Consider the following 56401-nt stretch of genomic DNA (forward strand, 5'->3'; position numbering starts at 1 on the left):
AAGAGAAAAGACTGGAAAGGGAACGACAGACCCGATTTTTTGAAAATTATGTACGGTTCCTGCAAGCAAACGGCTTTACAACAAGAACTATACTTTATCCAGAAGATAAAGCCAACGATGACTCCGAAATAAGAGTCAGTGACTTAACGAATGAAGGGTTTGAATTTTTTAAGTATGGAATTATCAGATGGCGAAAGAAAGTAGATAGAGCAAAAGATATAGATAAGGCCATTTCTGATTATAAGTTTATTAACAAGAAATTAGACGAGTTTAATGCGGCTAAAAACAATAAGGCAGTTTAGTTCAATCCCATCACCAAACGATAGTGTTCAAATTGCCATACAATTTGATTGCTGAATCAGGCTGTTGCAATCCCATTAGCTGCCTGAAACGCAACACCGCCCGCACAATGGTGCAGGCGGTGTCCGATGCGGCCTTTTTGTCCGGTTACTCGAACCAGTCCGGGTTGCTTTCCTTCAGGACTTCAACCAGCTCCTTGTCCGGCAGCTTCAAGTTGCCCCGGTCGGTAAAGTAGAACACCTCGTCATAGAGGTATTCCGCCTCTTCACCGGCAAAGCCTTCGTTGGCATCTTCAAAACTGCCCGGCTGCAATGCGTCAAGCAGTTCGGTGGAGCCAATCAGCAATTCTTCCCCGTCGATTGATTCAACGATGCGGCAGATGTATTTCTTGCCGTCAAACTGGATTTCCTTTGTCTTCATATTGCCCTCCTTATTTTAATGGTATGTTACGTCCGTGTTCGTTGAGATATTCCATGATGCACTTCGCCTCCTCGTGCGACGCCCTGTTGCGGTCATCATAACGGCGGCTGTCGTCCGCCATGACCTTGATGCACTCCCGGATAAGCCGGTAAAGGCTCTGCTGAAGCGTGGGGTGCATGTCAGGGATAGCCGCAGCAAATCGTTTCGGATTGAAATCAAAGTCGTTTACCGCCATTTCCCACTCCTTTGCGAGCCTGTACTCTTTAGATTCCTTAATGTTGTCCATAATCTGAATTTTTAATGATTAATATTTTTTCTTCCCTCTGTTCGGCATCCTGCAACCGGAGCCGCTTCGGGTTTTTCGGTGCAGGGAGAGGCCGCCGGAGAAGCCATTCCCGATGTTTTTTCCTGCCAATTACTCTTGCCCCGGCAAGGAAGAATTTGCAGGAAATCCACTTCAAAATGGAGGGAACAGGCGCGGCAGCCTACATTCGCACCGTAGAAAACCCGTGCGGTGACGGCATGGAGGCTGAAACATGGGAATCCAAAACGGTATAAAGGGAACGAGCCTTGGGATACAAGGCTTTGAAAAAGGGATGGCAGACGGTTATAAACGGATGGCGGCGTTATGCCGCCGTTCCCTGCTATAAAAGGCATGGCCGGCACACGCCAGTATGCAGGACGGATTGCTCCGCCCTGCTTCTGAACTGAATTATGAAAGTCAAGCCGCTACATCTTCAGCTTGTGGCGTTTCATCGGGTTGCGGTTCTTCCTGCTGTTCCGTTTCCTGCTTCGCCTTATCCTGCACGGCAAGGACAGCTTTCTTTTCCTCGATGCGCTGGTGGCGTTTCTCGTACACTTCATCATAGCCCTTTCGGATTTCGGCAAGCGTCTCGGGCATGTGCTTTTCCGCAAATTGGAGCAAGAGGGTGGCTACTGCATTGCCTCCGAATGCTTCTTGGAACTTCGCAATCAGAAAATCCCTGCGGATAACGGCTTTCGCCTTGCCGTTAAGATTTTCAATGATATTGAATTTATCCTCGTCAGAAAGGTAAAACACATTTTCGCTGTCGATGCCCACCGCTGCGTAATGCTCCTTGCGGAGCGATGAAAGGAGGAAGAAATAAATCATCTTGTCCTCGTCCGCACCAAACTTGGTTTCGGTGGCGTCCACCTCCAAAATCCGCTTCTTGGTGTCTGCAACGGTCTTTTCAAGGGCGATTTCCTTGTTCCGCTTGTCCTGCTTCTCCAACTTTTCAAGCGGTGAAAGTGGCTTCTCGTCTGCCGATGCACCATTTCCAGCCGTATTCATTGCAGAAGTTTCCATGTAACCGAGAGAAATGTCATCACGCCCGACAATGACATAGAGCGATATATCCCCCTCTGTGCTTCCCCGCAGTATGTCCTCGCATTCAGCCTTGTAGTCCTCCTGCTCCTGCTCGTAATCCTTTCGGGCTTCCTCATATTCCGCCGTGGTCTCGTAATCGACCGCTTCGGGTTCTTCGGGCATTTCGGGATAATCCGTATAATATGGCAGCGTTTCCAACTCATAGCCGAGTTCAACAAGACGCTTTGCAGCCATATCGTTGGAATTGTAGGTACTACGGGCTAACATGGCAGTGGAATGTTCGCCCAACATCTGCACGGCGCGTTCCACAAGGTAGGCCGTGTTCATATCCTCAAGGCACTTCCTGTTGGCGCACTTTCCACAACCGCCCTCACAGAACAGCGTCATGTTGTTGGTGTTGTGCGGACAAGACATGCAGAGGGTCTTGTCAAAGGAATAGTATTCAAGGTCGGTCGTAAAATTCCTTTCGATGAGTCTCGCCACATCTGCGGCTTTCATGCCACGCCAACTGTTATACACGATACCCTCTTTCAGATGCCTGTCGTACACCTCGCTCTGTATCTCCTTACCGTAGCGGCAGATTTCGCTTGCCACGCTGATAGTGATTTCGTCCGTTTCCAAAAGGGCTGCGATTTCGGGGATAAGGGCAGTGAATTTCAATCGAGTGCGGATATAGTCTTCCGACTTGCCGAACTGGACTGCCAGTGAATGTACATCGTGTCGTCCGCTCTCCATCAGTTTCTGATAGGCGTTGGCTTCCTCAATGGGTGTCACATCCTTGCGTTGCAGGTTTTCAGTGACAGCCATTTCTTCAGCCACCTCGTCCGACACTTCGTAAATGACTGCAGGAATAGTTTCCAACCCTGCCATGAGCGATGCACGGTATCTGCGCTCTCCAAAGATAATCTCGAAGCGGTTTTCCGCAATGGGTCGCACACCTATGGGCTGTAGGACACCCTGCTGCCGTATGCTGTCGGCAAGTTCGGCAAGGCTCGCCTCGTCAAAGGTCTTGCGTGGGTTGTAATTACTCGGCTGAATGTCCGCCAATGCTACCGATACGATGTTCTTTTCTACTGACTTCATGTCTGTTGCTTTCATAATTCTAAAAATTTAATTTGTTAATAACTCGTTTTTTTATTTTCCCTCTTGTCGGTCCTTTTCTGCCGAACCGCCTTTGGGGTTTTATGGATGCAGGTTCCGGCTGTCGGTACAGCTTCATACGGCGGTTTTTCCTGCCAATTACTCTTTCTCCGAAAGGAAGAATTTGCAGGAAATCCACTTCAAACCGACGGATCAAGCGCGACTGCCGACCTTTGCATCTGATAAAACCAATGGCCGGTGACAGCAGGAATGACCAGGAGAGGATAAAGGCCCGGCCGTATAGAAAAGGGAAGACGGGCTTGCCGGTCATAGAAACGGTGTGGATGAACGCTATAAATGGGTATAAAAGAATGTGATATTTGGCAAATACAAAAGGTAAATTTCCCACAAATCGTATAAAAGGATTGGCGGAACAGGCAGCATATCGGGCAACTCCGATATGCCACCTGAAGAAAATCACAGCGGCGACAGTTCCGCCGGGAACACTTCCGCCTCCGAATAGTCCGAGGCTATCAAAATGATACTGTCCTCTTCGATTACCTCCGGGACATCCACCACCTGATACACACCGTCCGACAAACCGCCGTCCGGGTCATGCCAGAAAACCTTGCTTCCAGCCTTTATAAAATCGTAATTACACATATCTCTAACATTATTCTTATTTCTGTCCGGAGTGTAAACCGAAACCGGCATACACCATACCGGCAGTGATTCTGACTGCCGGATACGGCATATACCATAGTCCAGTCCATACCGCCACCGGTATGCCCTTGTCAGAACGGCAGATCGTCCTTGTCGTCCTGCGGCATATCGGCAGGGGGTACGGGTGTGCTGTCCGTTGTGGTCGCCATGTTGTCCGGGCTGCCAGCCGAGCTGTCCTTCTTGCCTGTATTGATGAATGCGATGCTCTCCGCCGTAATGGAAAGCTGAATCTGGCTCTCCCCGTTTTTGTCCGTCCACAGGGAAGATGACAGCGTGCCTTCAACAAGTACCAGCCGTCCTTTTGTGAGGTATTCAGCCAACCGGATGTGGTTCTCCTTGTTGCTTCTTACCTTTACCCATGTGGTGACGTTCTGTCCCTTTGCATAATCGTCAACGGCCATGTTCATAGCCATGAATGAGCCGTGTGCTCCTGCAATCACCTGGCAGTCTTTGCCGATGCGTCCGATAGTGTGTACATGTAACATAATAAAAAATGTTTTGTGGCAAGATGGTTGGTCCTGCCGTTACCTTTTTTTATTTTCCCTCTTCTCGGTTCCTTTCTGTCTGAACCGCTGTCGGGATTTTATGCTGCAACCAAAGGCTGTCGGCAAAGCCGCACACGTCGTTTTTTCTTGCCAATTACTCTTGGCAGCCCCGGCTGTCAAGGAAGAATTTGCAAGAAATGCACTTCAAAACGTAAGGGACAGGCGCGACGGCCTATATTTGCAGCGGTAAAACCAGACCGGTGACTGCCAGAAAGCATCCGGAGAAAGCATAAAGTCGCACCGATTATAACTGTACGGACGGCCTGCCGGATATAAAAGCAGAGGGAAAGGATGATATAAGGGGAGCAACGGCTCGGGCGGGTAGAGAACAGCGGTCTGCCGGGCAAACAGAAAGGGGACTCTTTCCGCCTTGAGATCTGCCGGAATATATGGAGGCCGGCGCAAAGCGGGATGTGTCACCGTTTGTCCATGACACTGCCGGCCCGGAAAGGAAAGATACGGATTAAAGGCAGAATGTGCCAGAGCAAGATCCGGCAGGAAGTCTTGCATAGCGGAATACCGTGTTGTTTCGACATCCGTCGAAGCTCCGGCATGGAGCGGCAAGAATCGGACTGGCGGTGCTCCGGCACAGCCTTCCGTACCTTGGATTGAAGAGTGGACAGGGGCACAGACCTCCTACCTTGCTTCATGGGCGGGAAAAGCCGGATAGAAAAGGGATGAAATGCCGGGAGAAAACACGCGCAGGTGAAGTTTTTGCGCAAAAAACAAACACAAATATGGTCGTTTCCCGAATCTTTGCCTATCTTTGCAGCACGAGAACCCCCAAGCCTCTTAACAATGCTCAAATCGGGGGTCGTTTTATTTTTATGCTCCTATGACAATCAATTTCCCGAAACGAAACAACAGTTCGGAGGAACTGGCCGACCTGCTATCCCGAAGAAGGCTTGTTCCTGATGACAAGGAAGTCAATAATTTATATGAGACAATGAATTAATATAAAAATGGAAAAATTTTACAAGAAACAAATCCAGCTTTGGAAAAAAGTATATGAGGATTGGAACAATTCAGAGTCTTGGCAAAGATGCTTAAACGCATTGCCTCAGTATGTCTATAATGGTACTGAAGAATTTACCTTTCGAGAAGAGATTTTTCCTGGCTATTTCAAAGATCTTCATCACGATAGTTTTCAACTTTATGGGCTTTGTAATCACTATTTTCAAGCAAAGGCGGTTCTTGAATTTGAAGAAAACAATGATTATTCAAAATTAGTGGAAGGTTATTATCATCACATTCTTTATATTATATTGGGAGAAAAACATAGTAAATTTGAAATGGGATGGCTTGAATATGATTTCAGTTTGCTATTGATTTTTACAATAACTTATTTCCCACAATACACCTCTATTGTAGGAAAACACTTAGTAAAATTCTTAAAATTTCGTCATGAACGTAATTCATACGGAAAAAGGTATCATAAAATGTTTGGATTCTCGAATGTTATCTGGCTATCAGTATTTATATGTAAATGGTATGGGTTTAACGATTTGGCAAAAGAAATACAGAATTATTTTGATGTCATAGCAGATCCCCCGTATCAATTAGCCACAGAGAATCTGCTCTGTACAGATGCGGAAATTGTAAATACATGGGTAGCAGGATTATCAGATTTTCATATTAAGAATAGTAAGGATAATCTGACACTACCATTTAATAACTATTATTGGCAATATTATCCGATTGAGATAATTGCCTTGCTTGAAATAAGACAGAAGGAAAATATCTCAAACGAAATCATTAAAAATGACTTTATCAAAAGATTTCTACCCCACATAGGTAAATATAGTTCGATTGAATTTGACGAACTAACTCGCGCTCTCACAACACGAATTATTGGAGATAATGATTAAGTATTGGGGGCGGGAAAAGCCGGGTAGAAAAGGAACGGCATGTCGGGACGGTATGCCATAAAAAGGGAATTGCCGGCAATGAAGGCAGCCCTCTATGACTGCCTTCCCCTGTCTGTCAACCGATGAAGTTGAAATGCCTGTCGCAAAATTCTTTCTGCCGCATGAAACGCTCGCTCCGGTAGAAGTCCACTTTGGGATACATGCAATGGCCGGAGGCGGCATATCTGCCGGTCGGTACACCCAACTCATAAAGCACGAGCCAGTCCAGCACCGCTTCTCCGTTGTTGTTCGTGTCGATGAACTGGCAGCCGGCATTACGCTCCACGCCCGGAAGATTGACGGTTATGACTGCCTCCGGCTCGAAACCGTTGCTGTCTTCTTTATATTCAAGCAATTCCAGACAGATTGGGCTGCCCAGTCCGTGCTGGTAGTAGGTAACAAACGGGAAGACCCATTTTTCATCCTTACGCAGAAGTTTTAACGTCAAACCGTCAACGACCACTTTTTTCTCACTGATTTTCTTTTCCATACTTCAAATTTTTTATTTTGTTTTTTTTCTTTTCCCTGCGTTCGGTCCTTTCAGACCTTCGCCGGAATTATTTTTCCGCATCTGAAAGTGATGACGGCAAGCGTACAAATCTGGCGACAGAAATACGCTTCTCCACGAGAAGGAAGATTTCCGTCGGACACCGCAGGCTTGCAGGATTTGTAGGGAGCAGCCGTAATCCGTTACTTTCGCGGAACAATAAGCCGGGAAGGTAGGACTGGCTGCGAAGACAAAGATAAGGAAAGATATAAAAGGATGGACAGGCAGGTATAAGGGGGAACGGTAAAAAAGGGAAAGAGGATAAAAAAGGGAGGATGCCGGCCTATAAAGGCAGGGCGGCCGCACAGGGCGTACCATACAGAAAAACCTGCCCGGCCATACGACCGGACAGGGAGTAAAGGTTAAAATATGAATTACGGTCAGGCGGCTTTGTCGATGTCCTCCTGTGCCGGATGCGGTTTCTGTTCCGCTTCCTTGAGGGCCTCGTCTATCCGCCGCTGCAAGTCCCTGCATTCCTGCCGGAGCCTTGCCAGTTCGTCCGCCTTGCTCCACCTGCGGCTGACGATTTCCTGCAAGGTGGGAAGTTCGCTTTGCAGTTTCGCGATTTTCTTGCGCTGATTGTCGATGATGCCCGGCAGTTTTTCCAGTGCATTCTTCGGGTATTGCGCCGACTCGACAAATCCCAGCGGCAACGCTCCCGACATGCCGCAACGGTATTTCAATCCGCTTCTGCCCTCGACATAGAACGTGTTGCGGTCGAATGTCCCGGAAAAGTCATATTCGCTGCGCACCAGCAGGTTCAGCCCCATATAGCTGCCTATGGTGGCGTATGCTTCGCTGCGGTATGTTTTCGCTATGCGGTGCAGTTCACGCCCGGTCTCTTCCGCCGTGGCTTGCGGCAGGTTCAGCAGCAGGGTTGTCCGCTCTCCTGCGTATGCCTCGATGTATTCCCTGTCGGACTTGACCTGTCCGATGAACCGTTCCGCCTTTTCGATGTCCTGCCTGTTGGCTGACATCTTGTGCTCGGCACGGATGCGCCCTTTCTTGAAAATGGCCTGTTCCTTTTCCAACTGCATAATCCTGTTGTCAAGTTTCGCCTTGTTCAAGAGGTCGGTATTCCCGGAGAGAATGGCTACGAACTCGGCGAAGTTCATGCCGTTGTCCTCGTCCATGCTGTCCTCGTCGATACGGCGCACGGCTATCGTGCCGTTGTTAATCTGGTTGATGAACATCTGTTTGTTACGCAAAAGGTTGAACTTGTAGGCATCCAACGTCTTCTCCGTGCCATAGATGACTATATCCACCACATTGCCGCCCCAGAGCTTGACGGTATTGCCCTTGCGCACCGCACGACCGTTGCGCTGCTCCATGTCCGCAGGCCTCCAAGGTATCTCGAGATGATGCACCGCCACCGCCCGCTGCTGGGCGTTCACCCCTGTACCGAGCATGGTAGTCGAGCCGAACAGCACACGCACCCTGCCGCTGTTCATGTCGGCAAAGAGCTTCTTTCTCGCCCTCTCCGTGGTGGCACACTGGATAAACTGGATTTCATCAGCCGGGATGCCGAGCCGCACCAGCTTGTCCTTGATGTCGGTGTAGATATTCCACACGTTAGGCTTGTAGGTGGAAAGGTCGCTGAATATGAACTGCGTACCCCGGTTGGCATTGGAGCGCACATAATAGTCATAGACCGTCCTTGCGCAGATTGAAGCCTTGTTTCCTGCGTCGTCGCTGAACCTGTCACCCAAAAGGCGCATGTCAAGCGACATCTTCCGTGCCACGTTGGTAGCGATGAGCATCTTCGCCTTGTCGAGATTGTCCGGTTCGGGAATATCGAGGCCGAGGTCTTCCCACTCTCCGCTGCGCGCAAAGGAAACCAACCGTCCAATCATTTCCTCCTGTTCGATGGTCGGGGCATGGGAAAGGAAACGCACGTTTTTCTCCGGCACATCGAGGTTTATCATGTCGGCGGTACGGTAATCGGTAATCTCACGCAGGAACATCGCCAGTTCCGGCACCTTGATATAAGAACGGAAACGCTCTTTCCGCCGGATTGAGCCTGTCACGTTCAGTTCGTAGTCGGCAGACTTCTTCGTGAATATCGCCGCCCACGCATCAAAGCAGCTGATGGACTGCCTGCGGAGTTCCCTCGGGCGCAGGTATTTGAACATCACATACAGTTCGGTAAGCGCATTGACAACCACCGTGCCGGAAAGTAGTGTCGCCCCCAAATCCCGGCCTGTGCGGTGCTGTATGTCACGGATGGCAAACAGCATGTTCATCGCCCTTTGCGAGCCTTTGGTGTTGCCGATGCCCGCCACCCTTGTATGGCGTGTCTGGAACATCAGGTTTTTTATAACCTGACATTCGTCCACAAAAATGTGGTCTATGCCCATCGAATGAAAGTCCACTGTATCGTCTTTCCGAGCCTTGATTTTCTCCTGCAATTCGGCGAGTTTCGCTTTCAGGTTCTCCTGTCGCTTCTCCAGCCCTTTCTGCATCTGTCTGCTGCGGTAGCGCATGGTGGAGTTCTCCAGCACCTCGAGGCAACGCTCCACATCGGCCAGTTCCTCCGTGAAAATCTCCATCATGGTTATTTCCGACTGCGGTATCTTCGCGAACTGGTCGTGTGTCAGGATGATGCAGTCCCAGTTGTTGTTCTGTATCTTGGCAAACACCTCTTTCCGGTTGGCAGGCGTGAAGTCCTCCTTGCCCGGATAGAGCAGTTTGGCAGACGGATAAGCCTTGCGGAACGTGTCGGCAATCTCGTGCACGTTGGCTTTCAGGCCGACAATCAGAGGTTTCTGTACCAATCCCAAGCGTTTCATCTCATAAGCCGCCACGCACATTATCATCGTCTTACCAGTACCCACCTCGTGCCAACAGATACCTCCGCCGTTCTGCTTAAGCATCCAGACGGCATCTTTCTGCGAGGGATAAAGCTCCTTGTAGGGGAAGTGCTCGAATGACAGCCCCGGAAAGGTCTGCGCCGAACCGTCATAGTGCGGCCTCACAAAACAGTTGAACCGCTCGTTATAGACCCTAACCAGTTCATCCCTGACCTCCAGCGGCTGGCTGTCGAGCCATGCGTTGAACCGCTCCCTAATCTCCTGTATCTTGGTGGATGCCTCCTGTATGGCTTCCTCGTCCGGCACACGCACCCTGTCGCCGTTGCGTTCAATCTCCTTTGTTATTTCCGGCACTGTATCATGCAGGGCATGGACGAACAGGTCTTCGCCGTTGCAGTTGCGCACCGTGTAGGTGTTGTAAGCCGCCGGAGAATAGCCGTTCAGCCGCACAAGATAGGTGTCATTCACATCAAAGTACATCACCTCGGTTTCCACACCGAACAGCTCCGCCGCAAAATCGGCGTATATCTTCGTGTCAATCCACCGTTCGCCCATGTTGATGTCGAGTTCCTCGTAAGGTATCGGTTCGGGGGTTACGCTCTCCAGTGCCCTTGCAGAGATTTCCGTCCAATCCCTTTCCCTGCCGGACAGGTCGTCAAGGCATGACATGAGTTCCTTATGCTTGGCAATGACATTGCCTGCGAGAAACTTGCCTTTATGTTCCCATTCTCCGGCTATGGGGTTGTAGAAAACCTCGCCTTTGAGGGCTTCCGTGACCTCTTCCACTTCCGTGCCTGTGGACTGCACGATGTAGTCCATCTTCACCTTGCCGTAGAAATTGAGGCTGCTTGCCAACGCCTCGAGCGGCGCCAGCGTTACATTGGTGTCTATCTTCTTGAATGCCACCGGCTCACGCATGATGTCGGACTTGAAGATGTTGTCGCCGACCTGCATTTCAATGGTATAGACCTCCATTCCCAAACTGTCCTGAATGACAAACTCCCTGTTGTCGTTCTCGTGGAAGCACCCCCACTTGGCGACAAATGCGTCATACAGGGCGTTCAGCCGTTCACGCAAGGCTGTCTGTTCCTTTTCTTCCTCCCGCTCTTTCGTTGAGAGTTCAAAATACGCCTCCCGGAGCGGCAGGTAATCGGACGCCCTCTCCAGATTGACCTTTCCCTCGTCCAGCGGCACGAAATCCACCGCCGTTCCCTCGTAGAAGCTCGACTTGCGGAAGCGGAGCGTGCCAACCTGTCCCTCGAAGAGCACCATCGCACCCTCCTTTATCCATTCGGGCATATCCCCGGTGTATGCCCTCCGGCCTTTCTCCGGCATGACGGCAGCCGTTCCCCCGAAGAGTGACATCTGCACAGGCGCATCGTCCTGTCCGATGAAAAGGCTCTTGTGGAAATACCGGGCGAGGTCATACTGCAGCAGGGCGGACAGGTATCGGGACATGGAGCATTCGTCCCCAGACCACCTGTATTTACGGACATACTTACCGTGTTGGTTCCTGACAATGCCGCTGTCGGTCGCCAGTACGGTCTTCGGCAGGGAAAACAGTTTGTTGGCGTATTCCGTCATCGTTCCGTCCGCATTTGCCTTTTCCCTTGTGACTTGCAGGAAAGCTTTCTCCCGGAGCGAGAGGGATGCCTTGTTCGTATGCTTCTGGAATATGAGCAGGTCGCTGCCCACCTCGATGCCGCTCGTCTGCATGAAAAGCGTATCGGGAAGCCTTACCGCACTGATAAGGTCGGCATGGCTCACGAGGTACTCACGCACGAACTTGTTGCCCGGCGTGTCGGCTACGCCCCTTGAAGTGACAAAGGCAAGCAAACCGCCCTCTGACAGCAACTCCATAACCTTGAAAAAAAAGTAATTGTGAATGGTCTTGGCTGCCTGTTCGTAGATGCCGCCCATTTTCCAAAATTCCGCATCGAACACACGGAAATTGCCGAACGGAATGTTGGATGCAATGACATCGAATTTCCGATGCTCCAGCTCCTGCCTGTCTATCGTTTCAAACCCACCTGTCACGGTGGTTGCTTCATCATGCAAAAGAGAAAGTATAAGTCCGGTAATGATGTCGTTCTCAATGGCATAGCTGCGTGTTTCGTCCATAGCGACAGGCAGGAAACCGCCGATGCCTGCACTCGGTTCGAGGAAGCTGCGCATCTGCAGTCCGTTCTCCCTGAATGTGGCGTGTATCTGACTTGCCACGGTATCAATGATGAATTTCGGCGTATAGAACGCTGTCAGCACGGAAGACTTAATGCTGTCCAGAAAGAGATTGTAATCCGCTTTGCTTCCTTGAACAAAGGCATTCAAAGCCTCCTGCAGACGGTTCATCTGCTCCGCCAGTTCCTCGGGTATGGGAACTTGCGTCCCGATGGCCAGCACTTCCTTGACGCCTCCGAAACCCGAATACTGTGCCAACACCTGTTTTTCCTCCTGTGTGGCTTTCCTGTGCTCTCCGTAAACAGTCACCGCTGTTTCTATGGCAGCCACATTCGCCGCCAGTGATTTCAATTTGTTGTAACTCATAGCTTAACCTTTAAATTAATTTTCTTCCCTTTGTTCGGTCCGTTTGCGACCGCAGGGATTATTTTTCTGCTTTGAAAGGTGGCGGTAGCCATACGCCAAGGCCGGTAAGGAAAAATACGCTCGACAGCCGGAGAGGAAGATTTTTCCGAGACCCTACGGGCAGAATGCCGGCATTGGCAGGAATGGAAAGCGCCGGTTACCTTTGCTGAAAAATCCAATCCCCCGAGGTCGCACGGCTGAACAGGCGGAAACGCCGTGGTATAGAAAGGGAGGATGCCGGGCAGGTAGAAAAGGGAATGGAAAGGTATAAAGGTAATTGCCGTCGGCAGACCGGAAACATAAAAAGCCGTATCGGGTCATTTGCCCGACACGGCTCTGCCTTGTTCCGAAACGGATTAATCAATATCGTAGCCAATCACATATTCATCGTTGATAAGCAGGTAATAGTAACCGTTTCCACAATCTCTGTATTCCTTGCTGAACCCGGCAATCATGTCGCCGTTGTCACGCGGCTCGCACCAGAGCGTACCATCATATCCGCAAAAGTCAAAACGACTGGTAGAGTAACTCTTTCCATCTTTCAGTGCTTTTCTGAAAAGCTCCATGCGCACGCTGCCGCAATACTTCTCAATCCTTGCCAGGCTGATACACATTCCGTCAATACTTGTTCCTGTTGTTATGTTGTTTTCGTAGAGGGATTTCTCCGGGTCGGCTGCGGCAATATCCCGAAGCCAAGCGTTGGTATGCGTGGCAAGAGCGGCGAGTCTTTTGTATTTCAAGACCAATTTTCTCTCCCTGTCCGTTTCAACATTGGCGGAGGGATAATATATTTTCTCAATGGACTTCCAGTCTGAAAAGACATAGCCCATTTTGCGCTTTCCCGGTGCGACAATTCCGATGATGTTTTCGTCACGGTTGATGAACAGCCGTCTGCGTTTTCCGTTAATTCTCACATACAGTGATGGGGGATTTTCCGCGTTGCGGAGATATGCTTCCGCCGGATGAATGTTAGTCGGTTCCATATTTTTCAATTTAGAGTGTTTATACTTCAGTTCAAAGTTTGGGTATGTCGCCGCATTTCAGCAGCTGGCCGTCCCTATAAAGCTCGATACGTCCGGGTCTGAAGCCCATTTCGGGGGCAACATTTCGGATATAGTCCTGATATTCCTTGCCTGAAAAGTTCTTTCCGCAAAGGTTGTTGAAAATCATTGGGATTGTGTGTTCGCTGGTGCTTGACAGGATTGTGCTACCGTCTTGTCTGATTTCTTCCGTCATAACTTCAAATTTTTAATTGTTCGACATTGTTATTTGTTTTTATTTTCCCTCCGTTCGCCCTATGTACGAACTCCAGGATTATTTTTCTGCATTGAAAAGGCGGCAAGGAACAACCATACAAGGCTGGACGGGAAAATACGCTCGACGGCGGAGAGGAAGATTTTTCCGGCTCACCCCTGCGGCGGCCTGCCGGCATTGTCGGGATTGTGACGGCCAAGTATTTTCGCAGCAAAATAAGTGCTGGAGGTCGCAGGGCCGGATGGTAGTGGAACACAGGGTAAAAGAGGCCGAGAAGCAACGTACAGGGGATGTGCGATAATAAAAAAGGAAAAGAATATCTGATGGAAATTTTGTCGGACAGGTGGAATCTGTTACCTTTGTTAAACGGTTAAAGGTCAACGCTGAACGCTGCCGAACAACATTATCGTAAGGAAAGAATTAGGCGATATGGAAAAGAAAGAATTAGAGAAAAAAATTGATACGTTGTTCAAAGAACAATGTGCCAATATTGTTATACCTAATTATAAAGTTAAGGTCTTAAAAAGGTGGATTAAAATTATAGGTAATAATCAAGCAGTAGAAGGTGATGTCTTTTATCAATTTCTTTCCCCCAAATTTTGTCAATTGGGAGCTATAACAACATTACATTTATATGGAAGCATTGCAAATGGATTAATTGGACAAATTTTATCTAATATCGATCCTCATCCAAGATATCCACTAATAACTGGTAACTATAAATTTTCGAGAACTGCTAAATATATGGGAGGACCTGATTTTAGTTTTTATCAAACTGATAATGTTGAAGAAAGGATTCGCTTTTTAATTGAACCTATTAAGAATGATATTATACCGAGATTTGACAATTTCTTAAATTGCAAAGAAGGTTTGATTGAAGATGTCTTTTCTGAACCTGAATATTATAAATGTCCGTATGCTATCGCATTGATAATACTCTATCTTAATAATAAAAATACAGAGGATAATATCAAGGTATTGCGTGAAGAAGCTATAAAGGCTAAACTGAAAGATATGAAAATGGCAAGTATGATAGAAGAAAAAGTATTTCAATACTTCAGTAATATATAACATATTGCCTATGAACTTACGATAACAAACAGCAAACCGACTGAAGCGGAACGCTGCCAAACATTATTGACGATGATGAAAGAACAAAAAAATATTTTCGGGAATAAATCCAAGTTTGCAATAGAAGCTATCCTATCGCAAATAGATGAGGAGCCAATATTCATCAATTATTGTCTATGGATAAGGAATAATATGGTTGGCGACATCGGGCAATGTGCCTTATTGTCAGCAGAAATGGAGCCTATATTAAAAGTAGTCCAACTGAAAGGACAACGACAAATGCCATTCGAGAATTTAACAGCACCCGTATTAACGGATAAACTGATTGAAAATACTTGGGGCTATGCTTCTGATTACAGCCATAATGTACCTTTAAGCAATATCGACATACTTTCCTATCATGGAGAGTGCTTTCAGGGATATTATGTATTCCTTATTGAGCAACAGGGTTACGAATGGCTGCTGACAAAAGACAATGTTGACAATAAATATTATGATATGAAGATACCTTCAGGTATAATATATTCAACATTTAAAAAATTTTCAAAGTGGATTGAGGATTCGACGATGTTAGTTTTGCGAACAAATAAAGCGTCAATAACAAACGGATAAATCACCCTTAAAGGTTGATAGTTCGCTGAACATTATCGGTAAAGTACAGAAGAATGGAAATAAAAGATATAACAACAAGCATAGGCTTTATTGGTGGACGAGATGCCATAATAATTGAGTATATCAATATTATAAATCCTCAAACTATTGAAGTGTATGTAAATGTCTCCCATAATAGCCTATGCAATTTTGTAGATAACACTGTGAGTGATTTTAATCTGAGATTTGTATTCAATGGAGTAATGAAATTCCAGTTGTACGATTACGAAATGTTTGAAAGCAATATAAAGGGTAAAGGGCAGACCGTGTCATCTATACGAGAGATTGTCAATCCTACCTTTTCTAAGAAGGGACTACATCATATATTGATAATTGCATACGATAATGTGATGGAATTTTTATGTACTGAATTTCATGATGAATTGATTACCGCTAATAAACAGCAAACCGACTGAAGCTGAACGCTGCCAGACATTACAGATAAGAATGAACACGAAAGAATTTATTATTAGACGATTGGAGCAAATGACAGAGCTGTCGGAAAGCAGGAATGAGTATTATAAGAGACTAATACATTCCTTCCAGAGTGATGCTGATCAGCATGTTTCTGATAAGATATATTCTAATCTTTGCGGATTGTTAGCGCATGGAGATTTAAATAATAAAGAATATGACTTACTGAAAGAGGTTATACTTGAATTAGAAAAAAGGATATAAGAATTAAAAGTATGGAGATATATGATATAAATACAATTTACAGTCAGTATAAGGAATTTATCAATTCTAACTGTACAGATTTGAAAGATGAAGTAGAGGTGATAGTTAGACGGAGAGGGCTATCTTCTATAATGAATGATTCCAAGTGGCTAAAATTACAAACCGCTATTCTGTCTATTCCGAAATTTGAACCCATATATGGTGTTCAACTTTTGACTGATGAGATTGAACATTCTCCTGTATTTGAAGTACCGACGCTTCCGATTTATGGAGGTTGGGAACTTATATATGAAGATTGTGAATACGCCCCGCCACCATTCTTTAATATTGAATGGATGGCAATACAGCCTTTGGATAAAATTGACAAAGGAAGATTATTAAATCCTGAAATCATAGATAAATCAAATATATTGGTAGAAATCCTTCATAAGTATCATATACCATTTGAGAAGGAAGATGAACATACGTTTGTAATCTACGGGTATAAATGATGAATAAACCGATAGCAAGCAGCAAACCGGCTGCATAAGTGGAACGCTGCCAGACATCAGCATCGAAGAATAAAAAGAAATAGAATGAAGATATTTAGTACAGCACCAGAAGGTAATGAAATGGCAGAATTAGAAAATGCTCGATACATTAATTTGGCATTAAAGCAGATTGATGAAAATATTGAATGGCTAAAAACGACAAATAAACCAACTCAAGCGGTTTTGACTCACATAGATGTATTAGTTATGTTGGCCAAAAGATTTACAGTTAATGCTAACTTGCTAATAAAAAAAGAGAAAGTTCAGGAATGGAAGAATGTTTTCAACGACTGGTTTGAACGTTGCGGCAATAAAATTCCTGCCAAATTCAGGGATGGTATTAAAGCAAATGGAGATGAACTATTTAAAGAATTAGAACAATATGGACACTAATGATTTTGAAGTGATAATTCAACCATTCTTTTGGGTTGATCATGAATCGACAGCTTCAGTATGCCTGAATGTTGGAGAATACAAAGCAGAAATTTTCCAAGCAAGAGAAGACGAGGGCTTTGAGGGGAACGGCTATGACTGGGAGTCCTTAGCTCATGTCTTTGTGGAAGAACAAGTACCGGAGTTGTCCGAAAAGATAAGTTTTGACCCGGAAGGAAGCATGTTCTGTGCCTATTCAAAAGATAAAGATGCCTTAAAAGAATTTATATTAAAGTTCAAGGACGCCTGTGAGAATGAAACATTGATTATGGATTTATTCTCTCGTGCAGAATTGGATTAAGAAACGACGCTAACAGACACCTGTGCCTCCTAACGGCTATAAGCTGCCCAACATTGGTGTTTCGGACTATGGGGATGCCCGGCGATTGGAAGAACGAAAGATACCGATAGGCATAGCGACATGCTTGTCCTGGCTGGTCGGGTACTGTCGGGATTGTGACGGCCAAGTATTTTCGCTGCAAAATAAGTGCTGGAGGTCGCAGGGACGGATGGCGGTGGAACACAGAGTAAAAGAGGCCGAGAAGCAACATACAGGGGATTTATGAAAAAAAAGGGGGAAAGAATATCTGATGGAAATTTTGTCGGACAGGTGGAATCTGTTACCTTTGTTAAATCGGTAAAGGTCAACGCTGAACGCTACCGAACATTATATATCCACAAACTAATTAGGTTGTTGAATATCATTAAGTAGGAAAACAACAAAAAATGGGTAACCTGTAAGTGGAAAAATGAAGGCTATTTAAGATTTAGAAGTCCTACACATTAGGCCTTTGAACTGTACAATTCATTTTTATAAGTAAAATATGAATGCGAAGAAGATAAAACTATATTGTATAAAAGAAGATTATGTTCTCTTAGACAAATATTTTAAGGAAAAACAGATATCTGTATCAGCAATGCCATTGGCAGGATTTGATTTGAGACCCATACAAATTAGTGATTTCGGTGAAAATGATTGGAATAGAGTGATTGTGTACAAAGACAAGCATACGGTAGAAATTGAAGAAATAGAGTCTGCTGTGTCTTTCGAAAAGATATTTACACCTAATTTTATGATTAGTGATATATTGACTTTTGATAGAGCATATATTGACGTGGCAAATAAAAAAATCATAGGAGGAAGTATATCTGGAATTACTAAATATTTGGTAGATGGAGTATTAGTTTCTAAAAGCAATGAATTTTTAAAATGGCAAAATACTTTTTATCTTTGGATAAAGAGAAATTTTGTAGCTGTAAAAATAGACAAGACTCATAATGTTTATGTATCTGAAAGAGTACGGCAGATGATAGATGATGGATTTATTTTGGAGTAATTGGTATTATAGAGAATAATCAGTGTGATAACATACGCCTAAACCTCGCTGAAAGGTCGGTTAGTAACCAAACATTATAAGCAGAAAATAATGAAACCAAATATAATAACAGGTATTTCTGAAAATGCATCATATAATTGCCATAACAATATAGACTTGGCAGTTCTGACGGCAATCTTTCAAAGAACGGATAGTCGAAATGACCGGTTCAGATTGTCTGATAAGCAATTCAGAAATCTATTTCAAATATGCCCCAGCTTCTATTTGTTTGAATATGGGGAGAAGGTGAATACACTAATTAGTAGGTGTTACGAAGATTCAGAGTCTATGTATTGGGATTATCTGGCGATTTGGGGATTTGCACAATGCTTACAGACTTTGATATTTGACCGTGTTCATTCAAATTCATCTGATAATGAATTTACAAAGCTTTATTCGTATCTGAATATTATTAACGTGAATCGGTCAAACTTGAAAGACAAGGCGCATTATAGAAATAAACTTTTCCAATCGTTTCTTTTCTCTTCACCATATTCTTGGGAGTTTAGTCGGCACATAAAACTATCAAAAAATTGTATCACATACAATGGGGATAATATTGAGGAGCTTCTATCCAAATTCTTTAATGTAGAGAAAGAAGAAAACGAAACGGACAAGAGTGCTATGATTGACAACATAAATAGCATACTGAAAACGGCATATTCATATATGGTAGGCAAGAAATTATTTATTCCTTATCATCCTCAAAAGGATATCTATTCGTATTATTATTTTCATCCTGCCGACTTCATCGAATTGTATCAGAATAACAGGACTCTATTTTATGCGTATTTGGATAACAGTGTGGATGGTAAAGTTACTTTTATGAAAAAGGCATTTGTTTATAATTATAGCTTGTTTATAATATCAAGTCCTGATATAGTCATGTCAGAACTTGATAGTTATTGTAAGCATAAAGATAAGATTCTTGATGTCTTATTTTTATCAAATTCAACATTGCCTAATTCGGTTATTAAGAAAATCAAATTTGGCCCATATAGAAAAACAAATGAATAAGAAACAGCTTATAACAAGCGGTTTAACTTCCCCTGAAAAGGTTGGTTAGCCACCAAACATTATCCATATTATGAAATTGAAAGAGCTGGACAAATATTATACTTTCCATTTGACATCACATATTGATGTTTGCAAATTAGATAAAGACCCTTCTCTGTCTGTGTGCAGATGCACTGTATTTCCTAAATTCTTTATGACGTATGAAGAATTAGTAGAGAACGTATTCGGTGTAGATAATGCGACAAGAAAACGCTTTAGAGGTCAATTTAAGTCTTTCCTGAAGGATTTGCAATGTTCCCACTCGATATATGCAAACGACAAAAGGACGGACACAATTACCGAGGTTTCAGAAATCACAACTAATTTGGTTATAGACCTGACAGAGAAATGCGCAGTCAATTTGTTTATACCTGATTTAAGGGTTATAATGATCGGGCACGATGATTTTGGATTTATCTTCGTGACAGATATTAAAAACCCAGATGTGAGTTATATTTCAGACAAGTTAGAACAATACGTTCTTTATTTTGTGAAACCAGAAAAATTATAATGGAACCGAGACTGGTGTTTCTGATACTGATCGGCATAGCAATAGGCTTGTCCTGGCTGGCCGGTTACTGGCGGAAGAAAGCCGGGGAAGCCGCTTTTGCCGCCGCTCTGCTCGCCGACAAAGCCGAGGAGCGTGACCGCCACTGCCGTCTGGCTGTGCTGGCCGGGCACAGGGACGCCTGCCGTATGTTCTGCTTCGCCCATCCCGACTTTTACGAGGACAGGCATCCGCTCAAGCCTTTCCGTTTCCGGGGCATCAGCGTGACGTTCTACGGCCATTATTATCCGTCGCGGTACAAAAGACTGCTCAGCGAGGAACAGCGCGTGTTCTGCCGCTCCCTCTATGCCTTCAAGGAGGGAGAGAATAACGGCATCGACTTCTTCAAGGCTTGCCTGGCCGCCCTGCCGGTGGACACCGCTTCCTGTCATGTTATGTTCATGCCGTGCAGCAACTGGATAAAATACGGCCGGCGATTCAAGCGGCTTGACTGGTACATCACGACCCACCGGAAGGAACTCACCTCGGGGCTGCAGGATGTCGATGTGCACAGTGAACGCGAGAGCCTGCACGAGTGCAAGGGCAGCGAGCGCATCCTTGAAAGGAACTACAGCATCACGGGCGACATCAGGGGAAAAAGAATCATCATCGTGGACGACGTGTTCACGAGCGGCCAGAGCCTTACCGACTACAAGGAAGAGATAGAACGGTGCGGTGGCGAGGTGGTGGCCGCCATCTTTTACGGAAAGACCGTCACGGTTCCGCCGCTGTTCCTGATAAAAGCCCATGTGTGGGGCGGGCATATCGTCCGCGCCATCACGCACGAGGCATAAGTCCTACTGCATTTCCGCCAACGCCGCCACGCATTTCTCCTTCGTGGCCTTGATGTAATCGAAAATCTCCGCCGGATCCACGGTTTTTCCGTTGCGCCTGCAGGTGATGTGCAGGTGCTCTCCGGTGCTGCGTCCCGTGGAGCCGGTGATGCCGACCGCATCCCTCGGACGGACGGCTGTTCCCTTGCCGACCAGAATCCGTGAAAGGTGGCAGTAGCTGACGGTGAACTCGCCGTGCCGCAGCACCACATATTTTCCCGAAGCCCTGTCCTGTCCGACCTTGAGCACCGTGCCTTCCATCATGGCCAAGGCTTCGTCGCCCCGCGCGTGCAGGTCTATGCCGTTGTGGAACCTCCTCTTTCCGGTAATCGGGTCCGTCCTGTACCCGTATGGCGAGTTGACTTTCATCCTGCGGAGCGGGTAGGACACGCTCAGGTAGCGCCGCACCCATTTCTCCCTTGCCGCATCCGTTGAAGCCGGTGCGCTTTCTTCCGTGGTTTCTCCATCTTTCCAGACAGGCATTCCGGGGCGTTCTCCCATGCCAAGGCTGGTTATCTGCACGGCTTCCGGCACGGCGGCCGGGATGCCGGATGCGACAGTCATAAACTGTGCGAAAAGCGGTGCCGAGACAAGGACGGCACCTGTGGCAATCATTATCATTTTTTTCATGCGGCAAAGATAGCAAGCCCCGCCAACCCCGGAGAAAAATCGAACATCGTTTCTTGTCATAATATGATTATTTAACTGTTCAGAATATGATTTTTGCGGTAAAATCATATTCTAATCATAAAAAATACTATATTCTAAATCTTTATATTACCACATACTTGCCTGACACGATAAAATCAACCTATCTTTGCAGAGTATGATTTATAGTTTGATTTTAGAATATGAAACAAGTACGATTTGATTTGACCGAACTTCCGTTCGGAACGCTTGCCCGGTTCGGGCTCACGCAGGAAATGATAGAGGATCTTCCCATGTTCGTCCTGGAAGACATCTGTCAGGGCAGGCATTCGCCCGTGCTTCCTGTCCGTGTGACCGGCGAGAACGGCGAGACCTTTGAAAGCCGCACACGCATCGCCTTCATCCGCAGGGACGACGGCCAGGCGGACGTGGTGTTCTATCCGGTACTGAAAACCTCCCCGCTGGAGAAATACGGCGAGGCGCAGCAGAAACAGCTGCTTGAGGGCAAGGCCGTCATCGTGGACGTGGAGACCCCTGACGGACGCCACAGCAAGGCATTCGTGCAGATAGACCCGGAGACGAACCAGGTGCTTTCCGTGCCCACACCCATCATCGGGCGCAACCTTCAGGTGGCCGCAGAGGAGCTTCGCCTCGGCACGGCGGAAGTCAACAGCCTGCAGCACGGGGAGCCGCTGACCATCGTCGTGGATGACGAGCCTGTCACCGTGGGCATCGACCTCAATGCCCGGACAGGCATCCGCTTCTGCCACGGCGACGGGGAGAGATGGCGCGAGCAGTCCAGGCGCGAATGGGACAAATACACTTTCGGCTGCTACGGCTGCTGGGTCATGGACGATGACGGCAACCTCAATTATGTCTCCGAGGACGACTATACCGAGGAGCTGTGGAACGAGCAGAAGAAAAGCGCCGAGCGCAACCGTGCCGCTGCGCTTCATAAATAACCCTCAGAACCGGAACGGCAATGGAACGGAATACCTATTATCCGGAGGAAATCCTCATAGAGAAAATGGAGAGCGGCGAGTACGGCTGGCTCGATTATGTCAACCATCACTCTGCGGAATGGCAGGAGGAATACCTCTGCTATTGCAGGGAGAACGGCCTTCTGGTCGGAGACGCGTCCGCAGAGTCGTTCGTCCATTTCAAGGACCGGGAGCTGGAGGCGGCCCTCGAATCCGGAGACGCATAAACCAATCACAGACAATCCAAACTTTCAGACAATGGCGATACGAAAGAACACCAACCCACGGGCGATGGACCTGCAGCCGGAGATGCGCGACATCCTGATGCGCAACGGTATGCAGGCCCATATCGTGCCTGACGGCGCAGGCTACAGCCTGGTCGTGCAGGGGCATGACTCGCCCCTGCTTGCCTATCCCATCACGGAGCGGCAGATGCTGGCGCTGACCGACTGGGGAACGAACACGGCCAACAAGAAGGCCTACAACGTGTTTACCAGCATTGTCGGCAAGGACTTCTTCCTGCCCAAAGATTTCGTCCACGCGCGGAACGCCAACGGGCGTGTCGCTATGGGGCTTCACGGATACCGCATCGGCATCGGCGAATACGGGCGTACCGGCCGGATGGGTCTGCCGCCCCCGTTTCTCGGGTGGACACCCCGCCAGCAGTGGGGCTTCCACCTGCGCAGGGTCGGCGGCCAGCTGTTCTATCCCGGTCCCGTCGTCGCCGAACGCTGGGACGGACGGATGAAGCCGGGCGAACTCCAGTCCGGCGGCTACGGATTCTATTATAAAGGCGGTCAAAGGGAGATTGCGGCGCAACCTGCGGATGTCTTGCAGAACCTGCAGAGCGTCATCACCCCGCTTGTCACCCGTGAGCGGAGCAGCGAGCCGGCCAAGCCCTACAAGGAACTGGTCAGCTCCCCCGTGTACTTCTCCAACGAGAAGTGGCAGGAATGCCTGTCCTCGCACGGCCTTATCGTGGACGCGGAGCAGCGGACGCTGACCGTGCAGTCGGAGTCCGTGGCGGCCGATTTCGTCTATGACCTGACGGCGGAAGAGACGGCGGCGCTGACCTCCAACTCCATCAAAGAACACCCGGTAGAGGAACGCATCGGTCTTATCAACAACATCATCGCAGCGGACTACCGGGACAAGGTGACGATGGAAGCCCTGGACAGCGACCGGCGCATCGGCATCGGCCTGCACCCGGAGGTGGAGGAAGACCTTGCCCGGCAGCAGCAACAGGAGCAGCAGCTCTTTGAGGGTCAGCAGCAAGGCAACCCTATAGGACAGATGGCCGAAGGCGCCGTCATCGACGGCAGGGACCTCTATTATCTCAGCGAGAACCGGGGCTGGTACCGGGAAGAACGGCACGGACGCGAGGTGGAAGTAAGCGAAATCGCCGTCCATCCGGCAGAGACCGAGGGCAAGTACAGGATGACCGCCGTCATCGACGGGCAGACCGTCAGCCACGAGATCAGCCAGAAGGACTATGACAAGTTCCTCGCCGTCGATGACTTCCACCGCATGAAGCTCTTCTCGAAGATATTCAGCGAGGTGGACATGAAGATGCGTCCCGAAGCCCAGAAGAGTCTCGGCGTGAAGATATTCGCCGCCCTGACAGCCGGAGCCGTCGTCACGGCCGGCGTCGTGCACGGGATGAACCACTGCCACCATGCGCCGGAGTTCTACGGCGAACGGTTCGGCGGTCCTCCCAGACCTTATTTCAAGCCCGGAGTGGACACGCCGCGTGATGTGGCGATACGCAACTTCGAGGCCGAGATGAACCGGGAGATAAGCGACATGCGTATGGGGAGGTAGGCCTATGAACGAAAACGAACTGACATACGACGACTTTCTGCAACGCCTGACCATACAGGACGTGCTCATCGACGCGGGCTACCGGCTGAACAGGCGGGACGGCCTGCGTTATCTGTCATACGTCCGGACAGACAGCGACGGCCGGCGTGTGCGCGGCGACAAGTTCCTCGTCACACCCAAAGGCCAGTGCTGCTTCCAGCCGCCCCTCCTGAGACTGTACAACATCATCTCCTTCATCAAGGAACATCCGCAGTTCTTTGCGGAATACCGGGCGGGCATGTCCGGCGACCGGCTGGTGAACCTCGTGTGCAACCGGCTGCTGAACCATCCCATCCCAGACAGGGAGACACGCATCATACAGCCCCGACGGGACACCAGGCCCTTCAACATAGAGGACTATGACATCCACCGGTTCGACCCGCAGGACAGGGATACGCAGAAGAAATTCTACTTTTTCTTCAAGCACCGGGGCATCGACCTGTACACCCAATATGCCTTTCACCGGGATTTCTGTCTGGCGACCCGGCACCGGCCGGACGGCCTAAGCTACACCAACCTCGCGTTTCCGCTCCGCCTGCCCAAAGAACCGGAAAAGATCGTCGGATTCGAGGAACGCGGCCGTGCCCGGATGGACGGGAGCGGCAGCTACAAGGGCAAGGCCGAGGGAAGCAATTCGAGTGCGGGTCTGTGGATCGGCAGTCCTGCCGGGACAGCCCTGAGAGATGCCACCCATGTATTCTGGTTCGAAAGCGGCTATGACGCCATGTCCTACTACCAGCTGCACCAGAAGGACAACAGGGACTTGTGGAAGGCCGTATTCGTCTCCACCGGCGGGACACCGACCGTGGAGCAGATGCGAGGCGTAATCGCCTGTTCCCGTTCCGCCCGGCAGCATATCTGTTTCGACACCGATACGGCGGGCCGGGAGTTCACCGACAATCTCAAAAAAGAGATCCACCGGACGGTCAAGTCCGGCATAGAGCCCACGCCGGAGCGGAAAGCCTACCTCGGTTCCATACCCGCCGGAGGCGGCATTGACAGCGGCGATACCGACCTGCTGCCTGACGCCTTGCGGTCCAGTTATGGCAAATACGAGGCCGCATGGGAGGAAGTCATGTCCATGCGGTCGAGCGGGCTGTGCCATCCCGATGACATACGGGAACAGGAAAAACTGATGAACGGCCATTACAGGGATTTCCGGAATGGGCTGCGGGATTTTCTCGGTCTGGACGAAAAGGATGACACCCGGTTCGTGCGGGAAGAGCCGAAAGCCCCCTGCAAGGACTGGAACGACGAGCTGCTGGCAGTCATAAGAAAGGAAGCGGCCGCCCGCGAGAACCGACCCAGAGAAGAAGAAACCGAACAGGAACGAAGAACAGGCTACCACCGATGAGAACGGCATCAGACATATCGCAACCGGAAAGTCTCGTGCTGAGACCGCACAGGATGCAGTTCGTCCTTGACGAGCTGCCGGCCCTTGCCGTGTGCTGTGCCGGAGGCATCTACGGAGGCTTGGAGGACATGCCCTTTCCCATTGCGGGCGTAGCCGTCTTCCTCTGCCTGTCGCTTGTCCTGCTGTACCGCTTCCTCTACTTGTGCAGGATACGCTACCGCATCGGCAGCGAGCAGCTTGTCTGCGAACGAGGGCTGCTTGTCCGCAAGGTGGACTACATGGAGCTCTACCGTGTCGTGGACTTCCAGGAGCACCAGAGCCTGATGCAGCAGCTTTGCGGACTGAAGACGGTGCGCATCTTCTCGACGGACCGCAACACGCCCCGGCTCGACCTTACAGGCATGAGGCGGAAAGACGACATCGTGCCGCTCATCCGGAGCCGGGTGGAATACAACAAACGAAAAAAGGGAATATATGAAATCACGAACCATTAGCATCAGCCTTGCCGCCGTACTCGCATTCCTGCTGCCGCAGCTTGTGCAGGCGCAGATAGCGGCCTCCAACCCGCTGGAATGGGTGGCCCTTGCCGAAGGGAACGAGCTTATAAACGGCCAGATTGACAAACAGATAAAGGGACAGACCCAGACGGCTGCGCTGCAGAACAGCATCGCTGCGGAGTTCAACCGGATACACCAGTGGGAGAAGGAATACAACAGCTACCTCAAGACGGCCAGCGGCTACGCCTCTTCGCTGAAAGCCTGCACGCACCTGTACAACGACGGCGTGAGGATATTCCTCACCCTCGGCAAATTAGGCAAGGCCGTCAAGGACAATCCGCAGGGCATCATCGCCGGCATGAGCATGAACAACCTCTATATCGAGACGGCGACGGAGCTGGTCTCCGTGTTCTCGCTGCTGAACGACGCCGTGGCGAAAGGCGGCACGGAAAACATGCTGACAGGAGCCGAGCGCAGCAAGACCCTGTGGGCGCTGAACGACAAGCTGTCGGCCTTCAGTCGGAAGCTGCACCTGCTCTACCTGAGCATACGGTACTATACGCTGAACGATATGTGGAACAACGTGACGGCCGGGATGCTGGACCGCGACAACGGGGAGATGGCACGGATGGCCATGAACCGCTGGCGGCGTGCGGCCGCACTCGTGCATTAAGGAAAGGAGGAACGATGGACAGGCTGACGATTCTAATGACATGTATCCTGCTGCTGTGCGCCGGCACCCTGAAAGTCCGGGCGCAGAACGACCCCGTGCTGGCAGGGATGATCCTGCTCTATACCGACAAGGCGCAGAAAGAGCTGAAAAGCCAGGAGAAGGTGATGCTGCTGCAGACCACCGGCCACATCTGGACAAAGGAAGAGATAGAAGGCACCACCGACCTTCAGCGGGAGTTCAACGACTATCTGGACTCGTTCCGCTCGATTGTCTGCTATGCCGCCCAGACCTACGGCTTCTACCATGAGATAAGCCGGCTGACGGACAACCTGGGCGACTTCTCGCAGCAGCTTGCAAGGCATCCGGCCAACGCCCTTGCCGTCGCCCTCTCGACGCGCAGGAACAAGATATACCGGGAGCTGATACTCGGCAGCGTGGAAATCGTGAATGACATCCGTACCGCCTGCTTGTCGGACAACAAGATGACGGAGAAAGAGCGGATGGAAGTCGTGTTCGGCATCCGTCCGAAACTCCAGCTGATGAACAGGAAACTGCAACGCCTGACCATAGCGGTGAAATACACCACGATGGGCGACATCTGGATAGAGATTGACGGCGGCTCGGTCCCCGTGGCGGACAAGCGCGACATCGTGGAAGCCGCCCAACGCAGATGGAGGCAGAACGGAAGGAAAGTAAGACCTTAAATATATAGAACAGATATGGGATTCTGGGACGCATTATTGAAAGCAGGCGGCAAGGCCGCCAAGAACATGGGCAAGGCCGCCGCAGCCACCGGAAGGAGCGCGGGCCAGGCCGTGCTGCATCCCTCGCAGACCCTGCGCGGAGCGGGTCAGGCGATGAAGACCGCCGCCATAGGCAGTGCGGCCGGTTATGTGGCATGGGAGAAGCTGACCACGGACAAGAGCGTGGCGAGGATCGTGGGTGATACCGTCATCGGCGAGTCGGCCACGGATGCCCTTGCCGGCACGACGGAGGACATCCGTGAACTGAAAGGCAAGGCCGGGGAAGCGGCCGACGCCGTGAGCGGCGCTGCGGCAAGCATTGGCTCCAGCCTGAACGGAGTGTCGAATTTCATAGGCCAGGCCACTGGAGGCGGACTCGGGGACCTGATCGGCGGATTCTTCAGCAACCTCGGACGCGGCAACGTGTCCGGACTGAGCATAGCGGGGCTTGTCGCCGCCGCTTTCCTGGTCTTCGGGCGTACCGGCTGGCTCGGCAAGATAGCCGGGCTGTTCCTGGGCATGATGCTCATCGGCAACAACGCCGGGCTTGTCCGCACGGAAGTGCCGGAGACCGGACAGAGAAATTCCGCACAGGACCTTTCCCCGGAGGGACAGGCCCGGGGCGGAGGCATGAGAAGATAGGACATCAAACACAGAAGAAAATGAAATATACAGAAGAAATGATACTGCACTCCGAGAGCGGCTACTGTATGCCTTTCGCGGAACCTGACGGCAGGGACGTGAGCCTGTCGCTCGGGTACGGCGAGCAGACCCACCCGGAGAGCGGCGAGAAGTTTTTCCACCACGGCATCGACTTCGGCGTGCGGCGTTACCTGCTGTCCGCCGTGGCCAGCGGTGTCGTGTCGGGCGTATGCAACGACCCCACGCACGGCATCTGCCAGACCATCCGCTACGGACAATATGAAGTGACCTACGGACACCTGTCCAATGTCTTCGCCCAGTTCGGCAGGCCGGTGAAGGCCGGTCAGACCGTGGCGATGAGCGGCGACCTGCTGCATGTAGGGGTCCGGTTCAAGGGCGAGGAAATGGACCCGCTTGAGTTCCTCGCCATGCTGTACGGCAACATCAAGGCGATGCAGGAGGCGGGCGGCGACAGTGCCGGCGGCTTCTACGATGCCGCTCCGCAGACCGACTACGAGCAGGACAGGGAAGAGATAGAACGGCTGATGTTCCGTTTCCTGCCGCTCTACATGGATGACCTGCGGCTGGGAAGATACACGGTTCCCGAACATACGGAGCAGTCGCTGCGCAACATCTTCACCACAGGCGCGATGAAGGAGTATTTCTACGAGCGTATGCCGAGCATGGCGAACCCTCTCGGACTGGGACAGAAGGCGCTGCCTCTGGTGTGCAAGGTTCAGAACCTGCTGATAGCGGACTTCCTGAACTACCTTGCCCTGCGCCACGAGGTGTACCTCTCGACAACGGGCGGAGACTTAAAAAAAAACTTCGTGCCGAAGCAGTAGCCTCCAGCGGCATCATCGACCCGCTGGCGGAACTGGACATCGACATCCAGAGCTTCGACATACCGAGGGCGGTCACCGTCTATCCCGACCGTGCCGGCATCCGCTGGTGGACCAAAGCCTGGTTCAACAACCGGGAGGAAGGCGAAGCCTCCGTGGAGATCGAACGTACACAGGCCGTGGACTTCATCCAGGACCGCATCGAAAAGGACGCATGGCTCGAAGCGTTCTTCCCCAAGCAGATGGAGGTGTACCGCAACGCCATCGAACAGACAAAGGAACAGTTACTGAAACAGGTGAACTTGATATGACAACATAATGGAAGGAATAAAGCATAGCAGACAGTTTGCGGAGACGGAATCCCTCATGGACAACTATTTCGTCTGCCACATTGCCCCTGTCATGAAACAGACGCAGGCGTACCTGAACGAGAAACAGGGCGAGGAGATGATGGAATACTCCACCTCCCTCGGCGGCATACTCAGCATGATGGCGACGGCGGGCCAGCCGCTGGGCGACCCCTACCAGACCCTCAAGGTCACGGGGGAATGGAACTCGAAAACCACCGAGGACTACATCGCGATGTGCCGGGAGAGAATCGTCTCGTCCGAGGAGATGCAGCAGGACCTTGCCTGCATCGCCGGACAGTGGCGTCGTGCCGCCGTGCAGGAAATCGGCAGGGAGCGTTATGACGAGCTCTCGGAGAAACTGGGGTGCGACCTTGCCTATGCCTATGTGGACTACCGCATGGAGCAGCTGATGATAGACAGGCTGGTCAGGGAACGGATGCCCAAATCGTCCGCAGAATACATCATCCGCAAGGCGGCGGAGTCGAGCCTGCTGGGTCTGCCGCAGGTGCTGGGCCGTTCGCCGCTTGCCGAGGAGATAGAAGCCCGCGGCGAGGCCGCCTACCGTCCGGGCAAGGCGGAGAAAGGCGCTGCCTGGGCATTGGGAGCTACTGCGGATACCGTCATGCTGGGCGGCGCGGGGTCGTGGGCGACATTCGCCAAGTTCATCGGGGCGGACGCCGCCGTCTCCACCGTCGTCGGGTATCTCGAAAAGGACAAGCCGGAAGGCCCCACAGTGGAGGCGTGCATCAGCAAGGGCGTGTTCGGCATCGACGGCAATGTCTTCGACACTTTCCGGAAGGAAGCCGCCGCCATCCCTCCCAAAGAAAACGGCGCCCTTGCCGAAGCGAATAATGTACTGCACAAGAAAATACCCGTGTGCGAGTTCGACTTCACAAAGTGGATGCAGGTGGGAAACGCGCAATGGTGGCCCGATTTCGGGACGTCCGTCCATGACCGGGAAGAAAAATACAAGGACGTGCCGCTGATTGTGGCCCCCGGCCAGGAAGAAGCCTACCTGCGGGAGCTGGAAAGGCAGAAAGCGGAGGAAAAAGACGGGCAGGCTGCAGTGCAGGAGGAACAGAGGGAAGAAAACAGGACGGAGCCACAGGTCCAAAGTCGCGGCGGAGAAGAAACTGCGACTGTCGGACAGGAGAATCCATCTGCATCAGCCGGCCCAAGCAACGAAAACGGCTGGGACGGACTGCTGCGTTCGGTGGGACTGGACGGGCTGGGCGACATCACCGGCAACCTCGGCTACATCATGGCGATGCTTCCGGACATCCTGCTGGGCGCCTTCACGGGAAAGACCCAATCCCTGCGCCTGAAGGACAACCTGCTGCCGATGGCGAGCATCGTGGCGGGCCTGTTTGTCCGGAATCCGCTGCTTAAGATGCTCCTTATCGGCCTGGGCGGGGCGAACCTGCTGAACAAGGCCGGGCATGAGGCACTGGAACGCAAGCGGTCGGAAGGACTAACCGCCGGAAACCGGGAACCGGAGTACAAGCGTTATCCCGACGAACCGCTCAATCCCCGCATCGTGAACCCGACGCTGCAAGGCTGCACGCTGGTGGCCACGATAGACCGTGTGCCGTGCACCGTCCAGCTCAGTCCGGTGGTGGCCGACGCCTACAGGAAAGGCGCCCTGCCGCTGAACACGCTGGCCAACGCCGTGCTTGCCCAGAGCGACCGGCTGAACCAGATGGCTTCACAGAACTACGACAACAGCCGTCCGGAAACCGTCGTGCGCACACGGGGCATCCAATAACCGACAATAAAAAAAGCATACGGATATGAAAGAGAAATCACCCATAGAGAAAAATGCCGAGAAGAAGCAGACAGACCTGCTCTCCGAAGCCCTGAACGGAGCCTCGAACGCGAACGGGTACTGGCTGAACGCCTCCGGCAAAGGCTATCCCAAGTTCTATCCGCGCGGCGTGGCCGTCAGTCCGTTCAACGCCCTTTTCATGGGCCTGCATTCCGACAGGAACGGATGCAACTCGAACCTTTTCGTCCTCTACAACGACGCCAAGGCGATGGGCATGTCCGTCCGGGAACATGAGCGCGGCGTGCCTTTCCTTTTCTACAACTGGAACAGGTACATCAACAGGAACAATCCGGAGGAGATCATCAGCCGCACGGCCTATCTCGAACTGGACGAAAAAGAGCGGAAACAGTACAAGGGCGTGCATAACCGGGAGGTACGCACCCTTTTCAACATAGACCAGACCACCCTGCCGGATGCGGACAGGGAATCCTATGCCGCCGCACTGAGGCAGTACGGCGGCACGGCGGGAAGGGGCTATACGGAAGCGGACAACCGCAAGCTGCATATCCGGTTCAATGATTTCCTGCTGAAGATGAAGGAGAACCTCGTACCTGTGCGCTACGACGGCAGCGGAATGCCCCATTACGAGACGGACAGGGATGCCGTCTATATGCCCCGCCAGCGGGATTTCGAGCATTACCACGACTACCTGCAGGAGACCCTGCGGCAGATAGTCAGCGCCACCGGGCACCAGCAGCGCCTGGCGCGAGAAGGCATGGTGATGAAAAACGGCATTCCACCCTCGGATGACGCGCTGAAACAAGAACGGCTGGTCGTGGAAGTGGCTTCGGGCATCAAGATGCTGGAACTCGGGCTGCCTGCCAGACTGTCGGAAGAAAGCCTGAAGACGGTGGAATACTGGGACCGCGAGTTTCGTGAGAACCCGTTCATGATGGCGGCGCTCGAAAGCGACGTGAACAACGCCCTTGAGGTGATCCGCAAGGCGGAACGCGGCGAGAAGATTGAATACGCCACCATCCGCAACCGGAAACAGACCTCCGACATGAGGGCGGAGCTTCCGAAACACCATGCCATTGCGGACGAGATAGCCCGTCATCCGGACAAGGACAAAAAGACCATTGTCGTGGTCAGGGACAGGGCCGCGAAAACGGCGGACGTGATCCTGCCGGCCGGCGCATCGCTGGAAGTGGACAACGAGGTGCCCGGAATGAACAAGAACCGCATCGAGAGAGCCCTGCGCAAAGAGGGATTCGGGCAGATAAAGTTCTTCAACCCGGACGGGGCGTTGGGCTTCAGACCCGACGACAGCTATTTTTCCGGCAAGGAGGTTTCCCTGGCCCGGCTGAAGAACTGGGAGATGCAGGAACTCTCCACGCTGGATGTGGCTCCTGCGGTGAAGCGGGCCGGTGAGGTCAGCTTCGACCAGGTACAGATGATACAGGACGACAAGAACCGCTGGGCGCTCTACATCAAGCCGGAGAACGGGAGCGGCTACAGCGTCTATCCGGACAAAGAGGACGTGAACCGGTTCTTCTCCACGCTCAAGCAGGCGATGGACAACATTGGCAAAGTGCGCATGGAACTGGCGCACAAGTATCACGCCCTTGCGGAGACGAAACCCGACCTGAAGGTTGACCTGTTCAGTTGCGGGGTGAAGGACATCGACCTGAACCGCATCCAGCGGGTCAGCGTGTTCAAGACGAAGAAAGACGGCATCCTGTGCGCGGCGACCATCGACGGGCGCAAGCCGGAGCCGAGAGCCGTCACGCAGCAGCAGTGGCAGCGGATGTGGCTTGCCGAGGACAAGGACGGGTACAAACGGAACCTGGCCGCCTCGCTCTTTTCCGATGTGATGCGGCAAGGACAGAGGCAGGGCAATGCCGTGGAAACGGCGGCATCGGCCGACAGGGAGCCGGAACAGAGGGAACAGGAACAAAGGAATATTGTTGACACATTATCGGAAGAATTTCTTTCGTATTGTAAGGACATCAAATCAAAACAGTCTGAAACCATTGTCCTGCTCAAGCACGAAGGACAATATTATTCTTATATGGACGATGCTGAAACCATTGCGCTTGAACTTAATATGAAGGTGCAGAAAGAAGACCGTCCGCCTTTTAATCCGCATAAGGTAATATCCGCTTTCGGACCGTACAGCGGAGAATCCGAACGCTGCATTTCGGAACTGGGAAAATCAAGGTTTCATATTACTGTCTTAGATACGGCCCAGAAACTCCAATCCAATATATCCGCAGACTCACGAACCGAAGATTGTGACAACGGACATCAAATAACATTCAGAAGATAGAGACATGAGCAAGAACCAAGAATACGCAGAGAAGTATGCCGAATATGCGATGTTACAGATGCGGCGGTACGGCATTCCCGCCTCCGTGACACTGGCGCAGGGCATACTTGAGAGCAGTAACGGCCAGAGCCAGCTGGCACGGAACGAGAACAACCACTTCGGCATCAAGGCCACGCCGTCATGGATTGACGAAGGCGGACGGTACGCCCTGTATTCGGACGACAGGCCAAACGAGAAGTTCTGCAGCTATGATTCCGTGGGCGACTCCTACGAGCACCACTCCCGTTTCCTGAAAGAAAACAGCCGCTATGCCGCCTGCTTCAATCTCTCGCCGGACGACTACAAGGGATGGACGGAAGGCATCGCCCGTGCCGGGTATGCCACGGGAAGCGGCTATGCCGCCAACCTACAGAAAATCATCGAGCAGAACGGCCTTGACAGATACGACCGTCAGGTCATGCAGGAAATGGCGGCACAGGGACGGCATTTCGGCGTGGAGGAAAACCCTTTGGGAGAATCTGAAAGCGCGGCCTATTCCTTTCCGGTCGAAAGGAAGGATTTCCTTTTTGTCACCACCCCGTTCGGCGTGGACGGCCGCACGGCCAACGGCGGCGGGAAAGTCCACAAGGGGCTGGACATCCGGTGTGACGAGGATGCCGTCCTCGCCACGGAAAACGGGGGCAAGGTCGTCTCCGTGAAAGGAAGCGGTGGCGGACAGTCCGTGACCGTGGAATACAGCCGGAAGGACGGCAGCAAGGTGCAGTGTACCTATATGCACCTCGGCGAAGTCTCCGTCAAGGCCGGGGATACTGTCAAGTCCGGGCAGCAGCTCGGAAAGACGGGCGGCGAACATCTGCATTTCGGGGTAAAAAACATCTATGCGGACGGCACGCAGCGGGACATCGACCCGGCGGCGTATCTGGCGGAAATCGCACAGAAAGGCGGCATCCGGCAGCAGGTGCTGCACAACGGCAACGACCTGCTTGCCAGATACAGGAGTACGGAAAGCGCCAGGGACGGGAAACCGCTCACCACCGAAGGATGGATGAAAAAGCTGCTCTCCTCGGAGGACAGCGGCGTGGGCCTGTCCGGATGCAGCGATCCTGTCGTGGAGATGGCCATGACCGCCTTCACCTCCCTGATGCTGCTGGCCGTGCAGATTGACAATAAGGAGGAGGAAAGGCAGAAGGCGGAAGTGTCCGCCGCGATGGACAGCGGGAGAATCGACCTCAAGTCTCTGTTGCCGGGTATGAAAAGCTGCACCCTGACCGTCAACGAAAACGGCAAGGCCGTGCTTCATGCCGACAACGGAAACATGCAGATGTCGAGGGAGCTTTCCTCCGCCGAACTCAGCCGCCTGTCGGCCACGCTGAACAACAGTTCTCTCTCCGAAGAGACCAGGCGGATGCGCGTGAGCGGACTGCTCAACACGGTCATCCTCTCCGAGACGGCTTCCCGCAACTTCGAGATGGGAATGGAACAGCTGCAGGGACAGACAGAAGGACTGAAAAGATAGCAATGAAAATATGAAAAGCGTGATGATGCAATTATGTTTTTATGTACTCGGATTGTCCTCGTGCGTGCTGCATACCGTCATGTACCTTATGCTGTTCGGCCGGGTGGCGGCGCTTGTCATCATCGGGATACAGGTGCTGCTTGCCGCATGGATAATCTACATCCGTATCAGGGCACCCGATTAGCAAAGGGAATTTCCGGTTCAACTTCAACAAGGCCGTTTCTGCTTTCCGGTGGAAATGTCACACATCAAAAATAGACAAGCGATGATAAAATGCAATGTTACCCTATGCGGCACGATCAGCCGCGACGCCTCCGTCCGCACAGGCAAGGACGGCAAGGAGTTCGTAAGTTTTCCTCTCCAGGTCTCCATCCCCGGAAAGAACGGGAATGACGGGAACATGGAAGTCAGCGTCAGCAAAGACGGCGGACAGGACACCGTACATGAATACCGGTACGGCTCCCGTGCCAAGGTCACGGGCACCCTTTTGCTGAAACGCAGGGGCGAGAAGCTCTATTTCAACCTGTCGGCGGATTCCGTGGATCTTTCCGATGCCGGGAACACGGATTTCGTCAAAGGGCAGATGGTCTTCCGTGGGAAGACCGGCAAGCACATAGAGGAACGCAAGGACAAGACTGGCAAGCCGTACCTGATGTTCTCCGCATTCAGTACGGAAAAGGTCAATGACGGGTTCGAGTACCAATGGGTGCGCTTCTTCTGTTTCGGCAAGGAAAGGGAGGAATGGCTTCAGCCGGGTGTCAAGGTGGACGCGAAGGGAGAAATGTCCCTCTCCCTATACGACGGCAAGCCGGACATCTCCTGCCGTGTGGAAGAACTCAACCAGTATGTGCCGGAGGCCGGCAACGATAACGATAACAGATGACGGATATGGCCGGTTACAGACGACAGAACGCGGACGGGCCGAACAGCGAGGAAAAGGCTCTCGACCTGTTCGCCGAGATGATGATTGAAAAGATAGAAAGCATCAATAAGGACTGGCGCAAGCCCTGGTTCACGGAAGGCGCATTGCAGTGGCCGCGCAACCTGTCCGGACGCGAATATAACGGCATGAACGCCTTCATGTTGATGCTGCACTGCGAGAAAGAGGGGTACAAGATACCCCGCTTCTGTACCTTCGACTGCGTGCAGCGGATGAACAAGCCGGGCAAGGACGGACAGGAACTGCCGAGGGTCTCCGTGCTGCGCGGCGAGAAATCTTTCCCGGTGATGCTCACTACTTTCACCTGCATACATAAGGAGACGAAGGAGAAAATCAAGTATGATGACTACAAGAATCTCTCCGAAGATGAGAAGAAGGAGTACAATGTCTATCCGAGGATGCAGGTTTTCAGGGTGTTCAACGTGCAGCAGACCAACCTGCGGGAAGCGCGTCCGGAATTGTGGGAAAAGCTGGAAAAGGAAAACGGCCGTCCTGAAGTCAAGGCAGGCGAACAGTTCGACTTCGAGCCGGTGGACCGGATGATAAGCGAGAACCTGTGGATCTGTCCCATACGGCCCATGCATCAGGATAGTGCGTACTATTCCATTACGAAGAATGAAATCGTAGTGCCGGAAAAAGTCCAGTTCAAGGACGGGGAAGCGTTCTACGGCACCCTGTTCCACGAGATGACCCATTCCACCGGTGCGAAAGGCGTGCTTGACCGCCTCGAACCGACAGCCTTCGGTTCAAAGGAATATGCCAGGGAGGAACTGGTGGCCGAACTCGGCAGCGCACTGGTCTCACAACGTTACGGCATGACCAAACACATCAAGGAAGACAGCTGCGCCTACCTCAAGTCCTGGCTCGACTCATTGAAAGAGTCCCCGCAGTTCATCAAGACGACCCTGATGGATGTAAAAAAGGCGTCCTCTATAATCACGCAGAAGGTGGACAGGATTGCAAGGGGACTGGACGAAGACAATACGGAACGGAAAGGAAACGAGGTCTCTCCGCAGGAAAAGACATTCTATGCGTCCGTTGCCTACCTCCAGTCCACAGACGACACAAGCCGGCTGGACGAACTGAGGGACAAAGGGGACTATGAGGGGCTGCTGGCCTGCGCCAAGGAATATTATGACGGGAACGGCATGGATGAACAATACACCTACCAGACCCCCTTGCAGCACAGGGGCGATAACCTGCTTGTCGAGGACAAGGACTTTGCCGTCGTGTATAACGGGAGCGTGGGCGGCACCTATGAGGTGATGCTGAAATACTCGGAACAGGAGGTACGCGACCACATCAACCGCTACGGCATTGACCGTGCGAGCGTGGATGTGAAAGAGCTTGCCAAGGATATGGTCGTTGAACAGTTTGCCAAACTGACGCATCAGAGAATGTCGGTATTCGAAATGCCGAGCGGGGATATTCTGTATGCAACGTACAACAGGGAGAAGGATGCGCTCGATGTGGGAGGTGTATGCAATGCGGGTCTTGCCGTGCGGCATAGCTTTCCATACGACCACAACTCGACGTTTGATGGCAACCTGATGGCCGTAAACGAGAAACTGAACGAACTCGACGAATACAGGGAGGAGCTACAAGAGGCGGAATATGGCGGCGGAATGCGGCGATAGGCAAAAAAAGGAACACGGGGCCGGCGTGGATGCCAGCCCCGTGCCTTTGTCAGCTTTGCTGAAAATACTCCTGCCAATTCTCTTCATCAACGGTCAGTCTGTCCATTTCCCAATCATATTCCACTTCAGGCATATTGGAATAAGGGAAATACACGGTATAGCCTATCTGACCGTAAGAGCTGTGCAAGGGTATAACACAAATCTCGTGGCCATAATATGGCTGTGGCGTACAGTATTTACGCCAGTTGAAACGGCCTGCCGCAATATTGCAGCAAAGTAACTTCAGAGCCATTATACCTTTCCATGCTTGAAAGTCTTTCTTGCAATTTCTTTCCATAATAATCTAATGAGCCAAGTTATAATAAATTTCGGGTTCGCCTGATACATTGTAAATCCAACTGCCGCACCGAATCAGCAGTGCATTCTTTCCGTAGTACAGCCTTTTCATGCCGGCAATGCTCCCGGACTTGTGGAAATTAGGGAAACGGCTGATGCCGATTCTCGCGCCGTCCCGCCTGTAAAGTGTCTTTGTTCTCATGTCAATGCTGTTTTTAATGAGTTATAAAAATCCGTGAAATTTTTTTTCGCCTCTTCCATCTCATCCACAATGTCCTTGATATGGTAAGGTGCGCCACATTTTCCGTGCCCGTCATAGCCAATCCACCGGTAGGCTTCATAGTCGGGGTCAAAGTCCTCGCAATTCCGCTCCACCTCCCTAAGAAACCCGTCAAATTTGTTTCCTGTCAGTTCGACACAAAATCCGTAATCCAGTCCGTGCTTTGTGTAATAGCAGAAATCGAATACTACAGTGTCTTCTTCCTCGTCTGTACTTACTATCCAGCCGAAATCGAAGGCGATGCTTTTGATTAGTTCTACTGTTGTCATTGTCCTGTTTTTTATTTTCCCTTTGTTCCGGGCCTTCCGACCCGCCGCAGGGATTGTTTTTATGTGCGGTTTCCACGGCGAAGGCAAGGATGGCAGGCAAGGAATCTGCGGTGAAATTTTATGAAATGCCGCCATCTGTGATTGCGGAAAGTTTCCGTCAAATTTTATCCTGATAGCCAGGGCGGTCCTTGACCGGGCCGTCCGTTCGCCGTACCTTTGCCGCATAAAAACATCCTGTGGGGTGTTGGCGGCACATGGAAATGAGCGTTTATCCATATATAAAAGGAGGGAGCCCATGACCTATGGGCATGTTATAACAGGCTCGGCCAGTCCCGTTGTGAGGCAGCCACCACCGGCCGGGACACCGCCTCTGCCGATGATGGCTGTCTTGTCATTCAAATCATATCTTATTTACAGTATCCTCCAGATATTCAATCCGCCTATATACGGCGGATGCTTCAGGATAGCATTCCGTCAATTCCGCCCATTCGAGGGTCTTGTGCAGTTCGTCAAAAGTCAGTCTCAATTCTGCAAGTCCGTCCCGAAGTTTCCGTTTCAAGTCAATTCTTTCCTGTTCGTTCATAATCCTTTAATTTAGAGTCAGAAATGATAATCAATGACGCCTCCAATGTAGAGCAGCGTGCCGGGTTCATACCCACAAATCTCACGCATGAACTCGTAAGACTGTTCGGCATAGGATTGCATACCATCCGCATCTGTGTAAAACCAGTAAGCTGTTTCAAGCGGGTTTTTCAAGTATTTTTCAAGCTGATAGACCGAGCCGATATAATCCAGCATCGTGTCAGGGGTAACGGCTTCCATCTTGCTGCGCAAACCTGCCACAAAATCCTCCTTCCACTTTTCCGCCCCGCCGGTGTAGCGGATTGTATCTTCATCGACAAGCTCGAACATCCCTGTGGGCAGGATATGGTTTACCAATATGTCAATGTGGTACTTGCGCTCCTTCTCGCCAATTTCGCAGCAATAGTCAAAATAACTGTTGTCGCCCTGCATAAGCGTGTCCTCGTTCAGATAGCATTCCTTGTCCACCTTTGTCGTTGTAATTTGAAAAATTTTGCTGTGCATAATCTTGAAATTTAATTTGTTGAACATTCTTTTTCTTCCCTTTTCTCGAAAGCCTTCTTCGGCTTCCTTGTCGGGAAAGATTTTACATGCAGGAAAGACAGCGTGTAAAGAACAGGAAAGGCAAGGAAACCGTCAGGGATTTAACGGAATACCCAACCCTGCGGGGAACTGAAAGTTCATCTTCGATTTGGGAAGGCTGCCGCTCAATCCGTGAACCGGTTAGCGCAGCGGTACTTGACGGCTGGACGGACGCTGTACCTTTGCATGGGAAAATCACTCCGGCGGGGAATGCCGAAACGGAGGAACGGTCGATGGCCCATGATAAAAGCGGACAGAAGTCATGGAATAAAAAGGCAGGACGGCAGGAACATACAAAAGGTTGCAGTGCCTTCCAGGGCATCCGGCTAAAACAGGGAGCAGGGACCGGAAAAAGGATTGTGATGACATGAAAAATCCCCCGAACTGACTTGCAGCCCGGGAGATATGCCCCTTTACCCGAGTTAACCTATCACTTCAAACTCATGCAGGTAGCAGAAAGCATCTTCGCTCTTCTCACTCCATTCTGCGTCAAGAGCTTCGACATCCTTTGCCGACCTTATCGGTTTCCCGGTCTCTTTCTCAATCCACTTGAACGCATCTTCCTGATTCTCGAAGTATTCGCTGATGTACTCTTCTTCGGGCGTACAGGCATCAAAAAAATACCTGTCGGGGAAATAGACGCCCGAACTGTCGTTCGTTTCATAAATTCCTATGCCCGGCTCTTCCGCCTGAAAGTAATAGTAAAGTGACGGATATTTTTCCCTCACAAGGTCAAACACCTCATTGCAGGGAGACCACGCCGTCTCGGTGTATAACCTTATCACTTCGCCGTCCATTTCGAGGCAGCTCCACTCACCACGACAACTTACATCGTTCCAATCCTTGCCCAAGGCATCCACAAGGCATCCCAGCCATGTAGTCCCGAAGCCGTTTTCCACTGAAGGGTTTTCCATGTCTTCCAGTCTTTTCATTAACTCATAGAGGCTCTTGATTTCTTTTGCGTCGCCCTCTATCACATACGCACTTGAACACCAATTAGGCATAACTCTTAAATTTAATCCGTTAAACTTTTTCTTTATCTTTCCCTTTTCTCGGAGCCTTACGGCTTCCGGTCGGGAATGATTTTCGTGCGTGAAAAGACTGCGGGTCAGGGGCAATAAGGCAAGTGGACGGCAAAGTAGCTGATGAAATACCCAAATCTGTGATTTGCGGAAAGCTGTCATCCGGTACGCAGGCCTGTCAGCATGGCGGTACTTGACATTCGCCCTCCGCAGTACCTTTGCACGGAAAAACAGGGCTGACAGGCAGCCGGAGTATGAGCAAAGAGATTATTATTGCGACAGAAAACATTAACAATAATGGCAAATCTATAAAGTATTTGCCATTATTGTTATTCTTATAAAAGACAGGTTTTTCTGAAATAAATATAACTATTTTGGCAAATTGCATTTGTATTTGCCGATTTTGTTATATATTTGTAGCGGAATACAGATAACTGAGATGACCATAGCAGATCAAATATTAGACTATGCAATGAAGACGGGCGGTCTTTTCACAAGACGTGATCTCCTGAAAGCATTGTGCTCAGGTACGAATGGCGTGTCTGACAAGTCTCTTGTTGTCATTTTAAACCGCATGGTCGCCAATCAACAGATTGCAAGAGTTTCTCATGGGACATATCATGTTCTGAATGAACAAAGAAAAGAGTTTGTTTATAGTCCCGATGAAGCAGAACGTAATCTCAACCATCATATAAGGGAACGCTATCCGTTTATAGATTACTGTATATGGAGATCATCTGCGCTTACTCCGCTGATGCAGCATGTACCTGCATCCAGGATTATGTTTGTTGATGTGGAAAGACTGGCAATGGAGGCTGTCTTTCAGTCGTTACAAGGGCTTGGCATAAACCTGCCGATTCTTCTCAATCCTACAAAACAGGAATGTGTCAGGTATATTACAAACGATGAGACAATCATTGTGAGGCCATTGATAAGGGAAGCCCCTGTAACAGAAGTTGACGGATGTCCCGTACCTATGATGGAGAAGATGCTGGTGGATGCCGTAAGCGACAAGGAACTGGTATTCATGCAAGGTAATGAGCTGCACACAATATACGCCAATGCTTTCTCCAGTTATTCCATTAATGAAAACCGTCTCTTGCGCTACGCATCCAGACGGAATAGAAAAGATAAGGTAGAAAGAATCTTGAAAAATATAAAAATAGAATATGATACATCCGGAAAGTAGAACACTGGCATGGATAGAAACCGTTGCCAATGAGAATAATATACGAGATATTGCACTTGTGGAGAAAACAATCAGGGCCTTCTCCCTGTTGGAAGCCCTTGTCCGCTCAGGATGTCCGTTCCTGTTCAAAGGCGGCTCTTCTCTCTTGCTCCATTTCGACAGCAGCCGGCGACTCTCGATAGACATTGATATAATCTGCCCTCCCGGAACCCGGATAGAGGATTATCTTGAAAAATATTCCGCTGAATACGGGTTCGGCAATGTGGAACTGGTACAACGCATATCCCGCACGGATGTCCCGAAACAACATGCCAAGTTTTTCTATGAAGTGTCTTATCCGGCAGGGGGCAAACAGGACAAAATCCTGTTGGATGTATTGTTTGAGGAAACCCATTATGTCAATGTGATAGAAGCACCTATCCAGAGCCGTTTTCTGAAACAACAGGGAGAACCGGTCATGGTAAAACTGCCCAGCAAGGAAGACTTGTTAGGTGATAAACTCACGGCCTTTGCTCCGCATACGACGGGGATTCCATTTTTCAAGGGAGACAAAAACTGTTCAATGGAAATATGCAAACAGTTGTTTGACATCGCCACATTGTTTGACAGCATATCCGATCTGACGGTTACAATAGAAACATTCCAGAGATTCGCTTCTACGGAATTACAATACAGGAAAGGCGACGCAAGTGACCTGCAAGCTGTTTTAAGCGACATCTATGATACTGCATTCTGTATTATGCAGAGAGGGCAATACAGACCGGAAGAGTTTGAATTACTACAGGATGGCATCAAAAGGGTGAGAGGATTTATACACAGCGAGGTGTATAGTATCGAAAGGGCGATAACCAATGCCGCCAAAGCAGCCTATCTGTCAAAACTTATCGAAAAAGGTATAACGGAAATCAAACACTATAATCCTGGAGAATCCAGTATGTTGGCTGATGCTGTCATTCAATCTCCTATGCCAACAAAACTCAATAAGCTGAAGAAAACGAACACTGAGGCATTTTTCTACTTGAATGAAATACAGAAATTACAGCTTCAATAGGAGGCTTCGGAGTGCTTTAAAATATCAAATTATATATGGCTTCTTTTGAATTTAATCCGATAGCAGATTTCGTAGTATTACGATTTAAATGTCCGGAATGTGGACATGATAATGAGACTGACGCATTGTATGTTCCCATGCCAGATTTTACAGCAGAGAACCATAGCGATAGTTGTAATAGCGAAGATTACGAGCATGAATGTCCTAATTGTGGACACCTGTTTGAAATAACTCTAAACAACGGAATTTATGGTGGTGATGGAGAAATTACGGATGTGGAGGATGGTCTGTCTGTAGAAGAAGAATTTCCCGACAATGAAGATGACTACGAGGAGTATAAATCGACATTCTTCGATGAACATGTCAAAGATACCATTGAAGTATTAGACAAAATTGATGTGTTGGATGAAAGGTCGCGCAAACTGTTATACCGCACTTTGTATGCGAATGTAATTAGCAGTATGGAAGCATATTTAAGTGACCGTCTAATTCAAAAAGTGATGTCATCTGAAGATACAAAACGAAAATTTGTCGAGGGGTTCAAGGATTATAAAGATGAAAAGATAGCAGTTTCGGATATTTTTAAGCATTTGGAGAATATAGATTCCAGGATAATAAAGACTTTGCGCGAGATTATATATCATAATCTTCCACGCGTTAAAAATATCTATAATTCCGTTCTTGGAATAAATCTGGGAGAAAAAATCGTAATATCAGATTTGATGAAATGTATAGGCATACGCCATGATATAGTACATCGGAATGGGAAAGATAAAGAAGGGAACCTCCAAGATATAAGCAAAGAAGATGTTCTTGAATTAGCTGAAAAAGTATCTAAATTCATAGGAAACATTGAGTATGAGTTTATGTTCCAAGATATTAACCCCGACGAATCAGAAATTGAATTACCATTTGAATAGGCGTCTCAAAATATAAATCAACTTTCATGTATTATACAGTTTGTCAAATAACACAATCACTGAAAAAGAAGCTGCGACTTTATACTTTATCTGATGTATTATTGCGGATAAAGTAGTTTCTCGTAAATTGAGGAAACGGTCCGAGTTTTGTACTTTATCTTATCAAATAATCGACATAAAGCAAAATCTTACGCCTAAAAAGTTGCCCTGTTGGAAAGGACACGTCAGATGTAGATTCCAGTAGAAAGAGTGAGAGCCGATCCGTCACGGACAGGCTCTCACCAATAGATTGACTATATTTCAATTATGAACAAAAAGACTTATCTGAAATGAAGTTCCACTTTCGTGTGCCGGTTGGCCTCGTCAGGAACATAGTCGGCGATGCCGCCTTCGTATATCCTGGTAATGCTTTCTGCCGGTAAGCCCCGCTTGATGAGTTCGCCGGCAATATAATCGGCTCTGGCTGTGCTCAGCGTGTTGTTGATGGAAGCTGTGCCTGTCGCACTGTCCGCCGCTCCAGTGACTTTCACGGACAGTCCGTATTTCATGGCCACATGAGCGATCGCATCAAGATTGACCTTTTGCAGAGAGTCCGTAAGGCGGGCTGCATTAAGGTCGAAGAAGAAATAGACCGGAGAACCTATACATTCGTCTCCATGCTGCATGAGGGCGAAATAACCGGCCGCAGAAACAGTGTCCGGGCGGTTGATTGCCGCGTTCCATTTTCCGGGCAGGCTGTCCGTTCCCGCTTTGCTGATGCTGTCCGTATTCATGCCTTGAATACTATCTGTACCCGTTTCTGTTGCAAGAGACGAATTGCCGTCCCAATGACGGTTCTTCAACCGGGCTCGGAGGGAGTTCAGTCCGCTGTAATTGTTTATGGGAAACCTCCTGTCATCGGCTTCCATGTCTTCAAACAGGTGTCCGTAAGTATCAAGCAGTCCTTCGATTTCGAGAACCTTCTTCAGCTCGTCCAAAGTCCTTCTTTCCTTGTCCAGCTTTCCGGCATATTGCCTGTTCCGTTCAGCCAAGGCGTTCGCATAGCCGGTCAGCCACTCGTTGCGCCGTTCATACGGGCGATGGTCAACAGCACGTTTCCAGCCGACCTTGCCGATGCTGAAAGAGAATCCCGCCGTCAGCGAGAGCATGTGGTCTCCGAGACGGTTCGCTTTTCCGTATCCGTCGAAGTCCTGGAATGTGGTCGTCCCGGAAAGTTCCATCAGGACGCTTACTCTCCTGGATATGCGGTACTGGCCCTGTATGCCGTATGATATGGCAAGAGGGTTGTGTCCGTTGTCCGCATTGTGCAGCAGTCCGAGACCCGCATACGGGGAAAGCCTCCAGCGAACCTCGTCCTGTTTTGCATACCTGTTTCCGAGCAGATTCCACATCAGATCCGCATGGACATAATGATATTCCTGTGTGGACAGTTGACTGTTCTTGAAATGCAGCCCGCTGTAATTGACACGGACGCCGACCGACGGTGTGAACCATTTGCCCACACCTATAGTGTACGAAGGCTTGAGTCTTCCGAAAAGGTCTTCACAGCCGAGCGGCGTGCCGAGAAACGCCGATGCCCCTCCGGACAGGCTGACAAACCAGTTGCCGCTTTTGCGTGTCGGGACTACCACTCCGTCAAGATAAGAGGGCTGCATCGGGCGTAGCATTTCAATGCCATTACTGAAACTTTCATATCGGACAGTATCGCTGTCCGACGGTGCAGCATTCGCATGGTTGTGCAGCGAACAAAGTGCCGCAAAGAACAAAATGATATGTTTCGTCATAATCTGATACTTTATTGGTTGATTCTTTTGATTTATGGGTCAGGGATGCCGGTCAACGCTTGGGCTTCCTGCCGATTGCAGGCTTCATCATGCGACTTGCCATCCTCATGCAGCGGAGAGCCCATGCACGGTTGTCCTCGTCTTCGTCCCGTCCCCATTTGAGGTCGCTCTTGCTTCCGCCTCCGCCATGTGTTTCGGCAAAGGTGGTGGCATCATCGACCATGCCCAGGAACAGCAGGGTGGCGCAGTGCATGACCTCTTTCCCTTGTTCCGCTATGGACTGTACAAGAGTGCCGTCAAACATCTGCCGTTCCGGGCCGGTCATCCGTGCCGAAAGGTCACGGAACTCATTCACCATATTCTCCAGCATCGCGTCCTTGAGCAGACTGTCCACTTTGGAATGGACATCACGGGAGTATTTGTAGGCTTCTTCCTTGAGATGTTCCGTCCTCTCCTGAATGGCATCCATGTTCTCTTTGAGGTCGGACAGCTGCCGGTCAGCCAGCTTCAGCTTATCCTGTTTGTCTGCCAGTTTAAGCTGGATATAGGCAAGCTCCTTTTTCAGCTTGTCCGTCTCGGCGGATATGACATCGGCATCGCCCTTGTGCTCTTTCAGTTCGTCTTCAAGAACAGCGAGCCTTGCTTCCTTCTCCGCCTGCTTCTTCTGGAGATTTTCCACCATAGAGGTCAATCCCTTGACCCTGCGTTCTGCCAGCCTGATGTCCGACCGGAGGTCCGAAAGGACTTCCTTATGACGGGCAATCTGCTCCTCGATGGTCGTACATTCCTCCGACAGCATACGGCGGTATTCCTCGGTCGTTCTGTGACGAGCGCCGGACTCGGCGATGCTGGTACCACGCCGAAGTTCCCACTTACGGTTTATTGCAGCCAATTCGCTGTGAAGCTCACGAAAGCGTTTGCTCCCTTCAAACTTATCCTTTCCGGAAAAGATTTCTTTGTATGCAAACTTACCGTCCTTGATTGGCAGAAGGGTGCAGTGTATATGAGGGTTCAACTCATCCAGATGTACATAGAAGCCTATAATATTCTCCTCACCGAATTTGCTGGATACAAACGCATAAATGTCCTGTGCCCATCTTTCAATTTCCGGTTTTCTTTTGACTGATGAATTGTCTGCACCTTTGTTAAAATCCACATTTTGATTCCCGAAAGCCAATTCACGCATACGAAGCTGCGAACCGCCAAAGAGAAAGTTTGCGATTGTACGATACTTTGGTTCCGCCAGTCCTTCATTCTTGTCTCGAATGCCACGACTATGCAGGTTTTCCGCCATCCGTTCAGGGATGCTCTTTGTCTTGTCCACAGGGCGCACCTTACCGCCCTTGACAATTTCAAAATTCAAGTGTTCTCTGGTCGGATCATAATTCCCTTTGCCTATGGCATGTTCCCATCCTTTCTCCGTCCACCTCCGTTGGTGCTCATCGCTTTGGGATGTGGAGATACCTGCGGATGGTTTTATATCCATTACCTGTTTCGCTTTTTCTGCCATGTTATCTGTTTATTATATCGGACAATCCGTTGTGCCCAGCTTGCTGTCCGCCTGGCACCTCTCCCAATGACGGAAGTCATTTGGGGTATTAGGCTACTGACAAACAATAACATTATGTTCTGTTGTATATTATTGTATTTCAACAATATAAATATGAATTTTAGACATTGAGAAAATAAGGTTAATTCTAAAAATGTCACTATAATGTCACACTTTTAGATGAAGCAACGACCAATAGTAATTCCAAATATTACAGAAATAGTCTGGTTTATACTCTGTCAATGGGCGAATTTCAATTAAGCTATATCAGTTGTCGGGGGAATTATTGAATATTCTTGAAAGTAAATGCCTTGAGTAGATTAGATATGAGCCAATAAGGGTACAAACTTTAATCTATAAATGAACATAAAATGTTTTGCTACAACTATAATATGTCTATACGAAAAAATGTTATGTCGCCTCAAAACAGAAAAGGACATCAACAATAAGAGTTAATTTGCTTAAACCTAACGGGGAAAGAATAGTCTAATAATTGATTAGGTTATTTCTTTTCGCTATCTTTGAAATGCCATTAAATGATAAGTTATGGAATCAAATAGCCGGATAAAAGAAGGCGAATGGTTTTGTGCCATTGAGGGCTTGGCCATTCTTGACAAAGTATATGATTTTTATTTTGAGGAATATGACCGTATCCCTCAAAATAAGAAGATAGGCGACTATAACCGTTCTATAGTTCAATACAGACTGTTCTGCGATTATGACGGGCATCCAATAAAACGGAACAGATGTAAGATTTCCGAGGCGGACTATTGCAGTCCGATGTGTGCGAAATACGAGAAGGTGTTAAAAAGGAGCATCAAGGATATTCCCAAAGAATATGCCTCGTTTGTCAGATTCTTGAAAACTCCCCAAGAAAAAAGGAGTTGGGAACTGGTTTCTTATGCCATACCGGAAGGTCTTCATAAAGAAGCAATTCAAGACTTTGAGAAAATTCAGAAGAATTTGCCTCCTAAATTTACTTTTTCGGATTTGCTAAAAATTGCCACGGACAATCAATGTATTATCAATATGACTGATTCTGTAGAATACACTTGCGGTATTCCTTTATGGATTAGCGTCACTCTCAGCTACATTTTGGGTAATTACGCCGGAAAGAGGGTCTTGTTTGACAGATTTGATTATAAGATTGGAGGAACGGAGGCAAACGATGAGATTTAACAAATGGCTTCCTATTGTTTCGGCAATAAACATTGCTCTGTTAGGGTTGGCAATATATGTTTTTGGGCTGTATCAACATAGGGCAAGCATTGTGGCATCCCAAACTCCGATTACAAATTTTTCTATATTGGAAGTAAATTATAGAAAGCTTGGTTCATCCGTTAAAATAGCATATAACGGCAAAGAATATTATACAGGCATACCTATACCCTATTCCAAACGTAAGACCGAGAACGTTGAAAAATTAGCGTATTACTACGACGCAAAGAACGATACCATATTCTGGGAAAGGGAACTTAACAAAAGGTATGTCGTGTTCTATTTCATCGTGTTTTTATTTTCATTGCTACTTTGGGCATATCCTGAAGTGCGGAAAGGAGGTAAGCGATGAAATTCATATACCTTATATTTTTCGGCATATTGTACGTGTTCAATTTTGTCATGGACTTCTTTCGTTATATAGGAGCCGCCGTGCGTTATATTTTCTTCAAGGTGATAGGGCGCAAACGCTCGTACCATGATTTGTGGATGGAAAGTGAAGTGATAAATAATATATGCGGTTTGGGTTTTCTGCTGACTTTGATTGTTGCTGTGATGTTTTTGTAAATAATATTATGGGTATTATGGAACAAGCTGATAAAAGAACAGATATAAATAATTTCTGCCCTATTTGTGGATATCCACTTGGCAATTACAATCCGTGGGGTGTTGATGGAAAGACTCCGACATACGATATCTGTCCATGTTGCGGTGTGGAATGGGATAATGAAGATTATACGCAGAAATCCCTAACAGAATACCGCAATGCATGGCTGGCAACCGATTGGCGAATGGTTCAAGGAACAGTTCAACAAATTAAGGCAGAACATTCGCTGTCCCATACAGCCGCAAAGGAAAAGCAGGGGGATGAAACTGTAATCGGATATTGCATTGAGAAACAAAAAAGTACCGTCCATAAATGACTGATAAACGGTACTTTTTTTGTAATTTTGTTATCGGATTTCAAAATAGGAAATATATAATGAAAAGGTATTCCAAAATAGCAATTATCACAGCTTCTATAATTGGCCTATATGTTTTTGCATTGTTGTCTTTTGGCTTCCCTATACCCAGAGGTCATAAAGTTAACAGTGATTATTATACCTACTATCAAAATATCAGAGGCATATACTATATCTCTGTTGAACATTCGCTAAACCTGATCAATTACGGTAATTGGGGATACCTCAAAGACGTGGACAAGGCAACATTTATGGTATTAGATGACAACTTGGCAAAGGATGCAACACATGTCTGGTTTGGAAGCAAGTTGATAGAAAACGTAGATGCCAAAACATTCCATATCAATGCCAACGGAGTTGCGTGTGATAAAAACAATGTCTATATCCGCGATTTCTCCAGCAGCAGTTCATTCATAAGACCTTCCCATAGCAGCATAGATGCTGAAACTGCCGAATATTTCGTGTATCGTCTTGGCCGCAGGTCGGATGAGTGGATACGAGACAAAAATTACGTTTACTACAATGATAAGAGAACTGATGTCGATAGAAACAGTTTTAGGATTATAGGCGAGGATTGGTTTATAGACAAGAACTATGTCTATCAGACTGTACCTAATTCTAAAACAGGACAGTGGGAACTACAGCGTATAGATTCCTTGCAACATCCTGTTGAGCCGGGGTATCAATATTTCCGCAATGGCAGAAATGTTATTTATGGTGATTCTGTAATCGTTCGGAATATAGATATTAAACGTTTTGAGGAAATCGGTGTCGGCAAATATTTAGTTAATGATATGCTCTTCTTGAATGGAGAACCTTTCCTCAAAGACTCATTAGATGTAGAAAATGCCACGTTCTATTTTTACGGGCGTATTGCAACCGACAAACAGTATGTATTCTTTGACAGGAAGCAACTAAATGACATTAACGCCGCTACTTTTCATCAAATTAGCGATGAAGTCTTTGAAGATAGAAACTACATCTATACTATAAAAGAAAATTCATGGAACGATGAATATCCGTTCGATAAAAAGAAGAAAGAGTATTAAGAAATCAATCATAAACAGATATTTCTCCAAAAAACATATGAATAGCAGCGGAATAATGAAACAAACTGATGATATTAGCAAAGTATTATCCACTTTTAAGACTTTAGCGGCTGCTCAGGTTGCCGCAACAGAGAATGGCGATTATAGAAAGGGCAATAAAGCCTTTAAACAAGTTATTAAAATTATTAAATACCTCAAGGGATTAGGACGAGTGAGTGAATTGGAGGCATTGTTGTCTGATTCCAATGTAGGGGTTAGAATGTTTGCAGCCTTTGGCTTACTGCAAACATCTCCAGATATTGCGGTTCCCATACTCAAGGAAATCGCACAAAGGGAAGACATACATTCTCTCACCGCGAGAACGACGCTTGAAGAATGGGAATCCAATACGCTAATATACCCATTCTGAGATTTCTTACTATATTATGGCAAAAGCTATGATATTGACCTATAAGCAATGTTGGATTTATGAATTAAATTAAATGGTTACAAATTGACTCCATCTCGACCTCTCTCAATTTTCCAATCATACAGACCCTCCGCCACATCGCCAACCTCCTTGAGTGTATGGCGATGTTTTATTTCGTCAAAAGGCTGTCGGCTCTCCGCATAGTCACAGAGCCATGCGCCGACCATATTCTGCTGTTCGGTCGTTTCCCCGTACTCCTGCATCACACTTTTGATGTCGGCGGCTTCGGACGGGGCGAAGAATGACTTGTGCTGTTCCGTCCCGAAATGGATAATCGCATCTATGGCTCGCCTGAAAACCTCGCTTGCCTTGTAGAGCATATCCGCAAACAGGCTTAGGATATGCCTGCTCGCTTTCAGCGCACTCTGCAACAGGCGGATGGCCTTGTCTTTCTCCGCCGTGGCTTGAATTACCGCTTGGCTGATGCGCTGCTGCTCGCTGTCCTTTTGTTCCTGAAGCCGCCGTACCACCTTGTCTCTTTCCATGCTAAGAGAGCGGCTTTGCACCAAAGCCCTGTCACGCTCCGCTTCGGTTTTCTGCTTTTCTGCTGTCAATGCCTTTGTCCGTTCCTCCGCCTTGTCCTTTACGGCTTCGGCAAAGGCTTTTCTGATGCGCTCGTTCTCGGCTTTCAGCTTGGCGTTTTCCTTTCCGACCGCAGCAGACTTGCCGACTCCCACAAGACTGCCGACGCTGTCAAGTATGCTGTCCACTTTCGCCTTGCGCTCGTCTTTGAGCTGCTGCTCCCTTTCGGCAATCTCTCTGTCGAGGGAAAGACGGTACTGCTCTTTCGCCTTGTTCTCGTTCTCTACAAAAATGAGTTCCGCTTCGGCTTCCTCCTTGGCGGCGATGGCGGCTTTCCTTGCGGCTTTCGCCTGTTCCGCTTCCTGCTTCTGTTTGGCGATGATGAAGTCCGTGCGTTCCAGATGTTCCTTGCCCGTCACCTCCTTTGAGGTGCCCCTTTCCATTTCCAGACACTCAGCCAAAACGGTCTGCATCTCGCTCATGTCCTGCTCTTTCAGCTTGCAGGACTTGCCCGTGTCGTGGTTCATCCAGTCCCACACGATGTGGGCGTGAAGGTTGGGCTTCCATGTGGCATTGTCGCCGGGTATTCCGTAATGTCCTTCGTCACGGTGGATGAACACTTGCAGTGCTGTGACACCCCAGCGCTCCCTGCACACCTCACAGAAACGCTGCAACTGCTCCATCGTGGTGTCGTCCTTGATGACAACCACGCCCTCCTTGAGCGGAGTGCTGCCACGGACGATGGTCACCTTGCCCGTCTTCTTGTTCACCCGTTCACGGTCTTTGGTCTGCATCGCCCGGCCTGTCTTTTCCTTGACCATTGCGGCTATCTGATTGTAGCGGTCGGTGAGCGTGGCTTCGCCGAAATCAGGTGATACCCATGTCTCGTTTCCTGCCATGAGGTCGGTACGGATGTAGAACTTCTCCTTGCGGATATTGGCGAGGTATTCCGCTGTCCGCCTGTTGTGCGCTTCGCTGCTGCCGATGTTGCACGGCTTGATGTTGATGGATGTCTTCTGTGCCATAGGCTTGTCTGTATTTTGGGTTTCACTTCGGGTTATTAGGGCAGAGCTTTAATCGGAGGGTGCAGGGAGAGGGTCACTTCCTGCTCTGGGTTCTTAGGGGTGGAAGCCACTAAGCGGAGTTTCCAAAGAGGGGGTCACTCTTTGGTCGGGTTGCATAGGGCTGAAAGTCCTTGCCGGGTTCTTAGGGCAGAGCCATAAGCCCCTCGGGAGAGCCCACAACTTCGGAGCACAGCGGAGAAGTTATAGTGGGCTATATCTGGGCAAGCCCAGTCAGTCACGCCACGCCAACGGAGTACCGCTGAAATCCTGCGCTGTGCGCCCGTCAGTTCCTCCCGGCTATGTCGGGGTCATCCACGCCGCCATTCGTGCCGTCCTGCGCTTCTTTCAGGCTTTCTACGGGGTTATTGCCATGCTGCCCGTTGTCTTTGACATGGGAATTGTCGGCTTCGTCCTCCGCATCCGCTCTGTCATCCGACCTGTCGGAAACTACAGGCGAACATAGGGAAGAAGAAAGGGCGGCTGCTCCGCCTGCCGTGCTGTCCGCATCCTGCCTTGGGCATTGACAACCGTCCGGCACGGTACACGGTTTATTCTCCAACGGCATATCATTAGAGTATGGTGTCCGCACTCCGTCTGTCTGTCCTTTGGAAACAGCCGCAGGCTTGACATAGTGGGGATTGGTCAGCAGGACACCATCCACATACCACCCCGTCAGGAAATGCAGGGTGTGTACGGAAGTGCGGTTGTTAGTTCGGGTGGTCAGCATACCGAGCCTGTTGAAGCTGTTGATGAGCTTCCCGATGGTCTTGCGGTTGCAGTCCATGTATTCCGCCAGTTCCACATCGGAAGCTGCGACTTCTCCCACCTCCAACTCAATCTCAACGCCCTTGATACGGAGGGCGGTCTTTGTCCGCACGGCTGCGGTCATAAGTCTGTGCAGGCACTTCTGCCTGTCGATGGCGGCTTTGCCGTCCAAAAGGAAATCCCACTGCCCGGCGGAAAGGATGGTGCAGTAATGTATGCTCTGTTCGTTCTTGCACATAGTATATGATATTTATAGGTGTTACACTGGTCAGCTACATGCCCATGCTATACCCTTGTTCCGGCATGTGATATTCCCTGTCCGCTGCGATGTGGTTCAGCACATCCTGCAAGCGGTTGAGTTGGTCATGGTCAAGCACCCGGATGGCGCTGATGGTTATCTTCTGCGTGGCAATCCTGCGGTGGGCGATGTTGTTCTCGCTCATCTTGCCGTCACCGTCCGCATGGACAGAACGGAGGTAGGCATTGACCGCTTCCGTCTGTTCCTTTGATGGGTACGGTGCTGCCCACCTGTCCTGAATGTAGCCGACCATTTTGCCGACCGCATCAGCTAAAAGAGGGTCATGCCGTGCGATGATGTCCGTCAGTTGTTCGATGTTCATTTTTTATTCCCTCCCTCTATTCGTTCGATGTCCGTCAGACGGTAGCAGTTCTTTCCGCCGACCTTGTGGCAGGTCAGGTAGCCGGACTTGTTCCACCTCCATAGTGTCGCATGGCTTTTGCCGAGCCTGTGACGGACAGCCGCCTCGTCAAGCATAGCATCCTTAGCGGCGGCACAGCGTGCCTGTTCCTCCGCCCATTGTTGAAAGGCGGACTTCAGTGTATCGACAGAAGTGATGACTATGGTCTCGGGCTGTCGTGATTCCAGTTCATTTGAAGATTTCATCATGGTAAGGGCAGGTTTTCTTGCGACCCTCACGGCAAGACATTCGCCTCGCACCTGCCCGGGCTGCACCGCCGGAGTGAGGTCTTCGGCGGATTCGCACTGCGAAATTAGAACGCTTTGAAACGATTACGGAATATTTCGGGTTGTCATTAACTGCCGGACACCGGAAAACATTTTTGTGAACGGATTTAACAGATTAGACAGGGATAAACCTATAAAAAGACCTGCCTCCGATAGTCCGGGAGCAGGCCAGTAATCTGCGAAAAGAGGGGAAATGAAATTATTCGGCCAATGATTTTATCATCCGCCATAACTGCACGAACACGCTCTTCCGGCTTGGCTTACCGGACAGGAAGACGATGCGCCCGTCATTCTCTTTGGTATAACCGATTTTAGTCCGCAGTGTTCCGATGATGTTTTTCTTTTCCTTGTCGGTAAAACGCTCGTGCAGGTAATTGTTGTAGGCGGTCTTCGTCACATGACGGAACTCGGTAACGATTTTGGCATGGGCGATGTTCCTCACAAGCCCCTCATCCCTTGCGCACACCATGACAAGTGCCGCACCTCTGCCGACCTCGCCTTGCAGCAGGAAATGCAGGGTGTCGAGAATTTTCTCCGAATGTTCCGGGTAAAGGATTTCATCCGTAAATCCGGAAGGCTTCTGCTGTCCGGCTATCTGTTTCCATGCATTCAGATATGTCCGTATCATCTGTGGCGGTACCTCCGGCAGGTATTTCCTCAGGAGGGAATCCACAAAGTTATGCACTTCATCAGGATGGTTGCGTGCCCGGATAAAAAGGTATTCCACGACATGCTTGACACGCTTCTCCCTGCAGATGGTCTCCCACGGCAATTCGGGGCGGTCTATGAGCAGTATGATGGTCTTGGCGGCCGCTTCGACCGACGGCACGGGAATCTCGTCATCCAGTTCTCCGTCCTCCTTGAGGCGGGCTTCTACAAGTGAGAGGATATAGGCGATGTTGCGCTCCATGTTCCGCTGGCCATACTGCAATTCTATATCGGCATTTATGTCTTCGATGTTCTCTTTCATATGTTCAATAGGGATATAAGGGTCAGTCATTTGTTCCGGTCTTCGATTGTTCCAGCAAGGCGGCGAGCTGTTCTGCCGACATTTGCCCCAACTGCTCCATGAGCATGGATTTCACTTCAGCCTCCTGCTTTGCCTTTGCCACTTTCTTGGCGATGCTTGTTGCCAGTTCGATACCGCTGATTTTGATGTAATCGTTGAATACGCTTTCCGTCTTATGTCCGCTTATGGACATCATTTCGTGGCTGTCGAGCAGCTTGCTCAGGTACATGAGGGTGATGCCCGTCCGCCGTGCCGTGTGCGTGGTGGCGAGCCTGTATCTTGGCACAAGGGCTTCGCCGTGTTCGTTGCGCTTGAACTGTACCTTGTTCTGTTCCTCCATTCTTTGGCTTACAAGCGTGATTTTGGTCGCCATCTCCTGCTTCAGGCTCGGTACTGATTCGGAGAGCTTTTCAAGAATGATTTTGATTATTTCATTCAAGTCATTGTTGTGGATGTATGGCAGGTTGTAATCATATTTCTCGAAGATTCGGATAAGGTTGTCGTTGAGTATGGGAATGGTGACTTCCGTCCCGGTCTTCTGCTGTGTCAGCGTGATAATACCCACCCCGTCATGGAAACTCACATTACGCTCCGTGATATGGGAATAGTCTGAAAAGCGTTGGCTTGTGTAGCAGCCGACGAGGAACACATCACGGGCCTTGTCTTCCTTTCCGCTTAGCGGCATCTCATAGAGTGCCTGCAGTTCCTCCTCTGTCAGATAGATTTCCACCACCTTGTCTTCACGGGTCACATGGAGTTTCGGAAAGTGGTCAAGTACCGATGCCTTGAAACGGTAGCCCTCCTTGAAAGCGGTGTTGAGCATGGCGGAGAATACGGCGAGGTTCTTGTTTATGGTTTTCTTCATATAGCCGTATTCCTCCATATAAAGGACAAACTCGTCTATCAGCCGCTCGTTTATGTCTTCCCACTCGAAAGGATGCAGTTTGACGAAGTTTTCAAGTATATTGGCGAAACCCGTATAAGTGTGCAGGGTCTCTTTCGTGTAGTTGTTACCCTTGCGTTTGATTGTTCCGTTCCTCATGCCCTCCAGCCTTTTGCGGACAAACTCAAGCAGTCCCGGTCTGCGCACCTCCTGTAACTGGCGGACGAGTTCGGCATTGGCTGCGGCCTGTTCCTTTTTCTTGGCGACAATAGTCGTTCGGCTGATTTCGGCAGGATTGACCGATCTCACCACCTCGTACACATCAAGGATGTCCTTGCGTGTGCGTGTTCCCTCCGGCAAGGACATGGCAATGGCCTGTAGCGAAGCGATGAACGCCTCGATGTCCGTCTTCTTTTTCAGCAGTTCGTCACGGAACGCCGCATT

At 49.6% G+C, this 56401-nt stretch carries 61 protein-coding genes and 2 pseudogenes (1 of these 63 cut by a window edge); 39 read left to right on the forward strand and 24 right to left on the reverse strand.

What is annotated here, in order from left to right; all coding sequences use genetic code 11:
* The coding region (locus M3090_RS08385; RefSeq protein ID WP_249055192.1) for a cyclopropane-fatty-acyl-phospholipid synthase at nucleotides 1-302 on the forward strand (302 nt) is incomplete at its 5' end.
* 145 nt (nucleotides 303-447) lie between these two features.
* Here M3090_RS08385 and M3090_RS08390 read toward each other — a convergent pair.
* The 5 genes and pseudogenes from M3090_RS08390 to M3090_RS08410 form a co-directional block, all read right to left on the reverse strand.
* Nucleotides 448-720 (reverse strand): hypothetical protein, encoded by a 273-nt coding sequence (locus M3090_RS08390; protein ID WP_087334932.1) that lies wholly within the window; start codon nucleotides 718-720, stop codon nucleotides 448-450.
* A 10-nt stretch (nucleotides 721-730) separates the two neighbouring features.
* Entirely contained in the window at nucleotides 731-1006 is a 276-nt protein-coding gene (locus M3090_RS08395) for a hypothetical protein (protein WP_249055194.1), read from the reverse strand.
* 435 nt (nucleotides 1007-1441) lie between these two features.
* Complete coding sequence (locus tag M3090_RS08400; protein WP_249055196.1) at nucleotides 1442-3166, reverse strand: ParB/RepB/Spo0J family partition protein; 1725 nt, start codon at nucleotides 3164-3166, stop codon at nucleotides 1442-1444.
* A 462-nt stretch (nucleotides 3167-3628) separates the two neighbouring features.
* Nucleotides 3629-3811, reverse strand: a pseudogene (locus M3090_RS08405) (hypothetical protein); the annotation flags it as partial.
* A gap of 131 nt (nucleotides 3812-3942) precedes the next feature.
* Entirely contained in the window at nucleotides 3943-4356 is a 414-nt protein-coding gene (locus M3090_RS08410; RefSeq protein WP_249055198.1) for a single-stranded DNA-binding protein, read from the reverse strand.
* Between the two features lie 1022 nt (nucleotides 4357-5378).
* Between M3090_RS08410 and M3090_RS08415 the strand changes: the two genes are divergently transcribed.
* Nucleotides 5379-6284 (forward strand): hypothetical protein, encoded by a 906-nt coding sequence (locus tag M3090_RS08415; protein ID WP_249055201.1) that lies wholly within the window; start codon nucleotides 5379-5381, stop codon nucleotides 6282-6284.
* 115 nt (nucleotides 6285-6399) lie between these two features.
* Here the strand turns inward: M3090_RS08415 and M3090_RS08420 are convergent, their stop codons facing one another.
* The 4 genes from M3090_RS08420 to M3090_RS08435 form a co-directional block, all read right to left on the reverse strand.
* The gene (locus M3090_RS08420; protein ID WP_249055205.1) at nucleotides 6400-6813 is read right to left on the reverse strand and encodes a DUF4313 domain-containing protein; all 414 of its coding nucleotides are present in this window, start codon (nucleotides 6811-6813) and stop codon (nucleotides 6400-6402) included.
* Nucleotides 6814-7250: 437 nt separating this feature from the next.
* The gene (locus M3090_RS08425; RefSeq protein WP_249055208.1) at nucleotides 7251-12224 is read right to left on the reverse strand and encodes an N-6 DNA methylase; all 4974 of its coding nucleotides are present in this window, start codon (nucleotides 12222-12224) and stop codon (nucleotides 7251-7253) included.
* Between the two features lie 395 nt (nucleotides 12225-12619).
* Nucleotides 12620-13246, reverse strand: a complete 627-nt coding sequence (locus tag M3090_RS08430) for a hypothetical protein (RefSeq protein ID WP_087334915.1) — start codon at nucleotides 13244-13246, stop codon at nucleotides 12620-12622.
* Between the two features lie 31 nt (nucleotides 13247-13277).
* Entirely contained in the window at nucleotides 13278-13499 is a 222-nt protein-coding gene (locus M3090_RS08435; RefSeq protein ID WP_249055210.1) for a hypothetical protein, read from the reverse strand.
* Between the two features lie 447 nt (nucleotides 13500-13946).
* On the opposite strand from M3090_RS08435, the gene M3090_RS08440 reads away from it, so the two are divergent.
* The 11 genes from M3090_RS08440 (at nucleotide 13947) to M3090_RS08490 (ending at nucleotide 20652) form a co-directional block, all read left to right on the forward strand.
* Nucleotides 13947-14588: a hypothetical protein gene (locus M3090_RS08440; RefSeq protein WP_249055212.1), complete on the forward strand. Its 642-nt coding sequence runs from the start codon at nucleotides 13947-13949 to the stop codon at nucleotides 14586-14588.
* 72 nt (nucleotides 14589-14660) lie between these two features.
* Nucleotides 14661-15200 carry an Imm42 family immunity protein gene (locus M3090_RS08445; RefSeq protein ID WP_249055214.1) on the forward strand — a complete coding sequence of 180 codons (540 nt, stop codon included), beginning with the start codon at nucleotides 14661-14663 and terminating at the stop codon, nucleotides 15198-15200.
* 53 nt (nucleotides 15201-15253) lie between these two features.
* The gene (locus M3090_RS08450) at nucleotides 15254-15655 is read left to right on the forward strand and encodes a hypothetical protein (RefSeq protein WP_087334906.1); all 402 of its coding nucleotides are present in this window, start codon (nucleotides 15254-15256) and stop codon (nucleotides 15653-15655) included.
* 31 nt (nucleotides 15656-15686) lie between these two features.
* Nucleotides 15687-15917 carry a hypothetical protein gene (locus tag M3090_RS08455; RefSeq protein WP_249055216.1) on the forward strand — a complete coding sequence of 77 codons (231 nt, stop codon included), beginning with the start codon at nucleotides 15687-15689 and terminating at the stop codon, nucleotides 15915-15917.
* Nucleotides 15918-15928: 11 nt separating this feature from the next.
* Nucleotides 15929-16408: a DUF6678 family protein gene (locus tag M3090_RS08460; protein ID WP_249055219.1), complete on the forward strand. Its 480-nt coding sequence runs from the start codon at nucleotides 15929-15931 to the stop codon at nucleotides 16406-16408.
* Nucleotides 16409-16492: 84 nt separating this feature from the next.
* Nucleotides 16493-16840, forward strand: a complete 348-nt coding sequence (locus M3090_RS08465; protein ID WP_249055221.1) for a hypothetical protein — start codon at nucleotides 16493-16495, stop codon at nucleotides 16838-16840.
* A complete protein-coding gene (locus M3090_RS08470; RefSeq protein WP_249055223.1) occupies nucleotides 16830-17180 on the forward strand; it encodes an immunity 51 family protein in 351 nt (116 codons plus the stop codon). Before M3090_RS08465 ends, M3090_RS08470 begins: the two co-directional genes overlap by 11 nt.
* 523 nt (nucleotides 17181-17703) lie before the next feature.
* A complete protein-coding gene (locus M3090_RS08475; protein WP_249055225.1) occupies nucleotides 17704-18216 on the forward strand; it encodes a hypothetical protein in 513 nt (170 codons plus the stop codon).
* Between the two features lie 90 nt (nucleotides 18217-18306).
* Entirely contained in the window at nucleotides 18307-19272 is a 966-nt protein-coding gene (locus tag M3090_RS08480; protein ID WP_249055227.1) for a hypothetical protein, read from the forward strand.
* A gap of 70 nt (nucleotides 19273-19342) precedes the next feature.
* A complete protein-coding gene (locus M3090_RS08485; RefSeq protein WP_249055230.1) occupies nucleotides 19343-19822 on the forward strand; it encodes a hypothetical protein in 480 nt (159 codons plus the stop codon).
* Nucleotides 19822-20652, forward strand: coding sequence for a phosphoribosyltransferase family protein (locus tag M3090_RS08490; protein ID WP_249055232.1), 831 nt, complete (start codon nucleotides 19822-19824; stop codon nucleotides 20650-20652). The genes M3090_RS08485 and M3090_RS08490 overlap by 1 nt, the downstream gene beginning before the upstream one ends.
* Before the next feature lie 3 nt (nucleotides 20653-20655).
* On the opposite strand, the gene M3090_RS08495 is transcribed toward M3090_RS08490, so the two are convergent.
* Complete coding sequence (locus tag M3090_RS08495; protein ID WP_249055233.1) at nucleotides 20656-21321, reverse strand: M23 family metallopeptidase; 666 nt, start codon at nucleotides 21319-21321, stop codon at nucleotides 20656-20658.
* Nucleotides 21322-21542: 221 nt separating this feature from the next.
* Here M3090_RS08495 and M3090_RS08500 point away from each other — a divergent pair, with 221 nt between their 5' ends.
* The 16 genes from M3090_RS08500 to M3090_RS08575 all read left to right on the forward strand — a co-directional run bounded on the left by M3090_RS08500 (nucleotide 21543) and on the right by M3090_RS08575 (nucleotide 37467).
* On the forward strand, nucleotides 21543-22301 hold the full coding sequence (locus tag M3090_RS08500) for a DUF4099 domain-containing protein (protein ID WP_234179385.1): 759 nt from the start codon (nucleotides 21543-21545) through the stop codon (nucleotides 22299-22301).
* 20 nt (nucleotides 22302-22321) lie between these two features.
* Complete coding sequence (locus M3090_RS08505) at nucleotides 22322-22546, forward strand: hypothetical protein (protein ID WP_249055235.1); 225 nt, start codon at nucleotides 22322-22324, stop codon at nucleotides 22544-22546.
* A gap of 31 nt (nucleotides 22547-22577) precedes the next feature.
* On the forward strand, nucleotides 22578-24140 hold the full coding sequence (locus M3090_RS08510; RefSeq protein ID WP_249055237.1) for a hypothetical protein: 1563 nt from the start codon (nucleotides 22578-22580) through the stop codon (nucleotides 24138-24140).
* A gap of 4 nt (nucleotides 24141-24144) precedes the next feature.
* A complete protein-coding gene (locus tag M3090_RS08515; RefSeq protein WP_249055239.1) occupies nucleotides 24145-25533 on the forward strand; it encodes a toprim domain-containing protein in 1389 nt (462 codons plus the stop codon).
* A complete protein-coding gene (locus tag M3090_RS08520) occupies nucleotides 25530-26027 on the forward strand; it encodes a PH domain-containing protein (protein WP_249055242.1) in 498 nt (165 codons plus the stop codon). The genes M3090_RS08515 and M3090_RS08520 overlap by 4 nt, the downstream gene beginning before the upstream one ends.
* Nucleotides 26008-26703, forward strand: a complete 696-nt coding sequence (locus M3090_RS08525) for a hypothetical protein (RefSeq protein ID WP_249055244.1) — start codon at nucleotides 26008-26010, stop codon at nucleotides 26701-26703. Before M3090_RS08520 ends, M3090_RS08525 begins: the two co-directional genes overlap by 20 nt.
* Nucleotides 26704-26717: 14 nt before the next feature.
* A complete protein-coding gene (locus M3090_RS08530; protein ID WP_087335157.1) occupies nucleotides 26718-27407 on the forward strand; it encodes a hypothetical protein in 690 nt (229 codons plus the stop codon).
* Between the two features lie 15 nt (nucleotides 27408-27422).
* Nucleotides 27423-28088: a hypothetical protein gene (locus tag M3090_RS08535; RefSeq protein ID WP_249055246.1), complete on the forward strand. Its 666-nt coding sequence runs from the start codon at nucleotides 27423-27425 to the stop codon at nucleotides 28086-28088.
* A 20-nt stretch (nucleotides 28089-28108) separates the two neighbouring features.
* Nucleotides 28109-28933, forward strand: a complete 825-nt coding sequence (locus M3090_RS08540; RefSeq protein ID WP_249055249.1) for a M23 family metallopeptidase — start codon at nucleotides 28109-28111, stop codon at nucleotides 28931-28933.
* A gap of 23 nt (nucleotides 28934-28956) precedes the next feature.
* On the forward strand, nucleotides 28957-29241 hold the full coding sequence (locus M3090_RS08545) for a hypothetical protein (RefSeq protein ID WP_249055340.1): 285 nt from the start codon (nucleotides 28957-28959) through the stop codon (nucleotides 29239-29241).
* Nucleotides 29242-29248: 7 nt separating this feature from the next.
* Nucleotides 29249-31045: a hypothetical protein gene (locus M3090_RS08550; RefSeq protein ID WP_249055251.1), complete on the forward strand. Its 1797-nt coding sequence runs from the start codon at nucleotides 29249-29251 to the stop codon at nucleotides 31043-31045.
* A gap of 25 nt (nucleotides 31046-31070) precedes the next feature.
* Nucleotides 31071-33374, forward strand: coding sequence for a zincin-like metallopeptidase domain-containing protein (locus M3090_RS08555; protein WP_249055252.1), 2304 nt, complete (start codon nucleotides 31071-31073; stop codon nucleotides 33372-33374).
* Between the two features lie 4 nt (nucleotides 33375-33378).
* The gene (locus tag M3090_RS08560; protein WP_249055254.1) at nucleotides 33379-34890 is read left to right on the forward strand and encodes a glucosaminidase domain-containing protein; all 1512 of its coding nucleotides are present in this window, start codon (nucleotides 33379-33381) and stop codon (nucleotides 34888-34890) included.
* A 22-nt stretch (nucleotides 34891-34912) separates the two neighbouring features.
* Nucleotides 34913-35074: a hypothetical protein gene (locus M3090_RS08565; RefSeq protein WP_162609275.1), complete on the forward strand. Its 162-nt coding sequence runs from the start codon at nucleotides 34913-34915 to the stop codon at nucleotides 35072-35074.
* Between the two features lie 81 nt (nucleotides 35075-35155).
* Nucleotides 35156-35773 (forward strand): hypothetical protein, encoded by a 618-nt coding sequence (locus M3090_RS08570; RefSeq protein ID WP_249055256.1) that lies wholly within the window; start codon nucleotides 35156-35158, stop codon nucleotides 35771-35773.
* Between the two features lie 5 nt (nucleotides 35774-35778).
* On the forward strand, nucleotides 35779-37467 hold the full coding sequence (locus tag M3090_RS08575) for a zincin-like metallopeptidase domain-containing protein (protein ID WP_249055258.1): 1689 nt from the start codon (nucleotides 35779-35781) through the stop codon (nucleotides 37465-37467).
* Nucleotides 37468-37516: 49 nt separating this feature from the next.
* Here the strand turns inward: M3090_RS08575 and M3090_RS08580 are convergent, their stop codons facing one another.
* The 5 genes from M3090_RS08580 to M3090_RS08600 form a co-directional block, all read right to left on the reverse strand.
* Nucleotides 37517-37804: a hypothetical protein gene (locus tag M3090_RS08580; protein ID WP_087334849.1), complete on the reverse strand. Its 288-nt coding sequence runs from the start codon at nucleotides 37802-37804 to the stop codon at nucleotides 37517-37519.
* Nucleotides 37805-37810: 6 nt separating this feature from the next.
* Nucleotides 37811-38005, reverse strand: coding sequence for a hypothetical protein (locus M3090_RS08585; protein WP_249055260.1), 195 nt, complete (start codon nucleotides 38003-38005; stop codon nucleotides 37811-37813).
* Entirely contained in the window at nucleotides 38002-38352 is a 351-nt protein-coding gene (locus M3090_RS08590; protein WP_087334845.1) for a hypothetical protein, read from the reverse strand. Before M3090_RS08590 ends, M3090_RS08585 begins: the two co-directional genes overlap by 4 nt.
* A 400-nt stretch (nucleotides 38353-38752) precedes the next feature.
* Nucleotides 38753-38935, reverse strand: a complete 183-nt coding sequence (locus M3090_RS08595) for a hypothetical protein (protein WP_151896391.1) — start codon at nucleotides 38933-38935, stop codon at nucleotides 38753-38755.
* 17 nt (nucleotides 38936-38952) lie between these two features.
* Entirely contained in the window at nucleotides 38953-39438 is a 486-nt protein-coding gene (locus M3090_RS08600; RefSeq protein ID WP_151896436.1) for a hypothetical protein, read from the reverse strand.
* Nucleotides 39439-39524: 86 nt separating this feature from the next.
* On the opposite strand from M3090_RS08600, the gene M3090_RS08605 reads away from it, so the two are divergent.
* On the forward strand, nucleotides 39525-39887 hold the full coding sequence (locus M3090_RS08605; RefSeq protein ID WP_087334842.1) for a hypothetical protein: 363 nt from the start codon (nucleotides 39525-39527) through the stop codon (nucleotides 39885-39887).
* A gap of 51 nt (nucleotides 39888-39938) precedes the next feature.
* On the opposite strand, the gene M3090_RS08610 is transcribed toward M3090_RS08605, so the two are convergent.
* The gene (locus tag M3090_RS08610) at nucleotides 39939-40520 is read right to left on the reverse strand and encodes a hypothetical protein (protein WP_249055261.1); all 582 of its coding nucleotides are present in this window, start codon (nucleotides 40518-40520) and stop codon (nucleotides 39939-39941) included.
* Nucleotides 40521-40977: 457 nt separating this feature from the next.
* On the opposite strand from M3090_RS08610, the gene M3090_RS08615 reads away from it, so the two are divergent.
* The 3 genes from M3090_RS08615 to M3090_RS08625 are packed head-to-tail and all read left to right on the forward strand — an operon-like array spanning nucleotide 40978 to nucleotide 43698.
* Nucleotides 40978-41727 carry a type IV toxin-antitoxin system AbiEi family antitoxin domain-containing protein gene (locus M3090_RS08615; protein ID WP_249055263.1) on the forward strand — a complete coding sequence of 250 codons (750 nt, stop codon included), beginning with the start codon at nucleotides 40978-40980 and terminating at the stop codon, nucleotides 41725-41727.
* Entirely contained in the window at nucleotides 41708-42778 is a 1071-nt protein-coding gene (locus M3090_RS08620) for a nucleotidyl transferase AbiEii/AbiGii toxin family protein (RefSeq protein ID WP_249055264.1), read from the forward strand. Before M3090_RS08615 ends, M3090_RS08620 begins: the two co-directional genes overlap by 20 nt.
* Before the next feature lie 35 nt (nucleotides 42779-42813).
* Nucleotides 42814-43698 carry a hypothetical protein gene (locus M3090_RS08625; RefSeq protein ID WP_249055265.1) on the forward strand — a complete coding sequence of 295 codons (885 nt, stop codon included), beginning with the start codon at nucleotides 42814-42816 and terminating at the stop codon, nucleotides 43696-43698.
* Between the two features lie 320 nt (nucleotides 43699-44018).
* On the opposite strand, the gene M3090_RS08630 is transcribed toward M3090_RS08625, so the two are convergent.
* Both M3090_RS08630 and mobV read right to left on the reverse strand, forming a co-directional pair.
* Nucleotides 44019-45482 carry an OmpA family protein gene (locus M3090_RS08630; protein WP_249055267.1) on the reverse strand — a complete coding sequence of 488 codons (1464 nt, stop codon included), beginning with the start codon at nucleotides 45480-45482 and terminating at the stop codon, nucleotides 44019-44021.
* A 52-nt stretch (nucleotides 45483-45534) separates the two neighbouring features.
* On the reverse strand, nucleotides 45535-46992 hold the full coding sequence (gene mobV / locus M3090_RS08635; RefSeq protein WP_317239166.1) for a MobV family relaxase: 1458 nt from the start codon (nucleotides 46990-46992) through the stop codon (nucleotides 45535-45537).
* Nucleotides 46993-47577: 585 nt separating this feature from the next.
* On the opposite strand from mobV, the gene M3090_RS08640 reads away from it, so the two are divergent.
* From M3090_RS08640 to M3090_RS08665, 6 genes and pseudogenes are all read left to right on the forward strand, one after another.
* On the forward strand, nucleotides 47578-48210 hold the full coding sequence (locus M3090_RS08640; RefSeq protein WP_249055271.1) for a hypothetical protein: 633 nt from the start codon (nucleotides 47578-47580) through the stop codon (nucleotides 48208-48210).
* On the forward strand, nucleotides 48200-48601 hold the full coding sequence (locus M3090_RS08645; protein ID WP_249055273.1) for a hypothetical protein: 402 nt from the start codon (nucleotides 48200-48202) through the stop codon (nucleotides 48599-48601). The genes M3090_RS08640 and M3090_RS08645 overlap by 11 nt, the downstream gene beginning before the upstream one ends.
* Nucleotides 48598-48816 carry a hypothetical protein gene (locus tag M3090_RS08650; RefSeq protein WP_249055274.1) on the forward strand — a complete coding sequence of 73 codons (219 nt, stop codon included), beginning with the start codon at nucleotides 48598-48600 and terminating at the stop codon, nucleotides 48814-48816. The genes M3090_RS08645 and M3090_RS08650 overlap by 4 nt, the downstream gene beginning before the upstream one ends.
* A 210-nt stretch (nucleotides 48817-49026) precedes the next feature.
* Nucleotides 49027-49128, forward strand: a pseudogene (locus M3090_RS15915) (mobilization protein); the annotation flags it as partial.
* A 103-nt stretch (nucleotides 49129-49231) separates the two neighbouring features.
* Nucleotides 49232-50260: a DKNYY domain-containing protein gene (locus tag M3090_RS08660; RefSeq protein WP_162608280.1), complete on the forward strand. Its 1029-nt coding sequence runs from the start codon at nucleotides 49232-49234 to the stop codon at nucleotides 50258-50260.
* Between the two features lie 37 nt (nucleotides 50261-50297).
* Complete coding sequence (locus M3090_RS08665) at nucleotides 50298-50669, forward strand: DUF2019 domain-containing protein (RefSeq protein ID WP_249055276.1); 372 nt, start codon at nucleotides 50298-50300, stop codon at nucleotides 50667-50669.
* Between the two features lie 77 nt (nucleotides 50670-50746).
* On the opposite strand, the gene M3090_RS08670 is transcribed toward M3090_RS08665, so the two are convergent.
* The 6 genes from M3090_RS08670 to M3090_RS08695 form a co-directional block, all read right to left on the reverse strand.
* Nucleotides 50747-52276 carry a mobilization protein gene (locus tag M3090_RS08670; RefSeq protein ID WP_249055277.1) on the reverse strand — a complete coding sequence of 510 codons (1530 nt, stop codon included), beginning with the start codon at nucleotides 52274-52276 and terminating at the stop codon, nucleotides 50747-50749.
* Between the two features lie 322 nt (nucleotides 52277-52598).
* Nucleotides 52599-53318 (reverse strand): hypothetical protein, encoded by a 720-nt coding sequence (locus tag M3090_RS08675; RefSeq protein ID WP_249055279.1) that lies wholly within the window; start codon nucleotides 53316-53318, stop codon nucleotides 52599-52601.
* A 34-nt stretch (nucleotides 53319-53352) separates the two neighbouring features.
* Entirely contained in the window at nucleotides 53353-53700 is a 348-nt protein-coding gene (locus M3090_RS08680) for a hypothetical protein (RefSeq protein WP_249055281.1), read from the reverse strand.
* Entirely contained in the window at nucleotides 53697-53987 is a 291-nt protein-coding gene (locus M3090_RS08685) for a hypothetical protein (protein ID WP_249055283.1), read from the reverse strand. Before M3090_RS08685 ends, M3090_RS08680 begins: the two co-directional genes overlap by 4 nt.
* Nucleotides 53988-54264: 277 nt before the next feature.
* The gene (locus M3090_RS08690; protein ID WP_249055285.1) at nucleotides 54265-55035 is read right to left on the reverse strand and encodes a hypothetical protein; all 771 of its coding nucleotides are present in this window, start codon (nucleotides 55033-55035) and stop codon (nucleotides 54265-54267) included.
* Between the two features lie 22 nt (nucleotides 55036-55057).
* A protein-coding gene (locus M3090_RS08695; RefSeq protein WP_249055287.1) for a phage integrase SAM-like domain-containing protein crosses the window boundary here: on the reverse strand, nucleotides 55058-56401 show its 3' portion. Its footprint extends 174 nt past the window's final position; only the last 1344 of its 1518 coding nucleotides appear in the window; its start codon lies off the right edge, out of view — the gene reads right to left on this strand; it ends in the stop codon at nucleotides 55058-55060.

This window comes from Bacteroides sp. ET71 (assembly GCF_023336905.1).
GTDB lineage: Bacteria > Bacteroidota > Bacteroidia > Bacteroidales > Bacteroidaceae > Bacteroides.

What these genes read in the sequence shown, in the direction of transcription:
- M3090_RS08640 (WP_249055271.1), top strand. Translation starts at nt 47,578, where the DNA reads ATGGAATCAAATAGCCGGATAAAAGAAGGCGAATGGTTTTGTGCCATT.
- M3090_RS08570 (WP_249055256.1), top strand. Translation starts at nt 35,156, where the DNA reads ATGATAAAATGCAATGTTACCCTATGCGGCACGATCAGCCGCGACGCC.
- M3090_RS08580 (WP_087334849.1), bottom strand. Translation starts at nt 37,804, where the DNA reads ATGGAAAGAAATTGCAAGAAAGACTTTCAAGCATGGAAAGGTATAATG.
- M3090_RS08550 (WP_249055251.1), top strand. Translation starts at nt 29,249, where the DNA reads ATGGAAGGAATAAAGCATAGCAGACAGTTTGCGGAGACGGAATCCCTC.
- M3090_RS08585 (WP_249055260.1), bottom strand. Translation starts at nt 38,005, where the DNA reads ATGAGAACAAAGACACTTTACAGGCGGGACGGCGCGAGAATCGGCATC.
- M3090_RS08390 (WP_087334932.1), bottom strand. Translation starts at nt 720, where the DNA reads ATGAAGACAAAGGAAATCCAGTTTGACGGCAAGAAATACATCTGCCGC.
- M3090_RS08500 (WP_234179385.1), top strand. Translation starts at nt 21,543, where the DNA reads ATGAAACAAGTACGATTTGATTTGACCGAACTTCCGTTCGGAACGCTT.
- M3090_RS08610 (WP_249055261.1), bottom strand. Translation starts at nt 40,520, where the DNA reads ATGCCTAATTGGTGTTCAAGTGCGTATGTGATAGAGGGCGACGCAAAA.
- M3090_RS08450 (WP_087334906.1), top strand. Translation starts at nt 15,254, where the DNA reads ATGGAAATAAAAGATATAACAACAAGCATAGGCTTTATTGGTGGACGA.
- M3090_RS08445 (WP_249055214.1), top strand. Translation starts at nt 14,661, where the DNA reads ATGATGAAAGAACAAAAAAATATTTTCGGGAATAAATCCAAGTTTGCA.
- M3090_RS08530 (WP_087335157.1), top strand. Translation starts at nt 26,718, where the DNA reads ATGGACAGGCTGACGATTCTAATGACATGTATCCTGCTGCTGTGCGCC.
- M3090_RS08415 (WP_249055201.1), top strand. Translation starts at nt 5,379, where the DNA reads ATGGAAAAATTTTACAAGAAACAAATCCAGCTTTGGAAAAAAGTATAT.
- M3090_RS08440 (WP_249055212.1), top strand. Translation starts at nt 13,947, where the DNA reads ATGGAAAAGAAAGAATTAGAGAAAAAAATTGATACGTTGTTCAAAGAA.
- M3090_RS08400 (WP_249055196.1), bottom strand. Translation starts at nt 3,166, where the DNA reads ATGAAAGCAACAGACATGAAGTCAGTAGAAAAGAACATCGTATCGGTA.
- M3090_RS08560 (WP_249055254.1), top strand. Translation starts at nt 33,379, where the DNA reads ATGAGCAAGAACCAAGAATACGCAGAGAAGTATGCCGAATATGCGATG.
- M3090_RS08520 (WP_249055242.1), top strand. Translation starts at nt 25,530, where the DNA reads ATGAGAACGGCATCAGACATATCGCAACCGGAAAGTCTCGTGCTGAGA.
- mobV (WP_317239166.1), bottom strand. Translation starts at nt 46,992, where the DNA reads ATGGCAGAAAAAGCGAAACAGGTAATGGATATAAAACCATCCGCAGGT.
- M3090_RS08605 (WP_087334842.1), top strand. Translation starts at nt 39,525, where the DNA reads ATGCAGGAAAGACAGCGTGTAAAGAACAGGAAAGGCAAGGAAACCGTC.
- M3090_RS08595 (WP_151896391.1), bottom strand. Translation starts at nt 38,935, where the DNA reads ATGAACGAACAGGAAAGAATTGACTTGAAACGGAAACTTCGGGACGGA.
- M3090_RS08615 (WP_249055263.1), top strand. Translation starts at nt 40,978, where the DNA reads ATGACCATAGCAGATCAAATATTAGACTATGCAATGAAGACGGGCGGT.
- M3090_RS08525 (WP_249055244.1), top strand. Translation starts at nt 26,008, where the DNA reads ATGAAATCACGAACCATTAGCATCAGCCTTGCCGCCGTACTCGCATTC.
- M3090_RS08600 (WP_151896436.1), bottom strand. Translation starts at nt 39,438, where the DNA reads ATGCACAGCAAAATTTTTCAAATTACAACGACAAAGGTGGACAAGGAA.
- M3090_RS08665 (WP_249055276.1), top strand. Translation starts at nt 50,298, where the DNA reads ATGAATAGCAGCGGAATAATGAAACAAACTGATGATATTAGCAAAGTA.
- M3090_RS08410 (WP_249055198.1), bottom strand. Translation starts at nt 4,356, where the DNA reads ATGTTACATGTACACACTATCGGACGCATCGGCAAAGACTGCCAGGTG.
- M3090_RS08625 (WP_249055265.1), top strand. Translation starts at nt 42,814, where the DNA reads ATGGCTTCTTTTGAATTTAATCCGATAGCAGATTTCGTAGTATTACGA.
- M3090_RS08495 (WP_249055233.1), bottom strand. Translation starts at nt 21,321, where the DNA reads ATGAAAAAAATGATAATGATTGCCACAGGTGCCGTCCTTGTCTCGGCA.
- M3090_RS08690 (WP_249055285.1), bottom strand. Translation starts at nt 55,035, where the DNA reads ATGAAAGAGAACATCGAAGACATAAATGCCGATATAGAATTGCAGTAT.
- M3090_RS08510 (WP_249055237.1), top strand. Translation starts at nt 22,578, where the DNA reads ATGGCGATACGAAAGAACACCAACCCACGGGCGATGGACCTGCAGCCG.
- M3090_RS08685 (WP_249055283.1), bottom strand. Translation starts at nt 53,987, where the DNA reads ATGATGAAATCTTCAAATGAACTGGAATCACGACAGCCCGAGACCATA.
- M3090_RS08630 (WP_249055267.1), bottom strand. Translation starts at nt 45,482, where the DNA reads ATGACGAAACATATCATTTTGTTCTTTGCGGCACTTTGTTCGCTGCAC.
- M3090_RS08650 (WP_249055274.1), top strand. Translation starts at nt 48,598, where the DNA reads ATGAAATTCATATACCTTATATTTTTCGGCATATTGTACGTGTTCAAT.
- M3090_RS08460 (WP_249055219.1), top strand. Translation starts at nt 15,929, where the DNA reads ATGGAGATATATGATATAAATACAATTTACAGTCAGTATAAGGAATTT.
- M3090_RS08430 (WP_087334915.1), bottom strand. Translation starts at nt 13,246, where the DNA reads ATGGAACCGACTAACATTCATCCGGCGGAAGCATATCTCCGCAACGCG.
- M3090_RS08475 (WP_249055225.1), top strand. Translation starts at nt 17,704, where the DNA reads ATGAATGCGAAGAAGATAAAACTATATTGTATAAAAGAAGATTATGTT.
- M3090_RS08680 (WP_249055281.1), bottom strand. Translation starts at nt 53,700, where the DNA reads ATGAACATCGAACAACTGACGGACATCATCGCACGGCATGACCCTCTT.
- M3090_RS08535 (WP_249055246.1), top strand. Translation starts at nt 27,423, where the DNA reads ATGGGATTCTGGGACGCATTATTGAAAGCAGGCGGCAAGGCCGCCAAG.
- M3090_RS08645 (WP_249055273.1), top strand. Translation starts at nt 48,200, where the DNA reads ATGAGATTTAACAAATGGCTTCCTATTGTTTCGGCAATAAACATTGCT.
- M3090_RS08515 (WP_249055239.1), top strand. Translation starts at nt 24,145, where the DNA reads ATGAACGAAAACGAACTGACATACGACGACTTTCTGCAACGCCTGACC.
- M3090_RS08575 (WP_249055258.1), top strand. Translation starts at nt 35,779, where the DNA reads ATGGCCGGTTACAGACGACAGAACGCGGACGGGCCGAACAGCGAGGAA.
- M3090_RS08590 (WP_087334845.1), bottom strand. Translation starts at nt 38,352, where the DNA reads ATGACAACAGTAGAACTAATCAAAAGCATCGCCTTCGATTTCGGCTGG.
- M3090_RS08660 (WP_162608280.1), top strand. Translation starts at nt 49,232, where the DNA reads ATGAAAAGGTATTCCAAAATAGCAATTATCACAGCTTCTATAATTGGC.
- M3090_RS08485 (WP_249055230.1), top strand. Translation starts at nt 19,343, where the DNA reads ATGAAATTGAAAGAGCTGGACAAATATTATACTTTCCATTTGACATCA.
- M3090_RS08540 (WP_249055249.1), top strand. Translation starts at nt 28,109, where the DNA reads ATGAAATATACAGAAGAAATGATACTGCACTCCGAGAGCGGCTACTGT.
- M3090_RS08480 (WP_249055227.1), top strand. Translation starts at nt 18,307, where the DNA reads ATGAAACCAAATATAATAACAGGTATTTCTGAAAATGCATCATATAAT.
- M3090_RS08465 (WP_249055221.1), top strand. Translation starts at nt 16,493, where the DNA reads ATGAAGATATTTAGTACAGCACCAGAAGGTAATGAAATGGCAGAATTA.
- M3090_RS08425 (WP_249055208.1), bottom strand. Translation starts at nt 12,224, where the DNA reads ATGAGTTACAACAAATTGAAATCACTGGCGGCGAATGTGGCTGCCATA.
- M3090_RS08620 (WP_249055264.1), top strand. Translation starts at nt 41,708, where the DNA reads ATGATACATCCGGAAAGTAGAACACTGGCATGGATAGAAACCGTTGCC.
- M3090_RS08555 (WP_249055252.1), top strand. Translation starts at nt 31,071, where the DNA reads ATGAAAGAGAAATCACCCATAGAGAAAAATGCCGAGAAGAAGCAGACA.
- M3090_RS08675 (WP_249055279.1), bottom strand. Translation starts at nt 53,318, where the DNA reads ATGTGCAAGAACGAACAGAGCATACATTACTGCACCATCCTTTCCGCC.
- M3090_RS08490 (WP_249055232.1), top strand. Translation starts at nt 19,822, where the DNA reads ATGGAACCGAGACTGGTGTTTCTGATACTGATCGGCATAGCAATAGGC.
- M3090_RS08505 (WP_249055235.1), top strand. Translation starts at nt 22,322, where the DNA reads ATGGAACGGAATACCTATTATCCGGAGGAAATCCTCATAGAGAAAATG.
- M3090_RS08395 (WP_249055194.1), bottom strand. Translation starts at nt 1,006, where the DNA reads ATGGACAACATTAAGGAATCTAAAGAGTACAGGCTCGCAAAGGAGTGG.
- M3090_RS08435 (WP_249055210.1), bottom strand. Translation starts at nt 13,499, where the DNA reads ATGACGGAAGAAATCAGACAAGACGGTAGCACAATCCTGTCAAGCACC.
- M3090_RS08565 (WP_162609275.1), top strand. Translation starts at nt 34,913, where the DNA reads ATGATGCAATTATGTTTTTATGTACTCGGATTGTCCTCGTGCGTGCTG.
- M3090_RS08470 (WP_249055223.1), top strand. Translation starts at nt 16,830, where the DNA reads ATGGACACTAATGATTTTGAAGTGATAATTCAACCATTCTTTTGGGTT.
- M3090_RS08420 (WP_249055205.1), bottom strand. Translation starts at nt 6,813, where the DNA reads ATGGAAAAGAAAATCAGTGAGAAAAAAGTGGTCGTTGACGGTTTGACG.
- M3090_RS08670 (WP_249055277.1), bottom strand. Translation starts at nt 52,276, where the DNA reads ATGGCACAGAAGACATCCATCAACATCAAGCCGTGCAACATCGGCAGC.
- M3090_RS08455 (WP_249055216.1), top strand. Translation starts at nt 15,687, where the DNA reads ATGAACACGAAAGAATTTATTATTAGACGATTGGAGCAAATGACAGAG.